Here is a 43,148-nt window from a genome sequence, read left to right as displayed (position 1 = left end):
CGGGCCATGGCAGAGGCGGGGCTCACCGATCCCGCCGACGTGCATTTCGTGCAGGTGAAGTGCCCGCTCCTGACGAGCGCTCGGATCGCCGAGGCGGCCGCCCGGGGCCACGGCGTGGCCACACACGACACCTACGCCTCGATGGGCTTATCCCGCGGCGCCTCGGCGCTCGGCATCGCCCTCGCCCTCGGGGAGGTCGACCGCGAACATCTTACGGATTCCGCCATCGGCACCCGACGCGATCTTTTCTCCGGCCGCGCCAGCTGCTCGGCGGGGATCGAGCTGATGCGCAACGAGATCATCGTGCTCGGCAACTCCCAGGGCTGGACCGGCCCGCTCGCCATCGCCCACCGGGTCATGGACGACGGCATCGACCTGCCCGCGATTCGGGGGGTGCTCACAGACCTCGGCTTCCTGGAAGCGGGGCAGTTGCCGCCTCATGACTCGGAGCGCGTGATCGCCCTGCTCGCCAAGGCCGAGCCCTCCCATGACGGCCTGATCCGGGGACGGCGCCACATCATGAACGACGACAGCGATATCAACGCCACCCGGCACGCCCGCGCCTTGGTCGGCGGCGTGGCCGCCGCGGCGATCGGCCGGACGGACCTGTTCGTCTCCGGCGGCGCTGAGCATCAGGGGCCGGATGGCGGCGGGCCGGTAGCGGTCATCGCCCGCGTGAGGGACTGAAGCCGTGCGCGGGGCCGCAGAAGTGCGTCCGCTCTGCCGAGGGCCGTTCGCCAAAGCAAGCTGGTAGCCCTCGGCCAGCTCCCGCGGCGCCAACGCGCCTCCGAGTGCCTTCGATCGGTGGACGGCAGTCCTTCGGCTTCAGGGCAAGGACGCATCGAAAGCTGACGTTGATGGGCGATGTTGCCGTCCCGAAAACATTGAACATCGGAAGGCAACACATTCACTCAATCCAACTGTGACGATGCCGTGAGACGCGCAATGACTGGATCGGCGATCAGCCGGGAGGGTGCCCGGGAAGACGGCGAACCCTGTGCCGGATTGCAGCTTCGACTTAGCGCTAACGCTGCAATCCATCGAAGCTGGCAACCAGCGCGTCGATGAAGACTCGCACCTTGGCCGACAAGCTGCGGTGGCTCGGGTAGATCGCGTGAATCACGGTCTCGATGCCCTCGGCGGTGGGCCATAGCCGAACCAGCCGGCCGTCCGCGACGTACGGCCTCGCAAGGAAATCGGGCAGGTACGCGATGCCGGCGCCGCCCAGTACCACTGGCAGCAGAGCCGCGGAGTCGGAGATGGCGACGGCCGGCGGCAGCTCGATGCGTCTGGCGTCGCCGGTCGCATTGTCCTGGTAGGCCATGGCCCGGTCGCCGTAGCCCATCAGCGTGTGGTCGGTGAGGTCCGCGGCGTAAGCGGGCGTCCCGCGCGCCGCGAGGTAGCCGGGGCTGGCGCAGAGCCATGCCTCCGAGACCAGCAGCCGGCGGGCGATCAGGTCGCTGTCTACGAGCGGTCCCACCCGGATCAGCAGGTCGGCCATCTCGGCCGGCATGTCGACGAAGCGGTTCTCGACCGCCAGCATCACGCGGACCTGGGGATAGGCGGCCATGAACCCCGGCAGCATGGGAGCGACCAGTGCGGTCGCGACCGTGAAAGGCAGGCTGACCCGCAGCGTACCGGCCGGAACGCCTCCCAACCCTTCGAGTGCCGTGCCTGCCTCGTCCACGTCGGCCAGGATGCGGAGCGCGTGCGGCCGAAACAGCGTGCCGGCGTCGGTCAGCCGCAAATGCCGCGTCGAGCGGTCCATCAGCACCACGCCGAGATCGCGCTCCAGCCGTGCGAGCGCGCGGCTGACCCCCGACTTCGGCAGGCCGAGCGCGCGCGCCGCGGCCGACACGCTCATCAGGTCGGTGATGCGCACGAACGCGCGCAGGTCGGAGAGCTGCATTGTCGTTCCACCTTTTGCAACACCCTGTCCCATCTCGCCCAGCTAATCGCAGGAGAGCGCAACGCCTATTCACCTGATCGGCGAGCGGATGGAGGAATGAGTGGTGGATGGCGCGCAGACCCAGCACTTGGTGGTCGTGGCAGGAGCCACCGGCGATCTCGGCACCCGGATCGTCAAGGCACTGACGGCCAAGGGTAGGCCGGTACGGGCGCTGGTGCGCCGGCCGGCCGATGAGCTGGCCCGCGGCAACGTCGAGCAAGTCTCCGTGGATTTCGGAAACGGTGTTGCGCTGACTCACGCCGTCTCCGGCGCCGCGTGCGTCGTGTCTGCGCTGAACGGTACCGCGCCGGTGATCCTCGACACGCAAGGGCAACTGCTCGACGCGGCGGTGACAGCCGGCGTGCCGCGCTTCATCCCGTCCGACTTCTGCCTGGACTATCTGACAACCCGGCCGGGCGACAATCGCAACATGGACCTGCGACGCCAATTCGCGGCCCGCCTCGATGCGGCACGGATCCGTGCGACCTCGATACTCAACGGGCCGTTCGCCGACCTCCTCGAGGGTCAGGCTCCTATCGTGCTGCACCGCTTTCGCCGCGTCCTCTTCTGGGGCGATGCCGACCAGGTGTTCGACTTCACCGCCAAGGACGACGTCGCCGCCTACACCGCGGACGCGGCGCTCGACCCTGCCGCGCCCCGCCATCTGCGCATCTCGGGCGATCAGATCAGCCCGCGCGGGCTGGCCGAGTTGCTGACCGGCCTGGAAGGCCGGCGCTGGCGGCTGCTGCGCGCCGGCGGCATCGGTCGCCTGAGCGCGATCATAGCCGTCGCGCGCGCGCTGACCCCGGAGACCGACGCGCCGTTCCCGGCGTGGCAGGGGATGCAATACCTGCGCGACATGTCGACCGGGCGCGGCAAGCTGCACGGCTTCGACAACACCCGCTACGGCAAGACCGATTGGACCAGCGCCGCAGCCGTCCTCGCCCCCACGATCCGCTGAGCATCGACCCGCCAAGGGAAAGCCGTGCCATGACCGACGCTATCACTCCCTTCCCGATCCGGGTCGCCGACGCCGACCTGACCGACCTGTCCGACCGCCTCGCCCGCACCCGCTGGCCCGATGCCGGCACCGTCACCGACGGGAGCCAAGGTCCGACCGTGCACGCCATCCGCCGTCTGGTCGGCCGCTGGCACGATGGCTACGATTGGCGGGTGGCAGAAGCCCTCATCAACGGCTGGGGCAGCAGCCGCACCGTTATCGACGGCCTCGGCATCCACTTCCTGCATGTCCGCTCGCCCGAGCCCGATGCCCAACCGCTCTTGCTGGCGCATGGCTGGCCAGGCTCGATCCTGGAGTTCCGCGACGTGATCGGGCCGCTGACCGACCCTGCGGCGCATGGCGGAAATCCGCGGTGTGCGTTCCACCTCGTGATCCCGTCGATGCCGGGGTTCGGATTCTCCGACAAGCCGACCGGGCCAGGTTGGAACGTCGGCCGCATCGCTGGCGCCGATGTCGAGCTGATGCAGAGGCTGGGCTATGGCGACCGGTGGTTCGCCCAGGGCGGCGATTGGGGTGCGGCCGTGGTGACGGTGCTGGCGCACATGCGCGCGCCCGGCCTCGCCGGCATCCACCTGAATATGGTCATGTTCCAGCCGACAGAGGACGAGATCGCGGACGCGACGCCGGAGGAGCAGGCGATGCTGTCCGGCATGGCGCGATACGACCGGGTGCAGTCGGGTTACATGAAGCTGCAGAACACGCGTCCGCAGTCGGTCGGATTTGCGCTGGCGGACTCGCCGGTGGGGCTGGCGGCCTGGATCTACGCGCTGTTTCAGGACGTGACCGACAGCGGCGGCGAGCCCGAGCGCGTGATCCCGCTGGACCACATGCTCGACGACATCATGCTCTACTGGCTGCCGAACGCCGGAGCCAGCTCGGCGCGGTTCTATTGGGACAACGCGCAAGGCCAAGCGGGTATGCCGAGCGAACCCATGCCGCTGCCAGCCGGCGTCAGTGTGTTCCCCGGTGAGGTGATGCGGCTGTCACGGCGCTGGGCGGAAAAGCGTTTCGTGGACCTGCGTCATTACAACCGGCCCCCAAGGGGCGGACATTTCGCGGCCATGGAGAACCCTTCGGCCTTGGTCGCAGATGTGCGCGCGACGTTCGCGAAGGTCGGATAGTTCCAGGTGGCTCGGCCGCCACGCGAGGTCATCATCGTGGTCCAGTGCGCGTCCGCATCCCCGTCTGATGCGTCCGATCTCTGTCCGCTTCGAACTTGCGTCGCCCAGCACCGAGAAGGACCGCTTTCGGGACGTAGCAACGGCTGTCGGGACGGTCGATATGCGTCGTTTGGAGACGGTCCGCTTTTGGACGAAAGTGGCGAAAGTAGATGCCCCACGGCATCCAATCGACCGCGATGGGTTTTGGTGAGGTCGGCAGCAGCCTTTCTCAGAAGCGCAGCTGCATCCGAGCAGTCCCCGCATGCGAGAGGAAGTGGTCTCCGACTTGACCTTGATACTCGCCGGTCACCTCGATGCCGCCACCGAGGCTGACCTGAAAACCCAGCCCCACTTCGCCGAGGCGATCGGGGATCGATGATTCCGTAGCGAACAGGCCCAGCGCGCCGGTCCCGTTAAAGCTCGCCTTGCCGGTGAAATGGTCGTCCGACAGGAGTGTCACGCCAAGGGTGCCGTAGGGGCGGACCCAGCGCCCCCCGTCGAGGTCGATCCGGCCGCCGATCTCCATCATCGGGCTGAATGCCACCAGCGTCTTGGCCACCGGCCGCATGTCGAGGTTGAAGCCCGGCGCCCCGGTCTCGGAATAGGCAGGGCTGTAGCTGTAGAGCAGGTCCAGATCCGCGTAGGGCTTGAGATACCAGTCGCCGAACAAGACTTGGTAGCTCGCCCGCAGCCGACCGCCCGCGGTGAGGATTCCGGACTTGCTGCGCGCCGTGGCGGTAGCCCCACCAAAATCGATCAGGCGTTTGTTGTCGGCCCAGGAATAACCAAGATTGGCCGAAGCTGCGAGCAGCCAGGGGCCAATCTGGTGCTTGAGCGCCGCAGAGACATCGGCGGCATCGCTCGTCGTCCCGGTGATCCGGTCGGGGTCGCTCTGGATCGCCCGTGTGTAGGCGCCAGTGAGGCCGAAGAACCAGTCCGGGGCGAACTCGGTCTGAAGTCCGCTTTGGTAGCTGAGGGCGGTCTGACGGTAACCAACGTCGTCCGCGGTGGCGGATTGGGTCGTGTGAGCGCTGGTGATGCGCCCCCAGACGCATTCACCCTCACGCAGGAGCGTACCGGTTCCCGTGAACGCCGGGCAACTCATGGCGCGCTGGAGACCCTTGCGGGTATCGAGCGTCCGGTCGGTCAGGTTGTCCTGGTTGGATTCTGGCTTCAACTCGTCCAGGGCGGCGGCATAGGCCTTCGAACTGTCGACGGAGAGGAAGCGTCCGTAGAGCGTGCCCAGCTTCGTCGTGTTTCCATCCCAGGCATCCTGCAGGCCTTGCGCCACGCTGCGCTGGTCCTCGGTCAGGGTCACGCCGACCGGCGCCGTGAAATGAGCCTGCGGCACCAGCGCGATGCTGTTCCCCGTCGAGACGATCGTCCAGGAGATTGGGATGGCCCCCGAGCTGATGCTGCTTCCGGTGGCGCTGGCGCCGACGTTCTCCACTTGGCCGGCCCTGAGGAAAGTGTAGCGGCCGGGCGAGAGACCATCGATCACGTGCGGCTCGACCACGCCCCTCAGGGAGGCAGTGCCGGTGACGGTCAGAAGATCGTTCCGCAAGGCGGGATCTGTCGCCAGCGGTGCGATATCGACCAACAGGCGCCCGGACTCGGTCTGCTCGAAATTGCCGGTTATCGTCGCCCGGGCGACTTTGCCGACCCCGCCGATGTCGAGGATGGCGCCGTTGCGCAGGCGGCCGCCATCTCCCAGGGCGATGACACCGTCGGGACCGGTGCGCAGGATCGCCGAAGCTGCGCCGTCGAATCCGTTGTCGAACAGGACGCGACCCGTCTGCCCTCCGCCTGTGAGGTCGACATCGCCGATCAGCGTACCGCGATTGGTGATCGTGCCGGTGGTGAACGCGCCGACGATCGCCCGGCCCGAGGCGGCGCTGACCACGGCGCCCTCCTCGATGGCGATCCTATTGTCGTGCCCACCCTCGACGCGCATCGCCGCGCCCGCGCCGCTGCCGCCAGTGACGAGGCCGCTGACCCGGATGACGATCTTGCCGCTGCGGCTCGGATCGGGCTCGAGGCTACCATCGGTCCGCTGGACGCCGGATTGTGCCAGGATCGCGTGGGCGTCCAGGCCGGACGCGATGATCGACCCGGCCGACTCGATGGAGATATCGCCGCCGCTCCCGGTTACGGCGCGGCTTCGCACGGGCTGCATCCCCGTCTCGCCGGACAGGCCGACGAGGAGCCCGCCACCTCCGCCGAGGCTCTGAGCGACGATGCCGTGGGATTGCGTGCCCGCGGTGCGGATGACGGAGCCCTGCTCCAGGTTGACCCTGACCGCACCGCCGGAGCCGCTACTGCCGTCCGCCAGTCCGTAGGGGATCGCGTAGCCCATGGCCTGATGGGCGCCGCCGTAGCCGCCGCCACCGCCGATCGACTGCAAGAGCAGAGCCGGTGCCGCGTCGCCGGTGGTCAGGATCTGCGCGCTCGCCCCCATCCTGACCTGGATCGAACCGCCATCGCCAGCGGCACCACCCGTGCCGCCCAGCCCGAACGTATATTTATGGCCGCCCGGTCCCGCCGCCACGGAGGCGAGCCCGCCGCCGCCGCCGATGCTCTGGGCAAGGATGCCGACCGCGCCGAAGCCGCTCGTGGCGACTGTGCCGTCCTGAACGATCCGCACGGTGCCGCCATTGCCCGCCATGGCTCCGGAGCCGCCGAGCGTCAGGCTGCCGGACTTGGCCGAGACGGAGGCAGGATCCTCCGGCGGTGCGATCTGTACGATGTCGAGCGCTGCGAGCAGCGCATCCGTCAGCGCCTTGGCATCGCTCTTCGTGTCATCCTTGGCGCCACTCTTGGCGTCGCTCCCGGAGCCGTCCTTGGTCGTGCCATCGTCAGCCGCGTCGTCGCCAGCCGGTGCGGCGAAGCTGCCGCCGCCGCCGCCGATGCTCTGAGCGACAACGGCATGCGCCTCGATCCCGGCCGTCGCGATGGTGCCGCGGTTTTCGATCGTGACGTCGCCGCCATGCGCGCCGACACCGCCGCGGCCGCCGACGTTCAGATTGAGTGTCAAACCCTTGTTGACTTGGCTGTCGACGCTGGCGCCGACACCGGTCCCGCCGCCGCCGCCGATGCTCTGCGCGTAGAGGCCGTAGGCTGCATTGCCCTCTGTAGCGACCGTACCGAGGTTAAGGATCCCCACAGGACCGCCAGTATTGCCCGTGCCGCCCGAGCCGCCGACGGTCGCCGCGATGTTGGTCGCATTGGTGGCCTGTGCGAACGAAACGCCGCCCTGGCCGCCGCCACCGCCGATGCTCTGCGCCATGATCCCGTGAGCGGAGGCTCCAAGGGTCGTGATCGTCCCCTCGTTCTTGACGTTGACCTCGCCACCGGAGCCTCCGCTTGCCCCGTCGCCGCCGAGAGCCAAAGTTGCCGAGACATTGGGCAGCTTGGTCCCGGTCTTCTTCTGTGTGTCCAGGTAATTTGAGATGCCGGTCGAGTAGGATTTCAGCGCCTTGCCGAAATCCGATTTCTTCAGCTTGTCAGCCAGCCCCTTGTAGGTGTCGCTGGCCTTGATGTCCTTGAGGAATTGTTCAAGCGATTTCTTGTCGTCCTTGTTATTTTTGTCGGCGGCCCACTGCTGATACGCTTCGACGCCGATCGCCTGCTTGATCTGTTGCCAGATCTCCCCGACGGCGTCGGGCGCGACATCCGTTCCGGCCGCGAGGCTGCCCCCCGTACCGCCGCCGCCGCCGATGCTCTGGGCAAGGATCCCGTGTGCGCCGTCACCCGAGGTCGCGACCGTGCCGGTCGCGGCGTTGAAGACAGCCACTGGGCCGCCCATGCTACCGGTCCCGCCGGATCCGCCAAGCTGTCGGGTGATTTTGAACGTACCCGTGGCGGCACCCGACACCTCGCCGCCGTTGCCGCCGCCGCCGCCGATGCTCTGGGCCTGGATGCCGGTCGCGTTCGAACCGCCGGTCAAGACCGTGCCTTCGTTCGTAACCCGGACGGTACCGCCGCGGTTGCCGACGCCGCCTGAGCCGCCAACGGTATCGCTCACCGACAGGGTGTCGGCGATCGGGAGCTTGCCGAGAACTTCGTTGAGGGTCTTGTCGAAGGAGACTCCGGACGTCGCGACTGCCGAGGCCGGCCCGGCATTACCACCGCCGCCGCCGACGCTCAGCGCGAGGACGCCGATCGCAGCGTCGCCTCCGGTCGTGACGCGACCCGCCTGAGTGACGGTCACGTCGCCGCCGGTACCACCGCCTCCACCCTCCCCACCGCTCCGATCGCGGTTCTTCCCGCCGATGCCCCGGGTGATGGCGATGTTCTGGCGCAGGCTCAAGGTGTTGCTCGTCGCGGTCGCGCCACCGCCGGTTCCGCCGCCGCCACCGATGCTCAGGGCCTCGATGCCGGACGCGCCGTCGCCGGAGGTCCGCACGGTCCCGCGATTGGTGATGGTAGCGCTGCCGCCGTTGCCGCCGCCGCCGCCCGTGCCGCCGAGGATCGTGGTGGCAGCCACAGCCATCTGCTGCGGCGGTGCGACGGCCAGCGCGTAGGCCGTCGCGTTGCCGCCGATTCCGCCGCCGCCGCCAACGCTGAGGGCGAGGAGGCCGGTCGCCCCATCGCCGTAAGTGGTAACGAGGCCGGTGTTGGCGACACGCGCTGCGCCGCCCGCGCCACCATCCCCTCCCGAACCGCCGATCGCGGTGGAGAACGCGAAGCTCGGCAGCGCCTTGCCGGTCGGGGTCACGAGGGGTGCCGTGATCGCTTGCGCGTTGGCCAGGCCGCCCACGCCGCCGCCGCCGCCGATGCTGAGCGCCGCGAGGCCGTCCGCGCCGAGGCCGACGGTCGTGACCGTGCTGCCGCTCTCGATGACGGCGGAGCCGCCCTGTCCGCCTCGGCCTCCGCTCCCGCCGATCGCCCACGACGCCGAAAGCCCTACACCCACCGCCTTGGTCCTGGCCTCGCCGCCGGCACCGCCGCCGCCGCCGATGCTCTGAACCAGCACGGCCGTCGCGCCGTCACCGCCGGTCTCGACCGTACCGCCGACGCCCGTGAAGCGGGCGAGGCCGCCATCGCCGCCGCCGCCGCCGCTGCCGCCCAGGCCGACAGAGAAGAAGGCATTCGCTGTGAACGCGTCGCCGCCGATGCCGCCGCTGCCGCCGATGCTCTGGACGAGGGCGCCGTATGCGGCGTCACCCGCGGTCACGATCCTGCCGCCGGCATCGACGATCTCGGCGGTGGCGCCTCTCCCCCCGGTGCCGCCGGTACCGCCGGTGGAGAACCACAGCGTCCTGCCCCCGGCACCGCCGCCATTTGCCTCGGACCTCACGGCCAGGGGCGAGAGGGGCAGGGCCGTGTCGGCGCTGCCGCCACCGATGCTCTGCGCGACCAGACCGATCGCCCCGGTACCGCCGGTCGTCACGGTGCCGCTGTTGGTCAATGTCACCGATCCGCCCGTGGCGGCATCCCCACCCTTGCCGCCGCCGAAGATGCCGTCGCCGCCCCTGCCGCCGGGGCCGCCGACCGACTGCGCAACGATGCCCAGGGCATAATCGCCCTGCGTGACCACGGTGCCGCGCTGGATCACCGTGACGGTGCCGCCGTCGCCGCCTCGGGCTCCATCCCGTCCACCTGCATCGCCCTGGCTTCCGCCTCGACCGCCGATGCTCTGGACGAGGGCGCCGAAGGCATAGTCGCCAGCCGTCCTGATCGTGCCGGCCATGTCGAGGCGCGCAGGGCCACCGATGCCGCCCTCCGTCACCTCGGGTTTGCTGTAGGCGGTTCCTGTTCCGCGGTTGCCGCCCGCGCCGCCGATGGACTCGACGATCGCCGCAGTAGCACCGGCACCGTCGGTGCTCACCTGCCCGGACGGCGTCACGACGAGCGAGGCCGACCCGCCGGTCCCGCCCTTCCGGAACGCAGTCTGGTCGGCGGCAACCCCGCCTGAGCCGGCATTTCCCCCGGTGGCGCTCACTCGCACGCCAAGGAAGGCTTGCCCCACGGTCGAGACCATGGACGAAACGGTGAGCGCAACTGGGCCGGCATCTCCGCCGCCGCCGAAGTTCGTGAGGGCGAATCCGCCATCCCCGCCCCGGGAAAAAACGAGGAACCGGGGAATGGGCTTGAATTCCGGCCGAGCGCCGCTGCTGACTTGGTCGCCCAGTCCGGCGACGTCCTCCAACAACGTTACCGAGACGGCACCGCCGGCGCCTCCGTTGGCGCCGAAAACCGAACCGAGGCCAAAATCGTCGCCTCGTCCACCGCGTCCGCCCTTCGAGCCAATTTGGAGCGTCACGGCGGGATCAAGCCCGGCGGCTGCGGTATCGACATCGATCAAGGTCAGATCGCCGCCAGCCTGGCCGGGCGTGGCAGAGGTGTTCCGCCCAATGATGAGGACTTTGCCATCCCGGCCATCTGCGCCGATGACCACTTGGGGTTGGGATTGCTCGGCGGCGTGCGCAGAGAAGCTGACGATCAATGCCAGGGTGGCGGTGGCCGTAACCAGAAATCGTTCGCGGCTACGGACCGTCCCGTGGCAAATCACAACAGATGGCTGACCTGGCAGAGACGGCATCGAGAAAAGGCTCTTTGCTCGCACGGATCCGCACATCTGCGCAGCCCTCAGCGAGAGGGTTGGGGTCATCGGTGCACGGATTGCCCGTCATCGAGGCCGCCCAATTCGACGAATGTTTTCCTCAAAGATGGTTAACAAAATCTTTACGACAGACCCATTCCCGTAAGCCTGGCAGAACATCTTCAGGGCGGCCATCGATTAAAGGCTGTACAATTCGACATCGACGCAATGATGGAGAACAATTCCGAATATCAATTGCTGACCGGGCAGGGACAAGGCGCGGTCTGACATCAACGGGGAGGCTGGGTCGATAGTGGCCATTTGCTACCGCGTTGAGCTTCATCTCATACGCGCGCGTTATTCGAACGGTTGGCTGGGATCGCGATCGGAACTGGATTCTCCATCCGGAAGCGGACCTTCCGCATGCGACCCAACCCGGGCACTTGGACCGTCGTTTGCGGTTCTCCAAAGCGGCCGCTGGTCACTCAGGAAATCAGCCGATCAGCCAAGGCTGCAGCTTCGACTGCGTCGATCCATGCACTCTTGCATGCGCCATACGCGTGAGAGTTTTCGGGGTGAAGCGCTCGGCACCTGACTTTCTCATGCGCATAGGATGCGACGAGATCTGGTCTCTTCCGAAGGTAGTCGCGAAAGACGAGGTGGCGCTCGATATCGGGAGATCCCTTGGCGAAGCAGTGCAGTTGTACGAGCCGCCGCCCAGAATGGCACTCGTCCTTCGTCGCGTAGCGCCGCCCCGGCAGTCCGAACTCGCCCCACCATGCGAAGCCGACTGCTTCGAGGTCATTTCTGCGCCGATCCAGGTCATGGAGGTCGCCGACGACCGGCATGAGATCCAAAATGGGCTTTGCTGCCAGACCTGGGATAGCGGTCGATCCGATATGGTGGACGGCAAGTAAGATTGGATTGAGCGCGATGCGCAGGATCGCGGCCTGCGCCTCAGCCGCTTCTGACCAGCAGGGGTTGTGTTCGGCCAACTCGACCTTGAATGGGGGCGGCATCAGATGTTCAACAACGTGCGCCCGCGCGCGGCGTCGATGACCACATGTGCGGGAACGTTGATCCATGCGTCACCGCTTAGGTCGGCCCCTGCTTCCAGCCAATCGCCCACGATATGGTAGCCCAGGGTGTAGCCGAGCCAGCGCGGATACCGTCCCCCGAGGCCGAAGAACCACGCACGGTGGTCGTGCCCGTTGCCGACGAGCGTCGCGTTGTCCGGCAAGTTGGCCGCGAGCACCTCGTTGGTGACGGCACATTCCCACGGCTCGGGCTGCGAGGTGAACAGGCGGCTCACGAACTGCCCCGCCAAGCCCTCGCTCACCAGGGCCTCACCCAGCGTCCAGCCGTAGCCGGGTCCAGCCATGCGCAAGCAGTGGTGGGCCTCGTGCGCCACAGTCCGGCGCAGGTCCCCATTACGCAGCGCGCGTGAGAAGTTGGGGTTGTCGGGGTCGATAGTCAGGGAGAACAGGCCAGGTCGCATCGCCAGTCCCGTCGTGCCAGTCTCCGGGATCACCGCGCCGGGCAGGCGTTGCACGAGAATGTCGAGCGGCGACACCGGCAAGACGCCCGCTATAGCCTTTCGAGCGATCTCGACCTCTTCGGCGATGGTGCTACGCCAGGGATCCAGATCGCCGGACGCCTCAAGCCAATGTAGCCGCCACGTCATCCTGAACCTCGTCGGGCCCCTTAGCCTCATCCTGCCGTTGGTGGCAGGACGGGACAACCCGCCTACGTCTTGGAGATGGGCGCGGCGGCGACGTCCGCTTCACGCCATTGTCGCCCGACAGCGGACCGGCAGAAATCCACCCAAAGCACTCGGCCGCGTGCTCAAGGAGCGGTTCAGACGTAGGCGACCGGCAACTCGCCGACCTGCGTCGTGTAGCGCGGCGTGCGCATCTCGAACTTCGTATTCCAGTCGCGCCGGCTCACCAGCCCCGCGCGCGCCGGCACCACGGCGCCGCGGCCCCAGCGCGCGTTGCACGCGTCCATCGCCGCCATGAGCGGGCCCGACCGCTCCCGGTCCAGCCCGCCGATCAGCGCCCGCGGGCTGTGGGACAGCGGCACGAGGTCGTTCGTCACGAGCCCGGCCTTGCTGTACCGCCACGGCCGTTCGCCCGGCTCGCGCCAGGTCTTCGCCACCCCGTGCCGCGCGGCCTTGATCAGCGCCAGCGTGTCCGAGCTGTGCTCCGGCAAGCGCATTGTGGTCGAGACCGAGCGCATCGGCTCGTCGCGGTCGTGCTCGCTCGTGTGGTAGAAGATCGTCACATGGTTGGTGCCGAGACCCTCGCGCCGCAGCTTCTCGCCGAGCCGCGTCGCGTGCGCCGCCACCGCCTCCTCCAGCACCGCCCGCTCGGTGATTCGGCTGGAGAACGAGCGCGTCACCGCGCAGCCCTTCCGCCGCGCCGGCACCATCTCCAGTGGCAGGCAGGCCGCACCACGCAATTCGTAGATGATCCGCTCGCCCACCACGGTCAGACCCTTGCGCACCGGCCGCGGATCGAGGTCGCGCAGGTCCGCGACGCTCTCGACGCCCATCGCCTGGAGCTTGGCGAGCGAGGCCCGGCCGATGCCCCAGACTTCGGCTACGTCGATCCGGCACAGCCAATGCGCGTAGGCCGCGGGGTCGGTCAGGTCGCAGACGCCGCCGAGAGCCGGCACGGTCTTGGCGATGTGGTTGGCGAGCTTGGCCAGCGTCTTGGTCGGGCCGATGCCGACGCAGGTCGGGATCCCGGTCCAGGCCCGCACCGTGGCGCGCAGGTCCCGCGCCAGCTCGACCCGCAGCGCCGGCGCCACGTCGGTGAGGTTCAGGAAGCTCTCGTCGATGGAGTAGATCTCCACCTGCGGGCTGAACTGCCGGTAGACCGCGTTGGTCCGCCCCGACATGTCGCCGTAGAGCGTGTAGTTCGACGAGAACACCCGCACGCCCTGGGCGCGGCACAGGTCGCGGATCTTGAAGAACGGATCGCCCATCTTGATGCCGAGCGCCTTGGCCTCGGCAGTCCGGGCGATGGCGCAGCCGTCGTTGTTCGAGAGCACGATCACCGGCACCGCGGCGAGCTTCGGGTCGAACACCCGCTCGCACGAGCAGTAGAAGCTGTTGCCGTCGATCAGCGCCACGGCGCGGCCGCCGCCGATCCGGTCGCGCTGCCGGGCCTCCGGCGTGCTCACGAGAGTTGCCCGCGGGCGATATGCCAGCGGATCGAGAAGCGCACCACGCCCCAGATCACGCCCTCGCCGAGCTCATCGACCGCGAAGGCCGGCAGGTCCGGGTTGCAGAAGGCGAGCCGGGCGGTGTTGCCGTCGATCACGAGGCGCTTGCAGCTCATCTGGCCGTCGACCGCCGCCACGACGATGCTGCCATGGCCGGCCGTGAGGCTGCGGTCGACGCAGGCGAGATCGCGGTCGTAGATGCCGGCGCCCTCCATGGACGAGCCACTGATCCGCCACAGGAAGGTGGCGGGCGGGTTCGGCACGAGCCAGCGGGGCAGTTCGAGCGCACCCTCGAGGAAGTCGTCGGCGGGCGACGGGAAGCCGGCGCACAGGGCCTGCCCGATCAGGGGCACGCGGACGGCGTCGGGACTCCCGACCAAAAGCGCGTCGATCGGGTGGACCGGCACGGGGCTCAGGCCATCCCGGCGCGGCATCGTGCGTATCCGCGGGAGATCAGCCGGACCTGGGCGAGCACGCGCGCTTCGGCGTCTCGCAGGTCGGTGAGCGCATCCTCCACCGCCCGAACGAGGGCGGCCCAGGCATCGCCGGAGGCGGCCCGGTGATAGGCCAGGGCGATCACCTCGGCCTCGGACAGACGGATCTCCACAGGCGGTTCGTGCCGTTGGGCATGCATCCGGATCACAACCTCGACTAGAACACATCGGGAACAAAGCCCGATGGTGGGGCGTGGTTCAATGGCCGTGTCGGATCCCGCGGAGATCGCAGTGGGCACGTGTGGAGAGGTCGGGAAAACGCCAATGCCGCGGAGGCTTTATCGCTTCCACTGCCTGGGAGGCGGTGATGCCGTGTTCGACCTGCAGGGGCGGTGGCTGTCGAGCATCCGCGAGATCCGGCAGCACGCGGACCGGGTGGCGCTGGGCCTGATGGACGGGGTCGGCTGCGAGGACTGGACCGTGTGGTCGGTGGACGTGCGCGATGCCGCAGGCCGGCCCGTGCTGTTCCGCGCGTTCACTGCGGTACGGGTTGGCAGCAAGTCGGCGTAAGGACGGGAGCCGCACCATGACGATGACGACCAGCTTCGTGGTGCAGCCGTTCGAGATCCACCGCAAGCGCCTGCGCCCGGCCCGCCAGGAGCCGGCGCAGACGGAGAGCGGCGCGCTGAAGAAGGCCGAGAACTTGGCCAAGCGGATGCCTGGCGCGGCGGCGCTGAAGGTTGTGGCCGACGACGAGACCGGCGAGCTGGAGAGCGTCACGATCCTCGGCCAGTGGGGCGAGGTGCCGGACGACTTCGCCGAGAGCCTGCAAGGCTGAGCGTCAGCCGCGCCGCTTGGCGGCGAAATCCCGGACCGGCGGTCCCCAGGTCTGACCCGGCTTGGTCGGGTAGCCGGAGAACCGGTCGAACACGATCCGGTTGGGCTCGACGCCGACGGTCCGGCTAGCGTTGACCATCAGGGCGCCGGCCTACGTCACGCGCAGGACGCCGTGCTCCGGATGGACGCCGAAGAGCTGCGGCGCGGCCCAGCCGAGCCGATACGCAACGCGGCTCGTGATGCTGGATGCCCGGCGGCGGTTACCGAGCCGTTCGGTGTCGGCCGGAGGATGGTCCCGCGCAGGGATTCCGAGCACGAAAGAGCCCGCGCCGGCGAACCCGGCGGGCAGATGTCCGAAGGGACAGGGCGACACCCTATTGCGGGCGGAACAGGTCCGGGTGATCCTGCCTTTGCCAGTCGACGCACGATCGACGGCACGGGAGGTAAGCATGACGATCTTCCAGGTGAGGCAGAACAGCACGCGCGCGGTCCTCTGGACGGGACAGGCCGACACAGCGGATCGGGCATTGGAAGTCGCCGCCCAGGCCGCCGGTTATCACGGCTTCGAGGAGCTGCCCGAGACGGCGCGCGCCGATATGACGGCTGAGGCCGTGATCGTCTGAGCACGAGAAAAAGCCCCGTGCGGCGGGCCGGCGGGGTCGGCGCATTCGAGGGATATGGCCGGCTGGCAGACGCCGGACACGAAAAAACCGCCGCGGCCGGAGCCGGGCGGTTCGAGAGAGTCTACGCTTGGGGATTGGTCTACGCGCACGCGGCGGCACGGTTCCCGCGCCTGAATCGGCGAGCGGCGCCCCGGCCGAAACCAGGGTGCCCGGGGCAACGTGAACGTCTGCGTTTGCGGGTGCGAGACCCGCTCGGCCCCGCCCCGATCTGCTCACGGGGCGGGGGAGCGTCCGATCTCACCAGCATGTGAGCCGAGCCGATACGCAACGCGGCTCGGCGGTAAGATGCCGAGCACCGGTTACCGAGCCGTGCTCGTGCCGGCTGCCGACCAATCCCGCGCCGGGATTCCGCGCAGGAAAAAGCCCGCGCCGGCGCGCCGGGCGGGCTTCTCAGGTCGGGCACCGAAAGGGGGGAAGTTCAGCCAAACCTCGCACCGAGGCTAGGCGGGACGCAGGGAAAGGAAAGCCCCGCTGACGTCAGTGAATCGGAGAGCGAGGGAGCGGCATCCGCTCAGGCAAATCGAACCACCCACCGTTGAAAGCGTTCACGCCCCGCAACAACGGAGAGCACGACATGAAGGTGATCTCATCGACCGTCCTTGGCCTGGCGCTACTCAGTGGAGCCGCTCCGGCCTTCGCGCAGCCATACGGCGGACGCGATTACGGCTACGATCGCGGCGACTACGGGCCCCGTGACCGAGGCTACGGAGATCGCGGCTACGGAGATCGCGGCTACGGTGACCGTGACCGCCGCGATTACGATCGGGATTATGACCGAGGCTCCCGGGGCGGGCGTGGCGACTACGCGTTCAACGAGGAAGAGTATCTGCGCTGCAATCCGGACGTGCGCCGAGCGGTCATTGGCCGAGCGATCAAGTCGGGTCTGGAACACTACCGCAAGGTCGGGATGGCCGAAGGCCGGAAGTTGACCTGCAATTAGAGCGCATTCGAAGAGCAGAGCAGACTGTGAGAACGCCCCGCGCGGCAATGCCGGCGGGGCTGAAGAAAACGCACGCAGATGATGGCGATGAGCGGCTACCTGCTGCTGCCGCCACCGCCGCCGCCCTGAGGAACGGCGCGCTCTGGCTGATTGGCATTCCCGGCGGAGGACGAGCTGTTCGACATCGTGTCGGCCGGCTGCCCGGTCGGCGAAGTCGTCACGGCGCCCGTGCTACCGGTCGTGCTGTTCTGCGGCGCAACCACGCCCGAAGTGCCAGGAGCGGACGGCGCCACGGGAGTCGCCGCGGGAGCCTGCGCAGAGGCCCCGCCTGCGAGGAGGCTGAAAGCAGCGGCGGCTGCGAGAACGCGATGGCGCATGAGAACCTTCCTTTGCACTGAAGGCTGAGAAACGCGCTCGCTCGAGAGATAGTTCGATACTGACGAAGCCAGGGGGTCTCGAAAAAGCCCCGCGCGGCGGTGCCGGCGGGGCTGAGTGGATCCTGGGAGGAAGCTGAGCTCAGGCAAGCGGCGGGCCACCAGTACGAGAAAACCGCCGCGATCGGAGCCGGGCGGTTCGAAGTGATCTCGCTGGGGGAATGTCGAGGCCTCGCCTATGCGGGGATGGCGGCGTGGTTCCGGTCCCCGAACCGGCTCACCGCCCTGCCAGCCCGATCTTCGCCAGCACGATCCCCCCGAAGGCCAGCAGCGCCGCCGAGGCCAGCCCCCAGCCGATCTTGCGCAGATCCCGCACCTGCCCGGCGACCTCGGCCAGCCCCTTGGCGGCCTCGGCCTTCGCCCCGTCCACCGCCTTGTCGATCCGGCGCTCGATCTCGTCGCGCGCCACGAAGTGCTCGATGTCCCGCCGGTAGGCCACGCCCTCCAGCTTCTCGTCCATCCGGTCGAGCTTGCCCCCGAGCGCATCCATCTGCCGGCCGGTGGCCTCGACGCGCTCGATCAGGCGCCCGATCCATTCGGGCAGATGGTCGGCCATGGATCCGGTCCTTCGCTCGCCGCGGCCCGGTCGCGCCGTCCGGGCCCGGGGCGGGGTCTCGTCCGTCATCGGGGTGCGCCCGCGGCCGCGAGGCTCAGCCCTTCGGCCCGAGCACCTGCGGCACGATCTTGTCCACCGAGCGGGCCAGCATGTAGGCGCCGATCCCGACGGTGAGCAGCGACCACAGCTCGGCCGGCACGCCCTTGAGCGCCGCCACTACCTCGACCTGCAGGCCGATCATCGGCGCCACCACGCCCACCCAGGTGATCATCGCCAGCGCCCACAGCACGGTGATCGGCCGGGCGTTGCGGGCGAGCGGGCTCTCGGACCCCGCATCGGCCTTCATGACCTCGGCCATGGCCCGGCCGAGATCGTCCTGCTGCTCGATCAGGGCCTTCTGCAGCTCCAGCTGCACCTGGAGCCGCTGGCCTTCGTCGGGCAGCACCTTCTGGAGGATCGGACCGAGCGCGCCGAGCAGCGCCGGCAGGAGGGCGAGGAACCCCATGGTCAGGCCCCCTTCTGCATGTTGCGGCGGACGGCCTCGCGCAGGCGCGGCCACCAGGCGGTCGATGGCGGGGCCGGAGCGGTTGATGGCGGCACGGCGGCGCACGCCGCCTGGAGGCAGGCGAGGAAGACGGCGTGATGGCCCGCGATCCGCGCGCCGTTCCGCGCGCCGTCGCCGTTGACGATGGCCCGCGCGCCCTCCGGATCGTCGGTGCCGCCGTCGAAGTAGCGCGCGAGGGCATGGCCGGGGCGGAACAGGCCGTCGCGCGCGCCGACGATCAGGATCGCCGCGCTCGTCTCCGGCACGAGCGCCAGGTCCGGATCGCCGACGAGGTCGAGGCCGAGCCGCCGGCCGAACCGCCGGTAATTGTCGAGCCAGGTGAGCTGGCTGGCGCCGCGGCCGTAATAGACCCGGCCGTCCACCGGCACGCCGTAGGGATGCCCGCGCCCGAGACCGTCCTCGCGGATCGACAGGTTCAGCCGGCATTCGTGCCAGGCGGTGGCCAGGGTGTAGGCGACGTGGCGGAGATCGCCGGGCCAGCCCAGGCGCTCCCAGGCGTCGAGGAGGCCGGTGAGCCCGTCGACCTCGGTCTGCGCGAGGGTGGCGCCGAGCAACCCCGTCGCGCGCAGCCGCGCGAAGAAGGTCGCCCGCACGAGGGGAGCGGTCATGTCGGCCTCACGAGGGTTCGGGTGGAGGGGGCGCGGCTACGTCAGGGCGAGGCTGACGCCCGCCTTGTTCGCGGCCTTGAGGGCGGTGGCGTCGGTGCGGCCCTGCGCCCCGGAGAAGCCGACCGCGATGCCGGCGCCGAAGGACAGGCCGAGACCCTTGAGGATCTGCTGGTAGGCCTCGGGCCAGACAATCTCGCCGCCCTGCACCCAGGGCATCGGCAGGCGGCCGTCCTCGCCGAGGATCGGCTTGATGGGGGCGCCGTCGATCGGCTTCAGGGCCAGGAGGTCGCCCGCGCGGGAGCGCTGCTTGAAGGTGGTCCAGGCGTCGAGGACGAGCACGTCCTCCAGGCCTATGCGCAGCCAGTCGGTCCAGGGGAGGACGCCGTCCGGTTTGGCGAAGAAGGCGGTGATGGCCCACTTCATCCGCGCGGCTTGATCCTTCCGCGTCTCGATCATGAGCCGCAGCAGGTCGTCGCCGTCGGCGATCCGGCGTAGCTGGGCGAACGAGACCGGCTCTTAGAGCGCGGGACAAAACCGCAGCGAGCGGGTTTGGCGTGCATGGACGCTCTCGTAGCCGTAGCGCCCGTACCGGCGCGCCAACTCCACGAGATCGGCGGTCAGCGCCGCCTCATCGTCTCTGCCCCACGGCACCTTGCGCTGCGTCGAACGATGCTGACCGAGCGCACGGCACGCGCGGGGCTCAGAGACGTCCAGGACGTCCATCACAAGCTCAATGCAGGCGCGTCGGCGCGCGGGGCTGGTCAGTTTCCCCGGACAGCCTCCTGCAGGATCAGCGTGTCGAGCCTGAGATCCGCGATCACTTTCCGGAGCCCCTGGTTCTCGGTCTCCAAGTCCTTCATGCGCCGGACCTGGTCGCTCTTCAGGCCGCCGTACTCCTTGCGCCAGCGATAGTACGTCACCTCCGTCACGCCGGTCGTGCGGATCGCGTCCCCGACGCTCTGGCCCTGCGAGACCAGCACATCCATCTGCCGCAGCTCGGCGACAACGTCCTCCGGCTTGTGCCGCTTCGTTCCCATCTGTCCGTCCTCGCACTGGCCCGAAAGCCAGACCTCAGGGCGGACCACTTCATTGGGGGCGGATCATCCCCTGCAAGCTTCTCCAAAGTGGACCAGCCGCTTACGGCCAGACTACGCCACGCCGGATCGCCAGCGCGCACAGAACCGGACGTTCGGCTTGGCACCCACACCGGACATTCCCCGGCCATCGGACGTCGCTTGAAAGCGGAAGTCTCTCATGGCTTCCTGCTGCATCAAGCAGGTTTTGAAAGAGCGGCCGCCCCGTCAGGGTCGGCCGGCCCTTCTGTACCTTCCGTCATTCAGGCTGTCGCGGGCCCTTAGCAATCTCCGCTTCAGGCCTTGAGGAATTCCGTGACGGCCTCGGCGATTTCGTTGGTATGCGTTTCCAGGGCGAAATGCCCCGTATCGAGGAACCGGATCTGGGCATCCGGGATATCGCGCCGGTACGCCTCCGCACCGGCTGGCAGGAAGAACGGGTCGTTCCGCCCCCAGATCGCCAGAAGCCGCGGGCGGTGCGTGCGGAAATAGGCTTGGAAATCGGGGTAAAGCGCCACGTTGCTGGCATAGTTGCCGAACAGGTCGAGCTGGATCTCGTCGACCTCCGGCCGCTGGATGTACCACGCGTCGAGGGCGCTCCCGTCGGGCGAGACCAGCGAGGTGTCCGGAACGCCGTGCTCGTATTGCCAGCGGATCGAGGCCGGGGTCAGCAATTCGCGCAGCGCCTGCCGGTTGGCGTCGCTCTGGTCCCGCCAGTAACGCTGAATCGGGTTCCAGCCCTCGCTCAGTCCTTCCTCATAGGCGTTGCCGTTCTGCGAGACGATGGCGGTCACTCGCTCGGGATGCGCCATTGCGACCCGGAAGCCGATGGGCGCGCCGTAGTCGAAGACGTAGAGCGCGTAGGTCTTCAATCCGATGACCTCCGTGAAGCGGCCGATGACCTTCGCCAGCGCGTCGAAGGTGTAGGTGAAGGCGGCGCGCGGCTTGATCTCGGACAGGCCGAATCCCGGCAGATCGGGGGCGACGAGGTGGAAGCGGTCCGCGAGCAGCGGGATCAGGTTGCGGAACATGTGGCCGGACGAGGGGAAGCCGTGCAGCAGCAGGAGCGTCGGCTTCGCAGAGTCGCCGGCCTCCCGGTAGAAGACCTTGAGGCCGTCGACGTCGACGGTGCGGTAGGTGGTCTGGGTCATCGTTCGCCCTCCGGTGCCGGCGATGCAGCCCGTGCTGCACGCCGTCGGTGAGGCATGGGTACCGACTTGCACTCTGCGGGATAATCTCACCACTCCGAGAGTGACCGTTGCCGAAAACGAGAGGGTGCGATGGACCGGTTGGAGGCCATGAGCCTGCTGGTCGCTGCCGTGGAGGCCGGGAGCCTGTCGGCCGCCGGGCGCAAGCTCGGCATCCCCCTGCCCAGCGTCAGCCGCAAGATCGCGGACCTGGAAGCCCATCTCGGCGCGAAACTCCTGGTCCGCACGACGCGCAAGCTCACCCCGACCGACGCGGGGGCCGCCTACATCGAGGCGTGCCGACGCTTGCTCGGCGAGGTCGAGGAGACCGAGCGGGCGGTCAGGGGCGAGTACACCGAGCCCCGCGGCGCGTTGACGATGACGGCCCCGCTGGTTTTCGGGCGGCTGCACGTCCTGCCGGTGGTCTCGGCGTTCCTGTCCCGGTTCCCGGACATCACCGTACGCCTGATCCTCACCGACCGGGCCCTGGACCTCGTGGAGGATCACGTGGACCTGGCGGTCCGCATCTCGCACCTGCCGGACAGCGACTTGGTAACGGCGCGGCTGGGCACGGTCACACGCGTGGTCTGCGGCAGTCCGGACTTCCTCGCCGCCCACGGGACGCCCCACACGCTATCCGACCTCGCCGAAATCCCGTGCGTGACCTTCAGCGACCTGGCCGCCGGCCCGGCCTGGCACTTCGCAACGTCCGGCCGGAAGGCCGTCCAAGTGGTCCGGGTGCGGTCGCGTCTGCAGGTCAACACGGCCGAGGCCGCTCTCGACGCCGCGGCGGCCGGCGTCGGCCTCACGCAGGTGCTGTCGTACCAGGCGGCCCCTCTGGTCGCCGCCGGGAGCCAAGTTCTCGTCCTGCGGTCGTTCGAGCTTGATCCGGTCCCGGTCAGCGTCGTCCATGTCGGCCACGGACGCCTCCCGCTCAAGCTGCGGTCATTCCTCGACTTCGCGACGCCGCGCATTCGCGCGTCCCTGGGTGCCGTTATCCCACCCCCATGAAGGCCGTTGCGCCCGCCGGCTTGGGACGAGCGTCCGCCGGGTAAGAAAAGGCCGGGCCACCTCCCTCTCGAAATCCGTAAGGCTGAGTTTCACAAACTCTGTGTTCTAGCGAGTGCCGAGAGAGGTCATCGTGATCACACTGTCCGGTCCCGAGCCTGAACGCCGCGGCACGGTCGGAGGGCTCGCGGCGAAGGCCGGTGCATCCGCCTCGACGTGGGCGACATTCGCGGTCGCGAGGCGCGCAATCCGGACGTTCCCCGGCCCGCACAGATGCGAGTGGAGCGATGAGACAGGACACGGCATTCCAAGACGGGCCTGCCAGGACGACGCGGCGGTGTCTTCTCGCCGGCAGCGTCATGGCGGCAGGCTTAGGCCCGGTCGGCGCCGTCGCGGCGGAAACGCGGCCCGCCGAGGTCGCAGAGGTCCGCCACGGCACGGTTCGGGCCGACGGCGTGGACGTCTTCTATCGCGAGGCCGGCCGGCCCGACGCCCCGGTGTTCCTGCTGCTGCACGGCTTCGCGAATTCGTCTTTCTACTTCCGCCATCTCATGCCGAGGCTCGCGGACCGGTTTCGCCTGATCGCGCCGGATCTCCCATCCTTCGGTTTCACGGTGGTCCCGGACGACCGCGGCTACGTCTACGACTTCGCGTCGCTGTCGCGAACGATCAAGGCCTTCGTCGACGTCCTCGGCCTCCGGCGCTACCGCCTCTACACGTTCGACTACGGGGCTCCGGTGGGTTGGGACCTGGCGCTCGCGCATCCCGACCGCATCGCCGGCATCGTGTCCCAGAACGGCAACGCCTATCTGGAGGGGCTCGGCGAGGCGGCCTGGGCGCCTCTCAGGACCTATTGGGAAAAGCCGAACGAGGCCGCCGTGGAGGCCATCCGAGCCCGCATGACCCTCGACGGCGTCAAGGCACCCTACTTCCACGGGGTGCCCGACCCGTCGGTTATTGAGCCCGAGTCGTACACGCTCGACGCCGCCATTCTGGCGCGACCGGGCAATGCGGACCGCCAAGTCAAGCTCAAGCTCGACTACAAGCGCAACCTGGAACGCTACCCGCTGATCCAGGCCTTCTTCCGAGAGCGCCGCCCGAGGCTCCTCGCTGTCTGGGGACGCAACGACCCCTTCTTCATCCCGCCCGGAGCCGAGGCGTTCAAGCGCGATATCCCGGACGCACGGGTCCGCTTCCTCGACACCGGCCACTTTGCGCTGGAGACGAACGGGGACGACATCGCCCGAGAGATCCGGGCCTACTTCTGAGCCTCCGGCGCGCCAGGCCATCCTCGCGGGCCTGACACGCCGTGCGATGGTTCGGATCGGGCGCTCACTCAGTTCTGGGCGGCCATGGTCCGGGCCACGTCGGCGGCGCTGATGCCCTCCAGGGCGAGGCCGTAGCCGGTGCCCTCCTCGACGAGCCGGCGCAGGCGCTGCGTGAGCGCGATCCGCGTGTACCGGCCGGTGAGCGGCGGCAGAGCTGCGATCCCGTCCGCGATCTCGTGCGCCCTGGCCAGCAGCCGGTCTTGCGGCACGATCTCGTTGACCACGCCCCAATCCTTGGCCGTCTGGGCATCCAGCACCTGCCGCGTCAGCAGGAAGTATCGCCCGCGGATCGAACCGATCACCTCAGGCCACAGGATGTGCATGCCGTCGCCCGGCACGATCCCGAACTCGAAATGCGGCTTGTCCTGGAACACCGTCTCGGGCGTGGCCAGCACGATGTCGGTGAGCAGCGCGTATTCGCTGTGAAGCAGGACCGGGCCGTTGAGCGCGGTGATCATCGGCACCTCGATGTCGAGGATGTTGCTGAGCACCTTGCGGCCCTCCCGCAGGATCTTGTCGTAGCCGTGCGGCGTGAAGAAATCGAAGCCCTCGGGGCTGATCGCGTCCATGAAGGCGTCCCCCGCACCGGTCAGGATCACCGCCCGGTTGTCGCGGTCCTCGCCGATCGCGTGGAACAGGTCGACGAACTGCTCGTGGGTGTGACCGTTGAAGACGAGCTTGCCGCCCTCGGTGTGGAGCATGACCTCCAGCACGCCGTTCGGCTTCCGGGTCAGGCGGGCGTTGGGGAACGCGTCGCGGTAGGTCTCGAAACGGGCCATCGGTGCTGTCCTCGTGGTGGCCGGCCCCGTTGGTCGGCGTGAGGACGAGGTAGACGGCGCCGCCCGGCGACGGATGACGGCGCGCAGCGATAAGACTTATGCCGTCGCGGAATGGGGCTCCCGGGTCTCGGCCATCACCGCCTCGACGAAGCCGGCGAAGAGCCGCGCCTTGGCGCTGGCCATGCGGCCGGTGGGGAAGACCGCCCAGAGATCGATCATAGGCAACGCCCAGGGCTGCAGCAGCCGCCGGACCGCGCCGCTCTCCAATTCGGGGGCGAACATCCAGTCCGACGCGATGGTGAGCCCGATATCGGCCAGCACGGCCGCACGCAGGCCTTCGGCCGCGCTGACCCGGACGCGGCCATGCACCGCAACCGAGATCTCGGCGCCGTCCCGGGTGAAGGACCAGGCATCGGGCTGCCGGCTGTAGACCACCGCCTCGTGCCCGGCGAGGTCCGCGGGACTGCGCGGTTCGCCCGCGCGGGCAAGATAGGCGGGCGTGGCGAGCACCGAACGGCCCCCGGTGGCGAGCTTGCGTGCGACGGCGGCCGAGTCCGGCAAAGTCCCCATGCGCAGGGACAGGTCGATCCCCTCGCCGACGAGGTCGATCACCCGGTCGTCGAGGACGATCTCGATGTCGAGGTCCGGGTGCTCGGCGAGGAAGCGCGGCAGCATCGGCACCACGTGGAGCCGGGCGAAGGTGGTCGCCGCCGAGACGCGCAGCCGTCCCGAGAGACCGGCCCCCGCGCCGCGGGCGGCGCGCTCGGCCTCGTCCGCCTCCGCGATGGCCGCCCGCGCCCGCTCGTAGAAGCGCAGGCCCGCCTCCGTGGGGCTCAGGCCGTGCGTCGAGCGGACGAGCAGGCTGACCTGCAGCCGGTTCTCCAACTGCGCGATCGTCTTGGAGACGGCGGGCTGGCCGACATTCAGGAGTCGGGCGGCCCCCGAGAAGGAGCCCGATTCCACGACCTGCACGAAGGTGGCCATCGCCTGATACCGGTCCACGCCATGCCTCCCTGGAATGAGCGTTATCGCCTCGGGCCTTCTGCCCTGTCCATCGGGGGAGGGGCATCAATCCGGCCGTCACCACCGCATCGGCGCAGTGGTCCCGCCGGAGCCAAGTGAACATGTTCGAGGTCTACGCTTTCGCCACGCCCAACAGCATCAAGGTCCTCATCGCGCTGGAGGAACTCGGCCTCCCGTACCGCCTCCACGGCGTGAACGTGCGTCAGAGCGAGCAGAAGGCGCCCGAATTCCTGGCGCTGAACGCGAACGCGAAGGTGCCGGTACTGATCGATCCGGCGGCGGCCGATGGCCGGCTGGTCCTGACCGAGTCCGCTGCGATCCTGGTCTACCTCGCCGAGACGAGCGGCCGCCTGATGCCGCCGCACGGCGAAGGCCGGGCGCGCATGTTCGAGCAGCTGTTCTTCCACGCCTCCGGGCTCGGCCCGGCCTTCGGGCAGGCGGGCTTCTTCCAACGCCAGGCCGCCGAGCCGCAGCCGCTCGCCATCGCCCGCTTCTCGGCGGAGGCGAACCGGACGCTCGGTGTACTCGACGGGGTCCTAGCCGAACGCCGCTACGTCGCCGGCGACGCCTTCACGGTGGCCGACATCGCCCATTTCGGCTGGCTCTGGCGACGAGAGTTCGCGGGCGTGAGCTTCGAGAACACGCCGCATGTCGCCCGCTGGTACGACGCGATGGCCGCGCGTCCAGCTGTCCAACGCGCGATCGAGCGGGTGAACGCGCTCGTGCCGCAGGCCTGACCGGTCGCACGCCACCGGACTCGCCCCGGGCCGGTCCATTCCCGCAAGCCAGCAGCGCAAGCCAGCTCGCCAGCCTGTCGCACGAGGCACAAACCCATGACCCTGCAATACAAGCTCGACGCGTTCAAAGCCGATTTCGAGGCCGGCAAGCCCCCCTACAACGTCCCGCCCTCGGTGATCCGGACGATGCACCGGGCCACCGCGGAACTGATCGCCACCGGCGCCGCGACCCGTGCCCTCCGGGCCGGCGACCGTGCGCCGGCGTTCACGCTCAACGACCCGGAGGGGCAGCCCGTCTCCTCCGACGCCCTGCAGGCGCGCGGGCCGCTCGTGATCAGCTTCTACCGCGGCGTGTGGTGCCCCTACTGCAACATGGAGCTCCGGGCGCTTCAGGAGGCGCTGCCACAATTCGAGAAGCTCGGGGCGAGCCTCGTTGCCCTCTCGCCGCAGACGGCGGCCAACAGCCGGAAGTCGGTCCGCCAGAATGCCCTTGAATTCCCGATCCTGTCGGACCCGCACAACGCCGTCGCGGCCGCGTTCGGCCTGCGCTTCGCGCTGCCCGATTACCTGGTCGATCTCTACACGAGCCTGAAGAACGACCTGCCGGCGTTCAACGGCGACGCGAGCTGGACCCTGCCGATGCCCGGACGCTTCGTCGTCGGGCAGGACGGCGTAATCCTCTACGCCGAGGTAAACCCCGACTACACCCGCCGCCCCGAGCCCGAGAACATGCTGCCGGCGCTCCGCCGCGCCGCCTCCATTCCCGCCTGACAAGACACGGCCGCAAGGAGATCCAGGATGTCCCGAACCTTTCTCGTGACCGGTGCCAGCAAGGGCATCGGGCTGGCGCTGGCCCATCGTCTCGCCGGCGACGGCCACCACGTCGTCGGCCTTGCGCGCGGAGGCCTCGACGATTTCCCCGGCACGCTCGTGCCGGTGGACCTCGCTGACGGTCCGGCGACCGACGCGGTTCTTGCAGACCTGACCGGACGCTTCGCCTTCGATGGCGTGGTCAACAATGTGGGCTTGGTGCGGCCACAGCGACTTGAGGCCGTTGAGATGTCCGCGCTGGACGAGGTCCTGCGCGTGAACCTCCATCCGGCGCTTCAGGCCGTGCAGGCGACCCTGCCCGGCATGCGCCGGCGCGGCTGGGGCCGGGTCGTCAACGTCGCCAGCCTGACCGTCCTCGGCAGCGTCGAGCGCACGGCCTACGCGGCCGCGAAGGCGGCGCTCGTCAGCTTCACACGCTCCTGGGCGCTCGAGCTCGCCACGACCGGGATCACCGTCAACGCGGTGGCGCCCGGACCGACGGAGACCGAGCTGTTCCGGGCCAACAACCCGCCGGGCAGCCCGGGCGAGACGCGCTACCTCGCCGGGGTGCCGATGGGCCGCTTCGGACGGCCTGAGGAGATTGCGGCAGCCATCGCGTTCTTGATGTCGGACGGGGCGGCGTTCATGACGGGGCAGACACTCTACGTCGACGGCGGTGCCTCGATCGGTCGGGCGGCGCTGTAGCCCCGGACGCGGCTCACCGTGTCGCGGCGGCATCGAGCTCGTTGTCGCCGCCGACCAGCTGCAGGCACCATTCGGTGAAGGCGCGGACCTTCGCGGCGCGATGCTGGCGCGACGGGTAGATCGCGTACAGGGGGAAGGTCTCGTCGGGCCAATCCGGGAAGATCTCGACGAGCCTGCCGCTCGCGACGAAGTTCCGGCTGCCGAGCTGCATGACCTGCGCGATCCCCGCGCCTTCGCAACAGGCGCCGATCATCGTCTCGACGTCCGACACCATCAGGCGCGCCGGCTGCCGCACCGGCACGACCTCGTCGCCGCGGCGGAACTCCCACGCGAAGGGGCGGACCGTCAGCGGATCCTGATAGTCGATGCAGGCGTGGTCGCGAAGGTCGCGCGGGTGCGCGGGGCGGCCGTACGCAGCGAGGTACGCCGGCGCCGCGACTGTCAGGATCCGCGTTTCCAGGAGCTTGCGCGCGGTGAAGCCCGCCATCGGCGGATCCCCGAACCGCAGTGCCATATCGAACCCGTCGGCAACGAGGTCGCCCATCTGATCGCGCATGATCAGTTCGAGCCGCAACTCGCGATGGAGCGCGAGGAAGCGCGTCAGCTCACGCGACAGGACGAGGCGCGAGAAAAACGGATCGACATTCACCCGCAGGCGCCCGCGCACCGTCGACGCGCTGCCCGCCGCCTCCAGGGCGGCTTCCTCGATCCCGTCGAGATGCGGGCCGACCCGCTCCCAGAAGCGACGTCCCTCGTCGGTGAGCCGCAAGGTCCGGGTCGTGCGATCGAGCAACCGCACACCGACGCGGGTCTCCAGACGCTGGATGGCGCGTCCCACACCCGACTGGGTGAGCCCGAGGGCCTCGGCCGCTCGGGTCATGGTTCCGGCCTCGACCACAGCCATCAGAACCGTCACGCCGGCGAGCAGTCGGCCATCGTAAGGCATCGTTCCATGACTCCGAGTCCGGAATGATCTGACAGAACGACGCTAATTCCTGTCCCGACTCTACGCCACATAGAGCCGTGGCAATTCAGAGGAGGCTCTCATGACAGGGCAGTCCACGGCGCTCGTCGTCGGCGCTTCGCGCGGACTGGGCTTCGCCCTCGCGGAGGAGTGGCTCGGGCGCGGGTGGCGCGTGATCGCAACGGCACGCGGCCGCTCCGACCAACTTGAGACGCTCGCGAACCGCTTTCCCGACAGCCTTGAGATCCAGCCGGTCGACATCAACGATGGAAGCTCGGTCCGCGCGCTGCGCGAGCGCTTGAGCGGTCGACGCGTCGACGTCCTGTTCATCAATGCCGGCATCGCCCGCGAAATCGAGGCGAGCCCGGTCAGCGCGCATGAGACGGACTTTCTCGACATGATGCTGACTAACGCCTTCTCGCCCGTGCGCGCGGTCGAGCTCCTGCGGGATCTGGTGCCGGCCGGCGGCACCATCGGGATCATGAGTTCCGAGCTCGGCAGCATCGCGCACGCGACCGGCGGCTGGCAGCTCTACGCGTCCAGCAAAGCCGCGCTCAACATGCTCATGAAGGGCTATGCGGCGAAGCACTTCGATGACGGGCACGCCCTGCTCCTCGTCGCTCCCGGCTGGGTGCGGACCGAGATGGGCGGCGGCGATGCGGCTCTGTCCGTCGCGGAGAGCATCCCGCGCGTGGTCGACATGATCGAGGCGAACCGCGGCTTGGCCGGTCTGCGCTACGTCGACCGGTTCAACAATCCGCTTCCCTGGTGACCGACTGACTGCCAGGCGAACCGGACATGCGCCACCCACGTACCACGGCAGGCAGCGTCCACCCGAGGATATCGGCGATGGTGACCGGAACGGCTCCGGTTGCCGCGCAGAGCAGCCCGTCATCGCCTGGAGCGGTGCTGCCCGAGCAGGGATTCGCGACGCACGATCTACGGGCGGCCGCGTCGTTGCAGCGCTCTCAAACGCCGATCGTGACCGAAGCATTGCTGAAAGACTGACGATGGCCCGTATCTTCATCACCGGGTCGTCGGATGGCCTCGGGCTCATGGCGGGCCAGCGCCTGGCTCGCGAGGGCCATGAAGTCGTGCTGCATGCGCGGAACACCGATCGTGGCGAGGTCGCGCGACGGGCGCTTCCGAACGCGGCCCAGATCGTCATCGGCGATGTCGTCACGATCGCCGGCATGCGATCCGTGGCCGAGCAGGCCAACGCGATCGGGCGCTTCGACGCCGTCATCCATAATGTCGGCATCGGCTATCGCGAAGCGCGCCGGCTGGAGACCCGGGATGGTCTGAGCCATCTCTTCGCGATCAACGTCTTGGCGCCTTACTTGCTCACCGCTTTGATGGAGAGGCCAGACCGCCTCGTTTACCTGAGCTCGGGCATGCACCCAGGCGGTATTCCGGACATGGACGATCTGCAATGGACCAGACGGCGCTGGAGCGGATCGCAGGCTTACGCGGAAACGAAGTTCCTGAATGTCCTGCTGGCTTTCGGCGTGGCACGACACTGGCCCGCGGTGCGATCGAACGCCCTCGAACCGGGCTGGGTACCCACCCGTATGGGCGGCCCCGGTGCGCCGGATGATATGGCCGCCGCGCCCGTGACCCAGGCATGGCTGGCGGTCGGGGACGACCCAGCGACCCGTGTCACGGGCCGGTACTTCTATCACCAGCGCGAAAAATCGCCGGAGCCCAGCACCCGTCGCGTCGGGCTGCAGGAGGCTCTGCTGGACCGGTGCGCGACGCTGTCCGGTGTGCCGCTGCCCTAGACAGCCACGCAGCCCCTCGGTGGAGCGCCTGAGGTCGGGGATCTTAGGCGCGCACGGCCGTCATATACCGGACAACGCTCGGCCCGGACGTCCCGTGAAGCGAAGGACGGCCTCCGCGAAGGCGCAGGCCTCCTCGATATGGGCGAAGTGGCCGCTCTGCTCGAAGATTCTCATTTGCGCCTGTGGTAGCAGATCGGCCAGCAACGCCGCGTGGCGCGGGCCGAGAATGAAGTCGTCGGTTCCGGTGACGACGAGCGCCGGAACCTGCACGGTGGCGAGACGGTCGCGAACGTCGAAGACTTGGCCATCGCCGACCAACAGGGTCGCCTGGAGCCGCCGTTGCAGGGTCGCGAGCATGTCTGGCCAGCGCCGGAAGTCCGACATATAGGCCGGAAGGAGGTCGCGCAGCGCCGCGGTATAGGCCGCGTCTGTGCGGATGGTGGGGATCGAGGCCCAGGCCCTCTCGACCGCTTTGGCTTCCGCCGTCCCCGCGTGGCGTGCCACGAAGGCGGCGATCTCAGCGCTCGCATCGGCCATGGAGGCGCCGCCTGTGTAGGCAGCGCCCGCATACACGATCAGGCCTTTGAGTCCTCCTGGCCGCTTGAGCGCTGCCTCCAGCACCACAAAGGCACCGTGCGAATGGCCGAGGAGGTAAGGTTCGGGGATACCGGCCGCGTCGATGAACGCGAGCAGCTGTTCGGAGAAGCGGTCTACGCTGTACCCCTGGGGATGGGTCGCGAGGCGTCCGGACGATCCTGTGCCGATCGGGTCCAGATACACCATGGTCAGGCTCTCTTCGAGCAGAGGCAATCGCAAGTAGCTGGCGTCTATGCCGGGGCCACCGGCATGCGCGATGCAATAGGGTCCCATGCCGGAGACGTGATTATGTTGAGCTACGCCGTTCACGGCGATGCTGTGCGTGCCAGGCGCTAGGACCGACGGCATGAACATCCTTTCGCATCTTAAATGGCGGGACATGGCACCCGCAGATCCACGTCTCTGATGTTCCGATGGTGCCAGGAGTGACTGCGTGACTCCGTTCTCGACTCGGCAGCAGGCCTCGAGCCGTACGCGGACGCGCTCTTCGCTAGTCTTCGCCGAGCAGACCATTCTTTCATCGGGGCTGGTCATCGACCCAACCAGGCCAAGCGTCTGTGCCACGTTGACGAACAGCAGCATCGATCGGCGTGGAAGATCCTGATTTCAAGATTTCTCAGCCTTGATGGGCGCCGCTTCTCGGGTCGCACCGTGCATACTGAAGAGCAGGATTTTTAAAAGCCCTCATCCCCGAAAGGCCGCCCTTCGTTTTACGAATGAAGGCCCCCTGAGGAAATCCGGGCAGTCTTTTCGATGCGCCGCTTATATGCAGATTTAATTTCAGAAACCACCAAGTTCGAGCCACAGCACCTGATTTGAACGATAACGCACGCCGTGCGGGTTCCGCCATCGCAAGTTTTTGGCGAGACTATCCGGCGTTGATGATGGCAATACCCTCGGTGCTCGTGTCCAACGCGGAAGACATCCACCCGCATGCACGCTCAGGGTCTTTCGGACTTCCGCCGTGCGCCGTCGATCCCGAGGTCGGATTGTGGCTCCAGGGATCTGACCAGGCTCGTGGCTTGAGCGCGGTAGGCGCTCGGATCGCACCCGTAAGCGGTCTTGAAGGCGTGCGAGAAGTAACTGCGGCTGGCGTAACCGACGCTCTCAGAGATGACCTTCACGGGCATGGGCGAGGACGTCAGCAGCTTGGCTGCCAGTTGCAGTCGCGCCCGCTGCAGATACTCGATCGGACCCTCGCCGAATGTGGCGGAGAAGCGCTCGGCGAAACCGGAGCGGCTCATTCCACAGAGCGCAGCCAAGCTATCGACCGTATGCTGCGCCCCAGGCGCGTCGAGGACAGCCGCGATCGCCGGGACCAGTCTCGGATCGCGCAGCGCTTCGAAGATCGGCGATTCAGCGCCTTTCTCCTTCAGATGGATCCGAAGCAGGATTGTCAGGCACTGCTTCATCAGCGCACTCGTCACTTCCTGCGTACCGAGACTTGGATTGACCAGTTCCTCGATCATGAAAGCGAAGGCGTGGCGCAGCCTGTCGCTGCCGGATAAATCTTCAATCAAGGCGTTGTGCAGACGGTCGAAAAGACCGAGCGCGCCGGCATATCGCGCCGCGATAGAGCCACAGGCCAGTAAAATGTCCCGTCTTCCATCACCCGCCGTCAACGCAATAAGGCCATCCGGAAGAACTCTGCGTGCGTCTTCGGCCGTAACCGTTCGGGTAGCTCCCACGAAACCAATTGAGTGCCGCATGCCGCGCGGTGGGATCACCATGCAATTCGGCCCAAAACGTAGAGGTTCTTGACCTTCGACCACGATCGTTCCTGAGCCCGCAAGGACGTAATGGACCAGAATCGCGTCGGCCATGCCGTTCTTCGCCAGCTGCCACCCGGTCTGGATCTCACAGAACGCGAACGCATGGACCTGCACAGACAAAGTCGAGAACAGACGCGGAAGGATATCGCAGGACATGGGCACTCCGTGCGCTCTTACTGGTGAACTAATCTCAGCGTCTTTTGTGGAAGGTCCAGGTCATCACGACAGGCAACTTGGCGGTTGGCTTTTCCCATATGGCTTGTCGATCCCATAATTTATCAATTTACGACCACGTATTGGATCAAAAAACACGAAGGGCGCCCGCTATCATGAAGATGAACGCGATCAGATCCAGGCGTCGCTTGCACCCATGGCCGGTGCGGATCATGCACTGGACGAACGCCGAGGCGATGGTGGTGCTGATCGGCTCCGGCTGGGGCATCTACGACGATTCCGTCATTATTCACGGCGTGTACTTTCCCAAGGCGATCCGCCTTGGGTCCTGGGCCGACGAGAGCCTGCTCTGGCACTTCGCCGCGATGTGGCTGCTGGTTGCCAATGGCGGCGCTTATCTCGTCTACGGCGTCGCGACCGGGCGCCTGCGCGAGCGCCTCCTGCCGATCCGCCCGAGCGACATCGTGCAGACGGTCCGCGACACGCTGCGGCTCAAGCTCGCGCACGAGGACCTGACGACCTACAACGCCGTCCAGAAGATCCTCTACATCGTCGCCATCCTGGCCGGCATCAGCCAGGTCGTCAGCGGGCTGGCCATCTGGAAGCCGGTCCAGTTCTCCGGCCTCGTCGCGCTGCTCGGCGGCTTCCAGGGCGCGCGCCTCGTCCATTTCGCCGGCATGGCGGTGCTGGCGGGCTTCCTTGCCATCCACGTCGTGCTCGCCCTGCTCGTGCCGCGCACGCTGTGGGCGATGCTGACCGGCGGCCCGGTCCGCCAGCCGGCCCTCCCGGCCGTGGCCCGGGAGGTGGCGCGATGAGGTCGCCGTTCCCCCCCGCACGGTGGCGGATTCCGGCATCCTCGACGACCACCGCCTCCGGGTCCGCCAGATCGAGCGGCGCGGTCTCCTGCGCGGCGGCCTGAAGCTGGGCGCGTTCACCATGCTCACCGGCTGCGACGTGACCGACACGACCGCGGTCGGCCGGGCGCTGCGCGCCGTCTCCAACTTCAACGACGGCGTCCAGGCCGCCCTGTTCGATCCCCAGAAGCTCGCGCCCGAGTATCCCGCCTCCCAGGTCCTGAAGCCGCCGCGCTTCAACGCCTACTACGACGTCGAGGACGTGAAGCCGATCGACGGCGCGGCGTGGCGGCTCGAACTCGCCGGTCTGATCTCCGACAAGCGGCCCTGGACGCGTCGGCAGATCGCGGAATTGCCCGAGCGCGAGATCATCATCCGCCACGTCTGCGTGGAGGGCTGGGACTATATCGGGCAGTGGTCGGGCGTGCCGCTCCGCGCCTTCTTGGAGCGCGTCGGCGCCGACTTCACCGCCAAGTACGTCGCCTTCAAGACGGCCGACAACTATCCGAGCAGCATCGACATGGCCAGCGCACTGCACCCGCAGACGCTGCTCGCCACCCGCTATGCCGGCGCGGAGCTGCCGGACCCCTACGGGTACCCGCTGCGCCTTCGCACCGCGGTCAAGCTCGGCTTCAAGAATCCGAAATGGATCACGGCCATCGAGGTGACCAACACCTATCCCGGCGGCTACTGGGAGAATCGCGGCTTCAACTGGTTCGCCGGCCTATGAATGCCCGCGCGATCCGCTGCGCCCGGGGCGTCGTCCTACTGACGCTGGCCCTCGCCGGGCCGGGTCAGGCGCAGACGGCCGGTCCCTCGCCGGCCCCCGACCACATGCCGAAGCCCGGCATGACCGCCCCCGAGATGGCGGGTCGCGCGGCCGGCCGGTTTCCCCAGCCTGTGCGCGTCGGCGATCTTCCCGGCCGCCTCCTGCTTCAGCCGGAGGAATCACAGCCCGTGCTCGGCCGCGTGACGGGGCTCGTCCGCCGCAACGACGGCGGCGCCGATGTGATCGTGCGCCTCGACGGCGTCCTCGGGCTGACCTGGCTCGGACTCCAGCCGATCGCCTGGAGCGCGGTCGGATCCCGGCTCGTGGCCGTGCCGGTCGAAGCGGTGGCACTGCTCGGCGAGCACGTCGCCCTCATGGGCCTGACGCCGGAGCGCCTGCGCGCGCTGCCGGCCTTCGCGCCCGGCTCGGCCACCGCGGTTCAACCGGACGAGACGCTCCGCCTCGGGATCGTCCGGCCCTTCCATTGATCACGGAGAAATCTTGGAGATGGCACCAGGACCGACGTCCGGATCGTCCGCCACCTGCGCGATCGGCGTGATGGCCAAGGCGCCGCGCAGCGGCCGCTCCAAGACGCGGCTGTGCCCGCCGCTGACGCCCGACCAGGCCGCACTCCTGAGCGGTGCCTTCCTGCGCGACACGACCGCCAACATCCTGGAGGCGGCCCGCTCCGCGCCGATCGTCGCCTACGCGGCCTACGCGCCGCGCGGCGCCAAGGCGCTGGTCAGCCCCCATCTGGTCATCGGAACACAGCTCGTCCCGGCGGACGGCGACATCCCGGCCCCGGCGGCAGTCGAGGGTTTCGGCCGCTGCCTGCTGCAGGCCGTCAGAGGCATGCTCGCGGAGGGCCATGCAGCGGCTTGCGTGCTCAGCGCCGACATCCCGACGCTGCCGACGCGCCTCCTCGTCCAGGCCGCCCGGATCCTGCTGGCGCCGGGGGACAGGGCCGTGCTCGGCGCCTGCAGAGACGGCAGCTACTACATCTTAGGCCTCAGGCAGGCCCATGCCCGCCTCTTCTCCGACATCGCCTGGAGCACCGACACCGTCGCGGCCGCCACCCGCGCCCGGGCGCACGAGATCGGCCTCGCTCTCGTCGAGCTGGACCCCTGGTACGACGTCGACGACGCGGCCTCGCTGGCGCAGCTCTCCGCCGATACGTCCGGCTACGCGGCCCCGGCGACGCGCGCGGTCCTGGCGGGGCTCACGGAGACCTCGGAAGCCGTCCCGGCATGACCCGGCTTCTCGCCAGCCCCGCGCACCGGCTCGCGGCTCTCGGCCTCGGGCTGCTCGTCGTGAATGTCGGCGCGCTCGCGATCCACGTGCCGGGCGCCGACACGGTCGGCTCCGTGGCCCGCGCCAACGTCTTCGTCGGCGTGGTCGCGGTTGGTCTCGGAATCTACCTCCTCGCCGTGCGCTTGGTGCTGCGGGAGCGGCTGCCGCCCGCGGCCCTGTGGACGATCCCCGGCTTCGCCGTGGTGATGCGGGCCGCGCTGCTGCCGGCGCCGCCGTTCCTGTCGAGCGACATCTACCGCTACGTCTGGGACGGGCAGGTCCAGGCCGCCGGGATCAACCCCTACCGCTACATCCCGGCCGATCCGGCTCTCGAACGGCTGCGCGATGCGGCGGTCTACCCGCTGATCAACCGCAAGGACTACGCGCCCACGATCTACCCGCCCGCGGCGCAGATGGTCTTCGCCGCCGTGGGCCAAGTCTCGCACGGCGTCACCGGCATGAAGCTCGCGATGCTGGGCTTCGAGGCCCTGGGCGTGCTCGCCATGCTCGCGATCCTGCGCGGCGCCGGCCGGTCATCCGCACAGTTTTTTGGAGGCCCTGAATGCGTGTCGTCGTCGATCTCAATCGCTGCCAGGGCTACGCCCAGTGCTGCTACGCCGCCCCTGAGCATTTCGAGCTGCGCGGTCACGAGATCCTGTTCTACGATTCCGCGCCACCGGACGCGAAGCGGTCGCAGATCGAGCGGGCGCAGCAGGCCTGCCCCGTCCGAGCCATTGAGAGCGAGCGCGCCGGCCTCTCCGAGGAGGGCGAACCGTGTTCGGCGCACAGCGACCGGGCATCGTCGTCGTGGGCGCCTCCCTCGCCGAGTGGCGGAGGCGTTGCGGGACGGCGGCTATGATGGGCCCGTGATCCTGGTCGGGGCCGAGCCGCATCGGCCCTACGACAGGCCGCCCCTGTCCAAGCACGTCCTTGCGGGCGAGCTTCCCGCCACGCGACCGCGCTGCCACAGCTCACCCGGTTGCAGGCGCAGTGGCGGCTCGGCCGGGCCGCCGTCGCGCTGGACCGGGAGCGCCGGATGCTGCACCTCGCCGACGGCGCGACGCTTCCCTAGGAGAAGCTTCTCATCGCCACCGGTGTGAGGGCGAGGACATGGCCCGGAGACGGTGCCGACCTCGGCCTGGCGGTGACTTTGGTCGATCCCAACCCGACGCCGCTTGCCCGCCTGCTCGGAACCACGATCGGTGCCACCCTCGCCGAATGGATGCGCGGCGCCGGGGTCGATTTCCGCCCGAAGACGATGGTCCGCGCGCTCACGGGCGAGGCCGGGCAGGTCCGCCGCGCGCACCTCGCCGGGGGAGAGGTTCTCGAGACGGATCTCGTCATCGTCGCCCTCGGCGCCACACGCGACACCGGCTGGCTCGCTGCGGCGGGCCTCGCCGCCGATGCGGGCGGCCTGACCTGCGACGGAGCCTGCCGCGCGATCTCTATCGCGGGAGAGCCCGACCCCAACATCTACGCGGCCGGCGACGTCGCGCGCTGGCCGAACCCGCTCTACAATGATCGTCCGATGACGGTGGAGCATTGGGGCAACGCTGTCGACCAGGCCCGGCACGCGGCAGCCAACATGATGGCCGCCCCCTCCGCCCAGCAGCCCTACCGGCATCTACCGGCTTTCTGGTCGAGACAGTTCGGCCTGAACATCAAGCTCGCAGGCCACACCGCGGGGGCGGATGCACTCGCGCTCGTCCAGGGATCGCGGGCCTCGCACCGGTTCCTGGCCGTGTATGTCAGGGCCGGTCGCAGCATCGCCGCCGTCTCCTTCGACGAGGCGCGCTGGCTGCCCGCCTATGCCGAGGCCGTCGCCGCCGGGGCGCGCTTTCCTCCGTTTCCCGATGCCATCGACCAGCCACGAATCGAGCGGCTGAAGCCGGGCTTCCCCGCGGCGCGGCCCCCGGCCCATCGCGCCGCGCCGGCGCCGGAGGCTAGCCATGTCTGACGAGACGCTCTTCGCGCAGGTGCTGGCCCCGAAGAACCGGGCGGATCCCTATCCCCTCTACGCCAGGATGCGCGAGACACCTGTGTCCCGGCAGGCGGATGGCAGCTACCTCGTCAGCACCCAGGCGGCGTTGCGGAGCCTGATCTTCGATCCGCGCCTCAGCTCCGAGGATCTGCCTCCGTCGCGCCGGCCCGCCACGGGCAACCCCCCGAAGGACTGGATCCTCAACCCGATCCGGAACCGCGTGGTCAATGCCCACCGCCCGCTGATCTTCCGCGATCCGCCCGACCACGACACCCTGCGCGGCATCGTGATGAAGGAGTTCACGATCGCCCGGGTGCGCGACTCCCACGCCAAGGTCGCGACGCTCGTGGATGCCTTGATCGACAAGTGCCGGGGCCGCGACACGGTCTGCCTCGTGGACGACCTGTCCTGTCCGCTGCCCGTCGCCGTCATCTGCGAGCTCCTCGGCGTGCCCGAGGCCGACGAGCGGCAATTCCATGCCTGGGCGACACGCCGCGCGACGGCCCTGGAGCCCGACGCGCGCCACGACGAGGCGGGACGGCGCGAGATCGCCGCCACCTTCGACGCGATCTCGGACTACATGCGCCGGCTGATCCGCGAGAAGCGCCGCCATCCGGCCGACGACATGCTCCGCGGCCTCGCCGCCCGCGGCGGCCGGGGCAGGCCGGCCATGGGCGACATCGACCTGATCTCCACGGCGATCCTGCTCCTCGTCGCGGGCCATGAGACGACCGTGAACCTCATCACCAACGGGATGCTCACGCTGCTCCGACATCCGGACGAGCTCGAGAAGCTGAAGGCCGACCCCGAGCGGGCGCCCTGCGTGATCAAGGAGATCCTGCGCTACGAGCCCCCCGTCCATTTCCGCACCCGCAAGGCGCTCGGCGCCATCGAGGTGGAGGGCACGACGATCCCGGCCGGATCCTCGGTGGTCCTGATGCTCGCGGCCGGAAACCGCGATCCGGCGCGGTTCACGCAGCCGGACCGGTTCGATCCCGACCGGAAGACAACCAGCATTTCGGGTTCTGCGGCGGCCTCCATTACTGCGTAGGCGCGCCGCTGGCGCGTGTCGAAGCCGAGATCGCCCTGGTCACCCTGTGCCAACGCCTCGTCGCGCCGCGGCTCCTCGACGATCCACCGCCCTACCGGGCCGGCGCTTCCCTGCGCGGGCCGAAGAACCTCGGCATCGCCATCGCGGGGATCGCCTGACCCTCCGGGCCCGAAAGGGGTCTGGGAAGCTGCTAGGCGCCACGCGCCATTGTCTGTCGAAGGCGCGCGTCAACTCACCCTGTTGTACAAGCTTGTCCAGTCATGCGCATCGCACCAGGGACTGAAATCTCTCATTGTGCGACTGACCTTCAAAACGGTGACTCATCGGGATATTTGACCGGGTTCGCATGATCTCGTCCGCTTCTGCGGCAAGCCTTTTCCGAAGCGGTCGTTCTGCTCTCGGCCAGGTCCCGACTCGCTGGCATGGTCTTCTGAATGACCGGGGTGGGTGGATCTCGGCTCGTCCGCTTCCGCTCGAACATGGGGCGGAAGCAGACGTTCGAGGGGTCGTTTCAGGCCGCCGCCCAGGCGACCGCGTCAGCGCCCGCCGGCAGGCGCATCGGGCAGGCCGGGTCGGTCGCCGCGCGCCAGACCGCCTCGGCCACGTCCGAGGCCCGGGTCAGCTCTTCCGTCGCCTGCTGGAAGTTCGCGAAGACCTGACCCGCCAGTTCGCCATAGGCCTCGGGCACATCCATCCCCATTCGGGTGCGGGCGTTGGTCCCGAACGCGGTCTCCGGCGATCGGCCGGGAATGACGAGATGGGCGCGCACCCCGAATGGCACGAGTTCGTGGGCGAGGGACTCGGTGAAGGCATTCACCGCGGCCTTGCTCGCGGTATAGACCGCCAGCAGCGGCAGCGGCCGGAGGGTCACGCTCGACGTCACGTTGACGATCACCCCCGCGCCCCGTTCCCGGAACTGCGGCAGCACGGCCTGGGTCATGGCGATGGTGCCGAGGGTGTTCGTCTCGAACACCTCCCGGGCGGACCCCATCGACAGGCCTTCCAGGGCGTTCAGCAGCCCGACGCCCGCGTTGTTCACCAGGACATCAAGCGGCCCGGCCTCCGCGACCGTCCGGGCGATGCTGCCGGCGTCGGTCACGTCGAGCGGCAGGACGGCAAGGTGGTCGGACTCCGGGAGCAGGGTGGCCCGGGGCGTCCGCATCGTGGCGACGACCCGCCAGCCACGGTCGAGGAACAGGCGCGCCGTCTTCAGGCCGAAGCCGGATGAGCAGCCGGTGATGAGGATCGTGTTCATGGTGACCTCCCGTGTGACGCACTACGGGGTGATAGGAGTGCCTCGCCGGACGTGATACGGGCGCAAGTCCATATTTCATTGGCGAGCGTCCGAAATGGTCGATCCGCTCACCCAGGTGGTCGGGCTGCTTCAGCCCAGCGCCTCGTTCTCCAAGCTGGTCCTGGCCGGCGGCGCCTGGACCGTGCGCCGCGACGACCACGGCCAGCCGTTCTACGCCGCCGTGCTGGAGGGGGCGTGCCGCCTTGCGATCGACGGCGAGGCGGAGATCGTCCTCGCGGCCGGCGACTTCGTACTGATCCCCGCCGCCAGCGCCTTCGCCGCCTCCAGCCTCGTCGCGCCTTCGGCGGGGCGGCCGCCGCCGCCCGTCGAGATTGGCCCCGGCGTGTTCCGGCTCGGTCCTGCCGAGGTGCCGCCCGACCTGCGCATGCTGGTGGGGCACTGCACCTTCGCCTCCGACGATACGGAACTGCTGCTGTCGCTCCTGCCACGGTTCGTCCATGTACGCGGCGTCGGACGACTGGCGATGCTGCTCGGCTTGGTGAACGAGGAGACGCGGGGCGACAGGCCCGGTCGCGAGGTGGTCCTGGCGCGGCTTCTGGAGGTGCTTCTGATCGAGGCGCTTCGGTCCACCACGGGTCCGACGGCGCCCTCAGGCCTCCTGCGCGGGCTTGCCGACGAGCGCGTGGCCGCCGCGTTGCGCCGGATGCACGAGCGACCGACCGTTCCCTGGACGGTCGCGGCCCTGGCCCGAGAGGCGGGACTGTCGCGCTCGACATTCTTCGAACGGTTCCGGCGCGAGGTCGGCGTCGCGCCGATGGCGTATCTCCTGGCGTGGCGTATCGCGCTGGCGAAGGATCTGCTCGGTCGCGAGGGAGCCGGCGTAGCGGAGGTTGCCGAGCGCGTGGGCTACGGGTCTGCTAGCACCTTCAGCACCGCCTTCGCCCGTCATGTCGGCAGACCGCCAATTCACTACGCCCGCGAGCAGCGCGCCCAACAACGTAGCCCTGCGCCTCTGCCCGTCTGAGACGGGTGGAAAACGGACTGGCGGCTTTCGAGTATTGAACCTGAGAATACGGACTTTCACAAGCTGGTGAAATGCCCAAAGTGAAACGTCCGCTCCACGACAGGTTCGCCGAAAAAGACAGAAGGTTCTCTGGCAAGAGTGCGCCTCGTATTGGCGTGTAACCCGAGGCGAGCTTCGACGAACTAGGCTCGTGGCAAGGAGATCGACGGCATGCCTTGTGTGATCGAGTTCACAGGCGGCGACAGAGGCCCGTGGCGGGTTACGCGCGCGGAGGCAACGACCGGAGCCCGCCTTGAAGAGGTGGCATTTGTGTCAGTTGGCTTGGTGAGTGAAAGTGAAGATCCGGGACACTTGGCGTCTTCCGACATGGCATGGCGTCTACGCGGAGCTATTAGCAACCTCCGCTACACCACACGCGATGAAGCCAATAGGCTACGGAGCTTACAAGCTGCTCTTGATCGGCCGACAGCAACTCATGCCGCTCTGATCCCGATCAAAAAATCTCAGCAGTGGTGGGATTTGGCTCAAGACGAGCGCCGTGAAATATTCGAGGAGACTTCCAAGCACACCACGATTGGTATGAACTATCTTCCTGCCATTGCCAGAAGGCTTCATCACAGCAGGGATCTTCGTGAGCCGTTTGACTTTCTGACTTGGTTCGAGTTTGCGCCAGAGCATGAGGCGGATTTCGAAGCTCTTCTCTCTAACCTCAGGGCCACGCGGGAATGGACCTTCGTGGAGCGAGAGGTCGATATACGCCTCACGCGCGATTGACCCATTTGGGCGAGAACCGCCTTTGATGCTGTCGGGACCATACCTCGCCAGCCTTCATGCCGGAGGCGAAAGAGGGGCGCGCCGCATTGCGGACGCGCCCCAAGTGCGTTCCGGTCTCATGAAGAACGTGCCCGCTCGGTAAGGCCTCACGCTCGCGTGAACAATGCGTCTCGCGTAAGAAGCTGGCTGTGTGGCCGCGTCATCGGAACGTCGCATTGGCCGACGGGATTATGGCCCAGCCGAGCGGGTGAGGTGCAGGTGAGCAATATCGCATCGATCAGAGAGATCGCAGACACGCTGAAGGAGATTGCCGCCCCTGGGATGAAGCCGAAGGCGATCCGTTCTGCCATCCGCGAACGGCACCCGGAGGCGAGCAAGAAGGAGATCGTTCGCGCGGCGTTTTATGCTGTGACGGAAGCGTCGGCTGCTTCAGACGGAGCGACCGCTGAACTCCATGACTTCGTGTTGGCTGAGCGCATCGCCGAGGACAACTTGGACGTGGTGTTGAAGGTGAGCAAACGCAAAAAGAAGAAGCGCTCGTCGGACGCATTGGAGCGGTCGCCGGCGCACTGATGCCTGGGGAGCCGCTTCTGACTTATGCACTCGAACGTCCGCTTTGAAGAAAAGCTTAGATGCGCGCTTGCGACCGAGTTGGGTCGCTATCAGACTGTCCGCTCGGAGTGGTGTCCGGCCCGTCCGCTTCTGGACGGCGAATGCATCGAAGCAGACAGCGCCGCCGGGTCCGTTTGGGGTGCTGACAGTCATTTTGCGTGCATGCTTGCGTAGCTGCGAGTGCTGACCAAAGATATGATCGCGCCTCTCAGGCGCGGTTCTTGTCGCGCAGCGGCTCGGGCTTCTGCTCGTCCGGCAGAACCTCGCGCAGGTGGTGATTCACGATGTCCACGCTGAACGGCTTTCCGATGAAGCGCGCTCCGTCCGGCAGATCGTTCGGTCCGGGCTTGGCCTGCCCCGACGCAGCGACGATCGAGATGTGAGGGTAGGCGCTCGCAACCTTGCGAGCGAGGGCGAAGCCATCGTGTACGCCCGGCATCTGCACGTCTGTGAACAGCAGCACGATGCACGCGTGGTGTTCTTCGAGCACGAGCAACGCCTTATCACCGGATGAGGCCGCGAAGGTCGTAAACCCCGCTTCCTCCAAGATGTCGACCGCAGCCATGCGGACCATGCCGTCGTCGTCGACGACGAGAGCACAGGGCGCAGCGTTCGAGGAGGCATGGGTCATCTCCCCTCAAT

Annotated in this window: 43 protein-coding genes and 4 pseudogenes; 25 read left to right on the top strand and 22 right to left on the bottom strand. The window is 68.2% G+C overall.

Translation table 11 applies throughout. The annotated features are described in order from the left end of the window. A partial coding sequence (locus BM396_RS24200; RefSeq protein WP_139239537.1) for a cyanuric acid amidohydrolase occupies positions 1-687 on the top strand: 687 nt, incomplete at its 5' end. Positions 688-1,024: 337 nt separating this feature from the next. Here BM396_RS24200 and BM396_RS24195 read toward each other — a convergent pair. After that, positions 1,025-1,909, bottom strand: coding sequence for a LysR family transcriptional regulator (locus BM396_RS24195; RefSeq protein ID WP_043384523.1), 885 nt, complete (start codon positions 1,907-1,909; stop codon positions 1,025-1,027). A 103-nt stretch (positions 1,910-2,012) separates the two neighbouring features. On the opposite strand from BM396_RS24195, the gene BM396_RS24190 reads away from it, so the two are divergent. Then, a complete protein-coding gene (locus tag BM396_RS24190; RefSeq protein WP_051976132.1) occupies positions 2,013-2,909 on the top strand; it encodes an NmrA family NAD(P)-binding protein in 897 nt (298 codons plus the stop codon). A 29-nt stretch (positions 2,910-2,938) separates the two neighbouring features. Then, the gene (locus tag BM396_RS24185) at positions 2,939-4,090 is read left to right on the top strand and encodes an epoxide hydrolase family protein (RefSeq protein WP_043384528.1); all 1,152 of its coding nucleotides are present in this window, start codon (positions 2,939-2,941) and stop codon (positions 4,088-4,090) included. Positions 4,091-4,358: 268 nt separating this feature from the next. Here the strand turns inward: BM396_RS24185 and BM396_RS24180 are convergent, their stop codons facing one another. The 6 genes from BM396_RS24180 to BM396_RS24155 form a co-directional block, all read right to left on the bottom strand. Continuing rightward, complete coding sequence (locus tag BM396_RS24180; protein WP_244538945.1) at positions 4,359-10,742, bottom strand: autotransporter outer membrane beta-barrel domain-containing protein; 6,384 nt, start codon at positions 10,740-10,742, stop codon at positions 4,359-4,361. Between the two features lie 416 nt (positions 10,743-11,158). After that, entirely contained in the window at positions 11,159-11,692 is a 534-nt protein-coding gene (locus tag BM396_RS24175; protein ID WP_075381739.1) for a GrpB family protein, read from the bottom strand. Further along, complete coding sequence (locus tag BM396_RS24170; RefSeq protein WP_043384537.1) at positions 11,692-12,357, bottom strand: DUF2268 domain-containing putative Zn-dependent protease; 666 nt, start codon at positions 12,355-12,357, stop codon at positions 11,692-11,694. Before BM396_RS24170 ends, BM396_RS24175 begins: the two co-directional genes overlap by 1 nt. A 173-nt stretch (positions 12,358-12,530) precedes the next feature. Next, entirely contained in the window at positions 12,531-13,859 is a 1,329-nt protein-coding gene (locus BM396_RS24165; protein WP_043384544.1) for a Y-family DNA polymerase, read from the bottom strand. Continuing rightward, the gene (gene umuD / locus BM396_RS24160) at positions 13,856-14,308 is read right to left on the bottom strand and encodes a LexA family protein (RefSeq protein WP_043384673.1); all 453 of its coding nucleotides are present in this window, start codon (positions 14,306-14,308) and stop codon (positions 13,856-13,858) included. The genes BM396_RS24165 and umuD overlap by 4 nt, the downstream gene beginning before the upstream one ends. A 5-nt stretch (positions 14,309-14,313) precedes the next feature. After that, positions 14,314-14,508: a hypothetical protein gene (locus tag BM396_RS24155; RefSeq protein WP_348273028.1), complete on the bottom strand. Its 195-nt coding sequence runs from the start codon at positions 14,506-14,508 to the stop codon at positions 14,314-14,316. A 199-nt stretch (positions 14,509-14,707) separates the two neighbouring features. Between BM396_RS24155 and BM396_RS24150 the strand changes: the two genes are divergently transcribed. Further along, positions 14,708-14,905 (top strand): DUF6894 family protein, encoded by a 198-nt coding sequence (locus BM396_RS24150; protein ID WP_244538944.1) that lies wholly within the window; start codon positions 14,708-14,710, stop codon positions 14,903-14,905. 16 nt (positions 14,906-14,921) lie between these two features. Further along, a complete protein-coding gene (locus BM396_RS24145) occupies positions 14,922-15,173 on the top strand; it encodes a hypothetical protein (protein ID WP_043384553.1) in 252 nt (83 codons plus the stop codon). Positions 15,174-15,176: 3 nt separating this feature from the next. On the opposite strand, the gene BM396_RS33725 is transcribed toward BM396_RS24145, so the two are convergent. Then, positions 15,177-15,311 (bottom strand): hypothetical protein, encoded by a 135-nt coding sequence (locus BM396_RS33725; protein WP_257791601.1) that lies wholly within the window; start codon positions 15,309-15,311, stop codon positions 15,177-15,179. A gap of 310 nt (positions 15,312-15,621) precedes the next feature. Here BM396_RS33725 and BM396_RS32925 point away from each other — a divergent pair, with 310 nt between their 5' ends. After that, entirely contained in the window at positions 15,622-15,795 is a 174-nt protein-coding gene (locus BM396_RS32925; protein ID WP_164706411.1) for a hypothetical protein, read from the top strand. Positions 15,796-16,429: 634 nt separating this feature from the next. After that, positions 16,430-16,795 (top strand): hypothetical protein, encoded by a 366-nt coding sequence (locus BM396_RS24135; RefSeq protein ID WP_043384554.1) that lies wholly within the window; start codon positions 16,430-16,432, stop codon positions 16,793-16,795. 95 nt (positions 16,796-16,890) lie between these two features. On the opposite strand, the gene BM396_RS33455 is transcribed toward BM396_RS24135, so the two are convergent. The 7 genes and pseudogenes from BM396_RS33455 to BM396_RS24100 all read right to left on the bottom strand — a co-directional run bounded on the left by BM396_RS33455 (position 16,891) and on the right by BM396_RS24100 (position 21,182). Beyond that, a complete protein-coding gene (locus BM396_RS33455; protein ID WP_081948700.1) occupies positions 16,891-17,172 on the bottom strand; it encodes a hypothetical protein in 282 nt (93 codons plus the stop codon). A gap of 274 nt (positions 17,173-17,446) precedes the next feature. Continuing rightward, complete coding sequence (locus BM396_RS24125; RefSeq protein ID WP_043351545.1) at positions 17,447-17,785, bottom strand: hypothetical protein; 339 nt, start codon at positions 17,783-17,785, stop codon at positions 17,447-17,449. A 94-nt stretch (positions 17,786-17,879) separates the two neighbouring features. Continuing rightward, positions 17,880-18,290, bottom strand: a complete 411-nt coding sequence (locus BM396_RS24120) for a 3TM-type holin (protein ID WP_043384555.1) — start codon at positions 18,288-18,290, stop codon at positions 17,880-17,882. A gap of 2 nt (positions 18,291-18,292) precedes the next feature. Next, positions 18,293-18,958: a glycoside hydrolase family 19 protein gene (locus BM396_RS24115; protein ID WP_051976134.1), complete on the bottom strand. Its 666-nt coding sequence runs from the start codon at positions 18,956-18,958 to the stop codon at positions 18,293-18,295. 36 nt (positions 18,959-18,994) lie between these two features. Continuing rightward, positions 18,995-19,381, bottom strand: coding sequence for a hypothetical protein (locus tag BM396_RS24110; protein ID WP_139239536.1), 387 nt, complete (start codon positions 19,379-19,381; stop codon positions 18,995-18,997). A gap of 147 nt (positions 19,382-19,528) precedes the next feature. Next, positions 19,529-19,995, bottom strand: a pseudogene (locus tag BM396_RS24105) (transposase); the annotation flags it as partial. Between the two features lie 332 nt (positions 19,996-20,327). Next, positions 20,328-21,182, bottom strand: coding sequence for an alpha/beta fold hydrolase (locus BM396_RS24100; RefSeq protein ID WP_043384561.1), 855 nt, complete (start codon positions 21,180-21,182; stop codon positions 20,328-20,330). A 129-nt stretch (positions 21,183-21,311) separates the two neighbouring features. Here BM396_RS24100 and BM396_RS24095 point away from each other — a divergent pair, with 129 nt between their 5' ends. Next, positions 21,312-22,229 (top strand): LysR family transcriptional regulator, encoded by a 918-nt coding sequence (locus tag BM396_RS24095; protein ID WP_043384563.1) that lies wholly within the window; start codon positions 21,312-21,314, stop codon positions 22,227-22,229. A gap of 284 nt (positions 22,230-22,513) precedes the next feature. Continuing rightward, complete coding sequence (locus tag BM396_RS24090; RefSeq protein WP_043384565.1) at positions 22,514-23,494, top strand: alpha/beta fold hydrolase; 981 nt, start codon at positions 22,514-22,516, stop codon at positions 23,492-23,494. Positions 23,495-23,562: 68 nt separating this feature from the next. On the opposite strand, the gene BM396_RS24085 is transcribed toward BM396_RS24090, so the two are convergent. Both BM396_RS24085 and BM396_RS24080 read right to left on the bottom strand, forming a co-directional pair. Further along, the gene (locus BM396_RS24085; RefSeq protein WP_043384569.1) at positions 23,563-24,333 is read right to left on the bottom strand and encodes an enoyl-CoA hydratase/isomerase family protein; all 771 of its coding nucleotides are present in this window, start codon (positions 24,331-24,333) and stop codon (positions 23,563-23,565) included. Between the two features lie 96 nt (positions 24,334-24,429). Further along, positions 24,430-25,335 carry a LysR family transcriptional regulator gene (locus tag BM396_RS24080; RefSeq protein ID WP_043384571.1) on the bottom strand — a complete coding sequence of 302 codons (906 nt, stop codon included), beginning with the start codon at positions 25,333-25,335 and terminating at the stop codon, positions 24,430-24,432. A gap of 122 nt (positions 25,336-25,457) precedes the next feature. Here BM396_RS24080 and BM396_RS24075 point away from each other — a divergent pair, with 122 nt between their 5' ends. From BM396_RS24075 to BM396_RS24065, 3 genes are all read left to right on the top strand, one after another. Further along, positions 25,458-26,093, top strand: a complete 636-nt coding sequence (locus tag BM396_RS24075) for a glutathione S-transferase family protein (protein ID WP_043384573.1) — start codon at positions 25,458-25,460, stop codon at positions 26,091-26,093. A gap of 96 nt (positions 26,094-26,189) precedes the next feature. After that, on the top strand, positions 26,190-26,864 hold the full coding sequence (locus tag BM396_RS24070) for a peroxiredoxin-like family protein (protein ID WP_043384575.1): 675 nt from the start codon (positions 26,190-26,192) through the stop codon (positions 26,862-26,864). Between the two features lie 27 nt (positions 26,865-26,891). Then, complete coding sequence (locus tag BM396_RS24065; protein ID WP_043384577.1) at positions 26,892-27,608, top strand: SDR family oxidoreductase; 717 nt, start codon at positions 26,892-26,894, stop codon at positions 27,606-27,608. A 13-nt stretch (positions 27,609-27,621) separates the two neighbouring features. Here the strand turns inward: BM396_RS24065 and BM396_RS24060 are convergent, their stop codons facing one another. Then, positions 27,622-28,554: a LysR family transcriptional regulator gene (locus BM396_RS24060; protein ID WP_043384579.1), complete on the bottom strand. Its 933-nt coding sequence runs from the start codon at positions 28,552-28,554 to the stop codon at positions 27,622-27,624. A gap of 100 nt (positions 28,555-28,654) precedes the next feature. On the opposite strand from BM396_RS24060, the gene BM396_RS24055 reads away from it, so the two are divergent. The 3 genes from BM396_RS24055 (at position 28,655) to BM396_RS24050 (ending at position 30,353) form a co-directional block, all read left to right on the top strand. Further along, complete coding sequence (locus BM396_RS24055; RefSeq protein WP_043384581.1) at positions 28,655-29,344, top strand: SDR family NAD(P)-dependent oxidoreductase; 690 nt, start codon at positions 28,655-28,657, stop codon at positions 29,342-29,344. Between the two features lie 77 nt (positions 29,345-29,421). Continuing rightward, the gene (locus BM396_RS32920; RefSeq protein WP_158713290.1) at positions 29,422-29,580 is read left to right on the top strand and encodes a hypothetical protein; all 159 of its coding nucleotides are present in this window, start codon (positions 29,422-29,424) and stop codon (positions 29,578-29,580) included. Between the two features lie 2 nt (positions 29,581-29,582). Beyond that, a complete protein-coding gene (locus BM396_RS24050) occupies positions 29,583-30,353 on the top strand; it encodes an SDR family NAD(P)-dependent oxidoreductase (protein WP_043384584.1) in 771 nt (256 codons plus the stop codon). A 60-nt stretch (positions 30,354-30,413) separates the two neighbouring features. On the opposite strand, the gene BM396_RS24045 is transcribed toward BM396_RS24050, so the two are convergent. Both BM396_RS24045 and BM396_RS24040 read right to left on the bottom strand, forming a co-directional pair. Continuing rightward, entirely contained in the window at positions 30,414-31,304 is an 891-nt protein-coding gene (locus BM396_RS24045; RefSeq protein WP_043384586.1) for an alpha/beta fold hydrolase, read from the bottom strand. 587 nt (positions 31,305-31,891) lie between these two features. Beyond that, positions 31,892-32,878, bottom strand: coding sequence for an AraC family transcriptional regulator (locus BM396_RS24040; protein ID WP_043384588.1), 987 nt, complete (start codon positions 32,876-32,878; stop codon positions 31,892-31,894). Between the two features lie 173 nt (positions 32,879-33,051). Between BM396_RS24040 and BM396_RS24035 the strand changes: the two genes are divergently transcribed. The 7 genes and pseudogenes from BM396_RS24035 (at position 33,052) to BM396_RS24000 (ending at position 38,999) form a co-directional block, all read left to right on the top strand. Next, positions 33,052-33,711 (top strand): cytochrome b/b6 domain-containing protein, encoded by a 660-nt coding sequence (locus tag BM396_RS24035; protein WP_043384589.1) that lies wholly within the window; start codon positions 33,052-33,054, stop codon positions 33,709-33,711. A gap of 22 nt (positions 33,712-33,733) precedes the next feature. Next, complete coding sequence (locus BM396_RS24030) at positions 33,734-34,480, top strand: molybdopterin-dependent oxidoreductase (protein WP_051976136.1); 747 nt, start codon at positions 33,734-33,736, stop codon at positions 34,478-34,480. After that, positions 34,477-35,007 carry a hypothetical protein gene (locus tag BM396_RS24025; protein WP_043384590.1) on the top strand — a complete coding sequence of 177 codons (531 nt, stop codon included), beginning with the start codon at positions 34,477-34,479 and terminating at the stop codon, positions 35,005-35,007. The genes BM396_RS24030 and BM396_RS24025 overlap by 4 nt, the downstream gene beginning before the upstream one ends. Positions 35,008-35,026: 19 nt before the next feature. Beyond that, entirely contained in the window at positions 35,027-35,770 is a 744-nt protein-coding gene (locus tag BM396_RS24020) for a TIGR04282 family arsenosugar biosynthesis glycosyltransferase (RefSeq protein WP_043384591.1), read from the top strand. Between the two features lie 601 nt (positions 35,771-36,371). After that, a pseudogene (locus BM396_RS24010) lies at positions 36,372-36,563 on the top strand (ferredoxin); the annotation flags it as partial. A 20-nt stretch (positions 36,564-36,583) separates the two neighbouring features. Then, positions 36,584-37,766 (top strand): annotated as a pseudogene (locus BM396_RS24005) (FAD-dependent oxidoreductase). Then, positions 37,759-38,999 (top strand): annotated as a pseudogene (locus BM396_RS24000) (cytochrome P450). Before BM396_RS24005 ends, BM396_RS24000 begins: the two co-directional pseudogenes overlap by 8 nt. A gap of 353 nt (positions 39,000-39,352) precedes the next feature. Here the strand turns inward: BM396_RS24000 and BM396_RS23995 are convergent. Beyond that, a complete protein-coding gene (locus BM396_RS23995) occupies positions 39,353-40,096 on the bottom strand; it encodes an SDR family oxidoreductase (RefSeq protein WP_043384592.1) in 744 nt (247 codons plus the stop codon). Positions 40,097-40,190: 94 nt separating this feature from the next. On the opposite strand from BM396_RS23995, the gene BM396_RS23990 reads away from it, so the two are divergent. The 3 genes from BM396_RS23990 (at position 40,191) to BM396_RS23980 (ending at position 42,467) form a co-directional block, all read left to right on the top strand. Beyond that, positions 40,191-41,120: an AraC family transcriptional regulator gene (locus BM396_RS23990; RefSeq protein ID WP_043384593.1), complete on the top strand. Its 930-nt coding sequence runs from the start codon at positions 40,191-40,193 to the stop codon at positions 41,118-41,120. A gap of 366 nt (positions 41,121-41,486) precedes the next feature. After that, on the top strand, positions 41,487-41,894 hold the full coding sequence (locus tag BM396_RS23985) for a chlorite dismutase family protein (protein ID WP_335645402.1): 408 nt from the start codon (positions 41,487-41,489) through the stop codon (positions 41,892-41,894). Between the two features lie 258 nt (positions 41,895-42,152). Next, entirely contained in the window at positions 42,153-42,467 is a 315-nt protein-coding gene (locus BM396_RS23980; RefSeq protein ID WP_348273027.1) for a hypothetical protein, read from the top strand. Positions 42,468-42,714: 247 nt separating this feature from the next. On the opposite strand, the gene BM396_RS23975 is transcribed toward BM396_RS23980, so the two are convergent. After that, complete coding sequence (locus BM396_RS23975; protein ID WP_051976137.1) at positions 42,715-43,137, bottom strand: response regulator; 423 nt, start codon at positions 43,135-43,137, stop codon at positions 42,715-42,717. Positions 43,138-43,148 lie beyond the last annotated feature (11 nt).

The organism is Methylobacterium sp. UNCCL125 (genome assembly GCF_900116795.1).
GTDB lineage: Bacteria > Pseudomonadota > Alphaproteobacteria > Rhizobiales > Beijerinckiaceae > Methylobacterium > Methylobacterium fujisawaense.
The sequence above is the reverse complement of the archived record's forward strand: the minus strand, read 5'-3'. Positions and strand labels throughout refer to the sequence as shown.

Excerpts from the sequence above, each read along its gene's own strand:
- BM396_RS24195 (WP_043384523.1), bottom strand. The coding sequence starts at position 1,909 with ATGCAGCTCTCCGACCTGCGCGCGTTCGTGCGCATCACCGACCTGATG.
- BM396_RS24185 (WP_043384528.1), top strand. The coding sequence starts at position 2,939 with ATGACCGACGCTATCACTCCCTTCCCGATCCGGGTCGCCGACGCCGAC.
- BM396_RS24180 (WP_244538945.1), bottom strand. The coding sequence starts at position 10,742 with ATGACCCCAACCCTCTCGCTGAGGGCTGCGCAGATGTGCGGATCCGTG.
- BM396_RS24175 (WP_075381739.1), bottom strand. The coding sequence starts at position 11,692 with ATGCCGCCCCCATTCAAGGTCGAGTTGGCCGAACACAACCCCTGCTGG.
- BM396_RS24170 (WP_043384537.1), bottom strand. The coding sequence starts at position 12,357 with ATGACGTGGCGGCTACATTGGCTTGAGGCGTCCGGCGATCTGGATCCC.
- BM396_RS24145 (WP_043384553.1), top strand. The coding sequence starts at position 14,922 with ATGACGATGACGACCAGCTTCGTGGTGCAGCCGTTCGAGATCCACCGC.
- BM396_RS33725 (WP_257791601.1), bottom strand. The coding sequence starts at position 15,311 with ATGGTCAACGCTAGCCGGACCGTCGGCGTCGAGCCCAACCGGATCGTG.
- BM396_RS32925 (WP_164706411.1), top strand. The coding sequence starts at position 15,622 with ATGACGATCTTCCAGGTGAGGCAGAACAGCACGCGCGCGGTCCTCTGG.
- BM396_RS24135 (WP_043384554.1), top strand. The coding sequence starts at position 16,430 with ATGAAGGTGATCTCATCGACCGTCCTTGGCCTGGCGCTACTCAGTGGA.
- BM396_RS33455 (WP_081948700.1), bottom strand. The coding sequence starts at position 17,172 with ATGCGCCATCGCGTTCTCGCAGCCGCCGCTGCTTTCAGCCTCCTCGCA.
- BM396_RS24125 (WP_043351545.1), bottom strand. The coding sequence starts at position 17,785 with ATGGCCGACCATCTGCCCGAATGGATCGGGCGCCTGATCGAGCGCGTC.
- BM396_RS24120 (WP_043384555.1), bottom strand. The coding sequence starts at position 18,290 with ATGGGGTTCCTCGCCCTCCTGCCGGCGCTGCTCGGCGCGCTCGGTCCG.
- BM396_RS24115 (WP_051976134.1), bottom strand. The coding sequence starts at position 18,958 with ATGACCGCTCCCCTCGTGCGGGCGACCTTCTTCGCGCGGCTGCGCGCG.
- BM396_RS24110 (WP_139239536.1), bottom strand. The coding sequence starts at position 19,381 with ATGAAGTGGGCCATCACCGCCTTCTTCGCCAAACCGGACGGCGTCCTC.
- BM396_RS24100 (WP_043384561.1), bottom strand. The coding sequence starts at position 21,182 with ATGACCCAGACCACCTACCGCACCGTCGACGTCGACGGCCTCAAGGTC.
- BM396_RS24095 (WP_043384563.1), top strand. The coding sequence starts at position 21,312 with ATGGACCGGTTGGAGGCCATGAGCCTGCTGGTCGCTGCCGTGGAGGCC.
- BM396_RS24090 (WP_043384565.1), top strand. The coding sequence starts at position 22,514 with ATGAGACAGGACACGGCATTCCAAGACGGGCCTGCCAGGACGACGCGG.
- BM396_RS24085 (WP_043384569.1), bottom strand. The coding sequence starts at position 24,333 with ATGGCCCGTTTCGAGACCTACCGCGACGCGTTCCCCAACGCCCGCCTG.
- BM396_RS24075 (WP_043384573.1), top strand. The coding sequence starts at position 25,458 with ATGTTCGAGGTCTACGCTTTCGCCACGCCCAACAGCATCAAGGTCCTC.
- BM396_RS24070 (WP_043384575.1), top strand. The coding sequence starts at position 26,190 with ATGACCCTGCAATACAAGCTCGACGCGTTCAAAGCCGATTTCGAGGCC.
- BM396_RS24065 (WP_043384577.1), top strand. The coding sequence starts at position 26,892 with ATGTCCCGAACCTTTCTCGTGACCGGTGCCAGCAAGGGCATCGGGCTG.
- BM396_RS24060 (WP_043384579.1), bottom strand. The coding sequence starts at position 28,554 with ATGCCTTACGATGGCCGACTGCTCGCCGGCGTGACGGTTCTGATGGCT.
- BM396_RS24055 (WP_043384581.1), top strand. The coding sequence starts at position 28,655 with ATGACAGGGCAGTCCACGGCGCTCGTCGTCGGCGCTTCGCGCGGACTG.
- BM396_RS32920 (WP_158713290.1), top strand. The coding sequence starts at position 29,422 with ATGGTGACCGGAACGGCTCCGGTTGCCGCGCAGAGCAGCCCGTCATCG.
- BM396_RS24050 (WP_043384584.1), top strand. The coding sequence starts at position 29,583 with ATGGCCCGTATCTTCATCACCGGGTCGTCGGATGGCCTCGGGCTCATG.
- BM396_RS24045 (WP_043384586.1), bottom strand. The coding sequence starts at position 31,304 with ATGTTCATGCCGTCGGTCCTAGCGCCTGGCACGCACAGCATCGCCGTG.
- BM396_RS24040 (WP_043384588.1), bottom strand. The coding sequence starts at position 32,878 with ATGTCCTGCGATATCCTTCCGCGTCTGTTCTCGACTTTGTCTGTGCAG.
- BM396_RS24035 (WP_043384589.1), top strand. The coding sequence starts at position 33,052 with ATGAAGATGAACGCGATCAGATCCAGGCGTCGCTTGCACCCATGGCCG.
- BM396_RS24025 (WP_043384590.1), top strand. The coding sequence starts at position 34,477 with ATGAATGCCCGCGCGATCCGCTGCGCCCGGGGCGTCGTCCTACTGACG.
- BM396_RS24020 (WP_043384591.1), top strand. The coding sequence starts at position 35,027 with ATGGCACCAGGACCGACGTCCGGATCGTCCGCCACCTGCGCGATCGGC.
- BM396_RS23995 (WP_043384592.1), bottom strand. The coding sequence starts at position 40,096 with ATGAACACGATCCTCATCACCGGCTGCTCATCCGGCTTCGGCCTGAAG.
- BM396_RS23990 (WP_043384593.1), top strand. The coding sequence starts at position 40,191 with ATGGTCGATCCGCTCACCCAGGTGGTCGGGCTGCTTCAGCCCAGCGCC.
- BM396_RS23985 (WP_335645402.1), top strand. The coding sequence starts at position 41,487 with ATGGCATGGCGTCTACGCGGAGCTATTAGCAACCTCCGCTACACCACA.
- BM396_RS23975 (WP_051976137.1), bottom strand. The coding sequence starts at position 43,137 with ATGACCCATGCCTCCTCGAACGCTGCGCCCTGTGCTCTCGTCGTCGAC.